Raw genomic sequence first — 57,671 nt, forward strand, 5'->3', positions numbered from 1 at the left:
GGCGGCTGCAGTGCCTTCCACAGGCGCAATGACTGCCGGAGAGGGCGCCAGTCCGTCTCAGGCAGGTATAGGGGAGCATCCGCTGGCGCGGGACCGTGAGGCGCTGCGCAGCGGCCTGGTGTGGGCGGAGATTCTGGGACCGCCCCGTTCACGGCAGCCGCATGCCTCTGTCCGCAAGGAAGGCTGAACCCCCGGCAGAAGAGCGGCTACTCTGCACTGCGGTTATATCTTTGCTCTGCCTGAAAGCTCGAATATGCTCCTTAAGAGGAGCAGATCCGGGCTTTTTGCCGTGTTATCCCGTGGACTTATCCTGCAGAATCTCCTGCATCTAACGCTGCCCGGCGGTTGGAGCCGAAGGAGCTTTCCGGTACAAATGATGTGAGTTCTTCTCATAAAAAAACGCACTCCCGCATAAGGTGTACAGAAGGCAGGAAGGGGGAGCGTCTATATATGACCCGTATTGGCCGCAGGCTGCGGGGATGGACAAACGGGGTACTGGATCTTCCGCAGGATGTGCTGCAGGAGATGCCCCGGATCACCCTGATCGGCAATAAGGAATTGTATATTGAGAACCACCGCGGCGTGCTGCATTTCTCATCGGAGCAGCTCAGGCTGGCGTTGGCCAAGGGATATCTGGAGATTTCCGGTGAAGGGCTGGTCATCCGCAATATTCTGGGCCAGGAGCTTGCCGTTGAAGGTATTATCGGTGAAATCAGGTATAAGGAAAGTGGGGAGAATCCATGAAAGAGCCGCCTCTGTCATCGCTGCGGGGGTTCGTTACACTGCATGTGACGGGACCGCAGGTGGAGACCTTTATCAATGCTGTAACCGGAGCAGGCATCGTCATCTGGGATGTGAGGCCTGCCGGGGACGGCGCTTCGCTGAACCTGCTGCTGGATGATTTTTTCAGACTCCGTCCGCTCCTTAAGAAGACAGGCTGCCGCATGCATGTTACGGCCCGTAACGGAATTCCTTTCCGGGCGGCCCGCTTGTGGAAGCGGAAGTTTTTTGCCGCAGGACTGCTGATCTTCGGTGTCGGGCTGCTGCTGCTGTCCTCTATGGTGTGGAGCATCAAGGTTGAAGGGAATACCCGCATTCCCACCGAGGACATTCTCGAAGCCGCTCGCAAGGAGGGGGTGTACCCTTTTCAGTGGATTTGGCGGATGGAAGAGTCGGACAAGCTCTCCAGGGAGCTGACCACCCTTGTTCCGGGGCTGACGTGGGCAGGGTTTCACCGGACGGGGACGAGCATTACGATCCAGGTTGTCGAAGCCGACCGCCCGGAGACTAAGCCGCTACTCAGCCAGCGCCATCTGATCAGCAGGACGGATGCGGTTGTCACCGAAATCTATGCGGAGCAGGGCAGACCTGTGGTGAGCCGGAACTCGCGCGTCAAAAAAGGGGACATCCTCATCTCCGGAACGCTGGGCGACGAGGAGAATAGAGAGTTTGTAGTAGCCAAAGGCGATGTTAAAGGCCTGGTATGGCATGAATATAATCTTGAGGTGCCCCTCAAAAGAACGGGCAGTTCCTATACAGGAGAACGCAAAGACCGCACGTATCTCGTTCTCGGCAAATGGGCGGTGCAGCTGTGGGGGTACGGGGATTCCGGCTTTGAGAAGTCACGCACGCTTACGGAGCCCGATATGCTGTCCTGGCGGTCCTTTAAGCTGCCGCTGGGCATGATGACCGAGAAGGAGCTGGAGATTAAATATACCGCTGAAATGCTGACTCCGGAGGCCGCGCGGGAGGAAGGTCTGACGCGGGCCAAGAGTGATATTTTCGCGCGTTACGGTGCTGACAGCGTCATCAAAAATCAAAAAATTTTGCATGAGAAGAAAGAGAATGGTAAAGTTTATATGAAAGTGCTGTTTGAGGTGGAAGAGAGAATTGCGGAAGAACTTCCGATAGTAAACAATTGAGGAGAATGAGGCTACTTGTCAGAACAGACTGCAAGCATTCGTATATCTTTGCAAAATGCGGGAGAAGCTCAATCCCTGTTCGGCCCGCAGGACGGATTCCTGAAAATTATCGAGAAAGAAATTCCGGCGGTTATCGACTCGCGCGAAGCTGAAGTTACCATACGCGGCGCAGAGCGTGAAGTGGACATGCTGGGCCAGCTGTTCAACGTGCTGCTGTCCCTTGTACGGGGCGGTTACATACTAAGTGAACGCGATGTGCAGTACGCCGTAGAACTGGCGAAGGATTTCCGTGCCGATCAGCTGCTTGACCTGTTCAAAGGTGAAATTACAACAACTTTCCGCGGTAAACCCATCCGCGTCAAAACGATTGGCCAGAAACATTATGTGACAACCATCAAAAAGCGTGATATCGTCTTTGGCATCGGGCCGGCGGGAACAGGTAAGACTTATCTTGCCGTTGTGCTTGCGGTAACGGCGCTCAAGGAAGGCTCCGTCAAGCGTATTGTGCTGACGCGTCCGGCAGTGGAGGCAGGCGAGAACCTGGGCTTCCTTCCCGGTGATTTACAGGAGAAGGTAGATCCGTATCTGCGGCCTCTCTACGACGCCCTATACGACGTTATGGGTCCTGATCAGGTGGCCAAGGCGCTGGAGCGCGGGCTGATCGAGATTGCGCCGCTTGCCTATATGCGCGGGCGTACGCTGGAGGATGCTTTTATTATCCTCGACGAAGCCCAGAATACGACACCCGAACAAATGAAAATGTTCCTCACCCGGCTGGGCTTCGGCTCCAAGATGGTCATTACGGGCGATGTTACCCAGATCGATCTGCCGCGCGGCAAGAAGTCAGGGCTGATAGAAGCCAAAGCGATATTATCCGGTATTGAGGAGCTCGGCTTTGTCTATTTTGCAGAACAGGACGTAGTCCGGCATTCCCTGGTGCAGAAAATTATCGTTGCCTATGACCGCTCTGCCGAAAACCTCCAATAAAAAAGGGGATTGTCTTCATGGCCTCAAAGCAACCATCGAAATTAAGCGGATTTGTATATAGCACTAACGGGTGGAAGTATAGCGCGGTCTCGCGCTATGCTCTTTTCCTGTTATTGGGGCTTGTTTTCTACTTCAGCCTGTCCTCTGATTTGCTGCCCAAAAAGTATGACATCAAAGAGGGTACACGCAGTGCCAAGGAAATCACGGCGCCCAAGCAAATTCCGGACACCAATGCCAAGCTGAAAGCCCAGGAAGAAGCGGCCGAAAATGTGCCCAACCGGTATGCTATTATACCGATGAGGACCGAGAATCTCGTTACCATGTTGCTGGATAGAATAGACCGGTTGAATCAGGATGATACGATTTCGCAAAGCGAAAAGACGGAGATTTACCGTGAAGTAATTCCGGAGCGTACGAACGATTTTATTCTTAATTTTGTTGCTGTCAGCCAGAAAGCCGGGACGTATTCGGAGCATCTGCTTGCTGAAATGCAGTCGGTCATCAAAGACCAGGCGTACGCTATTCCGGAAGAAACGTATATTAAGATCCCGAGGCTGACCTCGCAGGATATCATTGAAATGAAGCCGGTCGCACGGGAAATTGTTATCAAGCTGATGAATGACCAGATTACCGACGCCCAGACAGCACGCGCCAAGGTGGCTGAGCAGGTCAGCATCAGTTCGCTGAGCCAGCGTACAGCCCGCGAGGTTGTGCAGGAGCTGGTGCGGCAGGTTATTACCAGCAACAAATTCTATGATGAGGAAGCCACCAAGGAAGCGAAGGTGCAGGCCCGCCAGAATACACCTGATGTATTCATTGAGCAGGGGGATGTACTGGTCGCCAAGAACCAGGAGATTACTCCAGAGCTGTATGCTCTTCTGGACGAGAACGGCCTCTTGAGCAAAGAAGTTAATTATTGGCCGCAATTCGGACTGCTGCTGCTCTCCGTGCTGCTGTCTTTTGGCCTGATGACATTCATCCGCTATAACGGCGGTACATCCGGTTTCAAGTATAATAACTCCCAGCTGCTCATGCTGGTGCTGGTGTTTATAATTACAATTATTATGATGAAGCTGGCGGCATTCCTGCAGACGGATGTACGGACGTATATAGGCTTCCTGGCTCCGGTGGCGATAGGTGCGATGCTGATCTCCATGCTGCTGGATATGACCTTGGCCTATTTCTGTTCCATTCTGTTCAGTGTTCTTGCCAGTATTATTCTGAATGTGCAGCAGAACACCGTATTTGATTTCACCTTTGGCTTCTTTGCGCTTATTGTGAGTTATGTGGCTATTTTCTCCACTCACCGGGCAGGACAGCGCTCTACCCTACTGAAGGGCGGCATTATGGTCTCCCTGTTCGGCTGTCTGACGGTTGCTATACTGACCATGCTGGGCGGAGGTGTGTGGAATGAGACGCAGACGCTGTATTCCATCGGGTTCGCGTTTGCCAGCGGCCTGCTGACCGCTGTGCTGGTAATCGGCCTGATGCCATTCTTCGAAGCTACGTTCGGCATCCTGTCGGCGCTGAAGCTCGTCGAATTATCTAACCCGAACCATCCGCTGCTGCGCAAGCTACTTACGGAGACACCGGGAACGTATCATCACAGTGTTATGGTCGGGAATCTGTCTGAGGCTGCGGCTGAAGCGATCGGTGCTGACGGCCTGCTGTGCCGGGTGGGTTCGTATTATCATGATATCGGCAAGACGAAACGGCCGTTCTATTTCATTGAGAACCAGAACAATATGGAGAACCCGCATGATTCGATTGAGCCGAAGCTGAGCAAATCAATCATTGTGGCCCACGCCCGTGACGGGGTGGAGATGCAGAAGGAGTACAAGCTGCCGAAGCCTATCCGCGATATCGCGGAGCAGCATCACGGCACGACATTCCTGCATTATTTTTATCATAAAGCACTGAAGATTGCGGAGGAGAAGGGTGTGGAGCCTGACTTCACGGAGGAGGATTTCCGTTATCCGGGGCCGAAGGCACAGTCGAAGGAATCTGCAGTTGTCGGTATCGCCGACAGTGTGGAGGCCGCGGTCCGCTCCCTCCGCAAGCCTACCGTTGTGCAGGTAGAAACGATGATCGAGAAGATTATCAAAAGCCGGTTGGATGACCATCAGTTTGATGAATGCGACCTGACCATCAAAGAGCTGGACATTATTGCACGGACACTTAAAGAGACTGTAATGGGCATTTTCCATTCCCGGATTGAGTACCCCGAGGATGTGCGCAAGCCCAAAAAAGAGGAAGGGGCCATCAAAAATGAGCCTGAGCGTCGTTTGGAGCAATGAACAGGAAGAGCATGAGATTAACAGCGATCTGATCGCCCTGCTGGAGATTATTCTGCAGAAAGCGGGCAGCGCTGAAGGGATCGATGAGGGTGAAGTGGATCTTACCTTCGTTAATAACGAACGCATCCATGAGCTGAACCTGGAGTACCGGGGAATCGACCGTCCAACGGACGTGCTGTCCTTCGCGATGAATGAGACCGGAGAAGATGAGCCGGAAATTATATATGCTGTGCCCGATGGTGAGGGCGAGGAACTGGAGGAAGTACCTAACGTGCTCGGAGATATCATTATCTCCGTAACGCGTGCGCAAGAGCAGGCGCTGGAATATGGACATTCGCTGGAGCGCGAGCTGGGCTTCCTGTTCGTCCACGGATTTCTGCATTTGCTGGGATATGACCATCAGGATCCGGAATCTGAGGCCGAGATGATGTCTAAGCAGGAGAATGTTCTGGCTCAGGTCGGGTTGACACGCTAATGGTCAAGAACACGGCGGTGGGTCACAAAAAATTCTGGCATTCTTTTCGCTTCGCGGCTCATGGCATTGCCGCGGCTTTCCGGTCGGAGCTGAATATGAAAGTGCACAGCGGCCTTGCTGTTATTGTACTGGCTGCCGCCGCAGCATTCAGGCTCCCCCTGTCAAGCTGGATGCTGCTGCTTCTGGCGATTACGCTGGTGCTGACCGCCGAGCTGCTGAATACGGCGATTGAAGCGACGATTGACCTGGTGTCGCCAAAGATTCATCCCTTGGCCAAGAAGGCCAAAGATACCGCCGCAGGAGCTGTACTGCTTACGGCGGTGTTTGCTGTTATTACGGGAATCTATGTTTTTTATCATCCCGTGATGGACTGGATCGCAAGTCTTATGTCATAATCAGTTTACAACTTCAGCTTAGAGAGAGGCGGATCCGCTTTGTGCGCTCCGTCATCTTTACTTAGAACCACAATACCAGGCCATACTTAGGTGGCCGGTTAGTGTACGAAGAATAATGGATGCGGTGCATGCTTATAAAGCAAGTTTTATACGAAGAATAATCGAAGCAGTGTATGCTCACAAAACTAAGGTTATGCTTACGAAGCAAGTTTTGTACGGAGAATAGCCGAAGCAGTGTATGCTCACAAAACTAAGGTTATGCTTACGAAGCAAGTTTTGTACGGAGAATAGCCGAAGCAGTGTATGCTCACAAAACTAAGGTTATGCTTACGAAGCAAGTTTTGTACGGAGAATAATCGAAGCAGTATATGCTCACAAAACTTTTTAGGAGGACAACTATGGATTCAGCTCTACTTCTTCAGGAAGCGATCAAGGCAAGAGCCAATGCATATATACCTTATTCCCGTTTCGGGGTCGGCGCTGCACTGCTGGACCAGGACGGGAATGTTCACCACGGCTGTAATATTGAGAATGCTGCCTACGGCCCGACCAACTGCGGGGAACGGACCGCTATGTTCCGCGCAATTGCGGACGGGCATAAGCCGGGTACCTTCCGGGCTATCGCTGTAGTCGCGGATACGGACGGGCCTGTATCGCCTTGCGGCGTCTGCCGCCAGGTGATGGTTGAGCTATGCGGTCCTGATATGCCGGTCATTCTCGGCAACCTGAAGGGCGACATCGTGGAGACTACCGTGCGCGACCTGCTGCCCGGCGCTTTCGGTCCTGCGGACCTGGAGCAGGGCCAGGCTCCGGAGTAAGCAGCAAAGACAGGTGAAGTATTTAGTTGGGTTTAATTATGCCTGTGATCATAGTTTAATTGTATTTTGTACAATTAAAATCCCGCTAACTCCGCTAAACTTCGATATAACTGCAAAAAGTACAATTATATTCGCAAGTTAGTCCGAAAACAGCCTCTAAATCAGGAAATAGTTGTATGGAATACATTTAAACCTGTAGAGTCTCTGATTCTAAACAGAATAAGTGTACAAAATACAATTAAGTTTGTTTTAGAGGGTTCAAGTATGGTTTAGGTGTTCAAGTAACCAGTCTTTTCCGCGCCGCAGTAAAGCGTGTTCCCGCAGGGAACGTAAGCGCTCCTGCTCCAACGCGCCGCAGTAAAGCGTGTTCCCGCAGGGAACGTAAGCGCTCCTGCTCCAACCCCGCTTTCCCCGTGCCGAACGCTGCGCCCACGCCAGTTCCGGGTGTCCAGAGGGCCGGGGCCCTTGGGGTCCCCCTTGGCGAAGGGGGAATTAGGGGGATCGAAGGATTTTGAAATGTTTTGAAACGTTTTTGACCGAAACGCTTTTGACCAAGTTGTAAGACAAATAGGAGGATTTTATGAAATTCAAATCAGGGTTTGTCGCCATTATCGGCAGACCGAACGTAGGCAAATCGACACTTATGAACCAGGTGATTGGCCAGAAGATCGCCATTATGTCGGACAAGCCGCAGACCACCAGAAACAAAATTCACGGGGTATATACAGCCAATAATTCGCAGATCGTATTCCTGGACACGCCGGGTATCCATAAAAGACAGTCGAAGCTGGGCGATTACATGAACCAGACAGCGATGAGCACCCTGCATGAAGTGGAAGCTGTGTTGTTCCTGGTGGATGCTTCTGAGGGCATGGGCGGCGGTGACCGGTATATCGCGGAACAGCTGAACTCCATCAAGACGCCGGTCATTCTCGTGATGAACAAGATTGACAAGATCGAGCCGGAAGCGCTGCTTCCAATGATTACTGAATACAACAAGCTGCATGAGTTCGCCGAGATCGTGCCGATTTCTGCCAAAATGGGCAGCAATGTCAATACGCTGCTGGAGCAGGTGCAGAAGTATCTGCCGGAAGGCCCGCAGTATTATCCGGACGACCAGATTACCGATCACCCGGAGCAGTTCGTCTGTGCGGAGCTGATCCGCGAGAAGATTCTGCATCTGACCCGCGAAGAGGTGCCGCATTCCATTGCGGTGGCGATCGAGGACATGAGCGTTGAACCGAATGGCGTAGTGCATATTTCTGCGGTTATTTTTGTGGAGCGTGATTCCCAGAAGGGGATTATTATCGGGAAGCAGGGTGCCCTGCTGAAGGAAGTCGGACGGCGTGCGCGGACGGATATTGAGAACCTGCTGGGTTCGAAGATTTTCCTGGAACTATGGGTAAAAGTGAAAAAAGACTGGCGCAATCAGGACCGCGTACTGCGGGATTTGGGCTTCCACAAAGACCAATAAACCTTCCCTCCGCTGCTGTATTGAAATATAAGAAAGTGTATGTTTTACGCTATACTTTATCCTTATATTTCTCGCTGAAACGGTACCGTCCTTAAACTGGACAGCAAAGCCGCTTGTACTTGGCAGGAATTGCAAGGATAGATCCCCGGCTATCGTACATCCTACTTCTGGAGAGACATCGTGTTTCCGAAGAAAGGATGAATACGAATGCGGAACTTTTCGTGGAAGTATTTTGCAATGACTGGAGATGTCGATGCTTATTTGCTGTACAGAGAAGCTGGAGATTCGCCGGAGAGCAGCGGACCGCTGCCGGTGGAGGAAGAGATGGTCATTGATGAAGAAGCACAATAAGGACTGGTTGCTTGCCGAGTGGTTGGGAGAAGAGGCATGCTATACAGGGTGGAAGGGATCGTCATCCGCAGCATGGACTACGGCGAAGGGAACGCCATTATTACGCTTTGCACCGAGAACGCCGGTAAAGTAGGAGTTCTGGTACGGGGCGCGAAGAAGGTGAAAAGCCGCCATGCTGCCCTGATCCAGCTGTTCACAACAGGAGAGTTTGTGTTTTTCCGCAACAATGGCGGACTGGGAACACTGAATGCCGGGGAGATTACGAAGTCCCATCATCCGCTGCGTGAGGATCTTGTCAAAGCGGCGTATGCATCCTATGCCTGCGAGCTGCTTGACCGGGTATTGCATGATGAAGAGACGGGAAGCTTTTGGTTCCGTCAACTGAGCGCCTGCCTGAATGCACTTGAAGAAGACAAAGAGCCCGGCATCATCATAAATGTTTTTGAAATGAAAGTGCTGCAGGCTGCGGGCTATGGCCCGCAGCTTGATACCTGTGTAGTCTGCGACATGAACAAGCCGGATGAGGAGCTTAGAATCAGTCCGCGTCTTGGCGGTGTAATCTGCCGCAGCTGCCGGCATAATGATCCTCCCGCGATGGAGATTTCTCCGCGTGCCCTGAAGCTGCTGCGTCTATTCGCAGCACTGGATCTGACCAGACTTGGCAATGTGGATGTGAAGCCTGAGACACGCGCAGAGCTTAAGGCCATTATGCGGGCATTTATGGATATGCAGCTAGGGCTCCGGCTGAAATCGCAGAGTTTCCTCGATCAGCTTGATAAATACAATATTTGACGAAATGCGAATTATCCGTTACTATAAGTTCAGTTTCTTTTTACAGCAATTTATAGGAATGCCGTGATTGCTCCAGACATGGAGAGAGTGCAGTGATCGGGAAAGTAATGAGTCGATTTGTCGCTTCAGCGAGCCGGGGATAGTGGAAGCCTGGCAGGACAACGTTCATGAACATGGCGCCCGGGAGTACGGAAGCGGCAGAATGAAAAGTGGATTTCGCGTAGCGTAATCAAGTAGGGTGGAACCGCGGGAGAAGAATTCAGGCTCTCGTCCCTATGTCTGTTAATCAGGCATGGGGGCGGGAGCTTTTTTGCCTTGTGGCGGACTTATGAAGGTTATACTCTCCATAACCAGCCGCAGGGATACAGAAAGAAGCCGGTGACCGCCTCCATCGCGCAGCAGCAAGAGCCAGTCATAAGTAAAGAGGCAGTACACACTTGTAAAGCGAAGGAGTCGGTAGTATGAACTTTCAGCAGATGATTCTGACACTGCAGCAGTTCTGGGCAGCCCAGAACTGTATTCTCGTCCAGCCGTACGATACGGAAAAAGGGGCGGGCACAATGAATCCCATGACCTTTTTGCGGTCACTCGGTCCGGAGCCCTGGAAGGTCGCTTATGTCGAGCCTTCACGCCGTCCGTCAGACGGCCGTTACGGGGAGAACCCGAACCGCCTGTACCAGCATCACCAGTTCCAGGTCATCATCAAGCCGTCCCCGGACAATATTCAGGAGCTGTATCTGGATAGCTTGAAGGCACTGGGCGTAGATCCCCTGCTGCATGACGTGCGGTTTGTCGAAGACAACTGGGAGAATCCGTCACTGGGCTGTGCAGGCCTCGGCTGGGAAGTGTGGCTGGACGGAATGGAAATCACGCAATTTACCTACTTCCAGCAGGTAGGCGGAATTGAAGCCAGCCCGGTAGCGGTGGAGATTACTTACGGTATGGAGCGTCTTGCCTCCTACATTCAGGATAAGGAAAATGTATTTGACCTGGAATGGGTAGACGGAATGACTTACGGTGATGTGTTCCATCAGCCGGAGGTGGAGCATTCCACGTATACTTTTGAAGTTTCCGATGTCAAAATGCTGTTCACCCTGTTCAACACCTACGAAGAGGAAGCGCGCAGAGCGATGGAGAACCATTTGGTTTTCCCCGCCTATGACTATGTGCTGAAATGCTCGCATACCTTCAACCTTCTGGATGCGCGCGGAGCGATCAGTGTAACCGAACGTACGGGTTTCATCACAAGAGTGCGTAATCTTGCCCGCACCGTAGCGGCAACATATCTGGAGGAACGCGAGAAGCTCGGCTTCCCGCTGCTGAAGAAAGAAGGTGCTGACCTTGTCTAAAGACATTTTGTTCGAGATCGGTCTCGAGGAAATTCCGGCCCGCTTCATCCGCGCCGCCATGGAACAGTTGAAGGATAGAACAGCCAAATGGCTCGAAGCCTCGCGGATCAGCCACAATGGCGTTACCGCATATGCAACACCGCGCCGTCTTGCTGTACTGGTGAAGGATGCTGCTGAGCGGCAGGAAGATGTGAGTGAAGAAGTCAAAGGCCCGTCCCGCAAAATCGCACTGGACGCAAGCGGCGAGTGGAGCAAGGCGGCACTTGGATTTGCCCGCAGCCAGGGCGTTGCGCCGGAGCAGTTTACCTTCAAGGAACTGGCGGGCGTAGAATACATCTATGCCACCAAGAGCAGCACCGGGATTGAGACAGCTTCCCTGCTCTCTGAAGGTCTTACAGGTATTGTCAATGCCATGACTTTCCCGAAAAATATGCGCTGGGGCGCTTATGATTTCAAATTTGTCCGTCCAATCCGCTGGTTGGTCGCGCTCTTCGGCCAGGAGATTATTAACCTTACGATTACCGGAGTCAAAGCCGGCAATGTGAGCCGAGGCCACCGTTTCCTTGGGAAGGAAGCAGTTATTGCTGAGCCTGCCCTGTATGTCGAAGCTATGCGCAGCCAGCATGTGCTCGTAGATGTGAAGGAACGCGAAGAGCTGATCCTCAGCGGAATCAACAAGCTCGCCGAAGAGAAGAGCTGGAAGATTGCGATCAAGGAAGATCTGCTCGAAGAGGTACTGTTCCTGGTAGAAACACCGACCGTCTTGTTCGGAACATTCGACCCAGCTTTCCTGAATATTCCGCAGGATGTGCTGATTACTTCCATGCGCGAGCATCAGCGTTACTTCCCGGTGTTCGGGGAGGGCGGCAAGCTTCTTCCGTTCTTCGTAACTGTCCGTAACGGGAATGCCGTATCGCTGGATGTAATCGCCAAGGGGAACGAGAAGGTGCTTCGCGCCCGGCTTCAGGATGCCAAGTTCTTTTATGAAGAGGATCAGAAGCTGCAGATTAACGATGCGCTGGCCAAGCTCGAGAATATCGTGTATCACGAAGAACTGGGCAGCGTAGGGGATAAAGTACGCCGTATCCGCGCGATTGCCGACCGCCTGGCAGTGAAGCTTGCGCTGCCGGCAAGTGCTGCGGCTGAAGTCAGCCGGACTGCGGATATCTGCAAATTTGATCTGGTTACGCAAATGGTGGGCGAGTTCCCTGAGCTGCAGGGTACGATGGGCGAGGATTATGCCCGTAAGGCCGGTGAAGCTGACAATGTATCCAAAGCGATCTTCGAGCACTATCAGCCGCGTTTTGCAGGGGATGCCGTTCCTTCAACGGTGGCAGGTCTGGTAGTCAGCCTTGCCGATAAAATCGATACGATTGTAGGCTGTTTCTCGATTGGGATCATCCCGACCGGTTCCCAGGACCCTTATGCACTGCGCCGGCAGGCGGCAGGAATTGTACAGATGGTGCTGGAGCATCAGCTCAGCATCAGTTTGCAGGAAATTTTTGCTGCAGCGCTGGAAGTTCATGAAAGTTTACGTTCAGAGAAACATTTCACCCCTGAGCTGCGTATAAACCTTTACGAGTTCTTTGGTCTGCGCGTCAAACGCCTATTATCCGACAACAATGTCCGCTATGATGTTGTGGATGCAGCTACTGCTGCCGGTTTCGATGATATCGTTGACGTGGTAGGCAGAAGTCTTGCGCTTATGAATGCAGTAACAGACGTAGCTGATTTCAAAATCACTGTGGATTCCCTGACCCGCGTCAGCAATCTGGCGGCCAAAGCAGCCGAAGGAACGGTAATCGACCCTTCTCTGCTCAAAGAAGAAGCCGAACAGAAGCTGTATCAGACTTGGCAGAGTATTCATGATCCTTACCGCGAAGCTCTGGCTGCCTTGCATGCCGCAGAAGCACTGCAGATTCTGTCGGGGCTGAAGGATGCCGTCACCGGATTCTTCGATTCCGTTATGGTCATGGCAGAAGACGAGGCGGTTCGCGCTAACCGTCTGGCACTCTTGTCCGGCATTAATGCGGATTCCAGATTATTTGCCGATTTTGGCAAGCTGGTGTGGTAATCAAGGATTGAAAATTCAACTAATGTTTGTGACTTATGGTATAGATTGAGGGTTTAGGGTATAAATATACGGAACGGTGCCAATGAGTAAGTTGACATTCGTTCCGTATTTATGCTTTACAAAGAAGGATTTCTGCCAAGCGGAGCGTATATATATTACACGGGAATTTGGTGAGAATCATGGTAAGATCCCAGGAAAGAAAGATCGTCGTTGATGGGGATGCTTGTCCGGTCAAACAGGAGATTAATACCGTAGCCCGCAGCTTTGGCATACCGGTGCTGATGGTTTCTTCTTACGATCATGTGCTCAAAGCTGAAGAAGGTGTCACGGTTGTCCAGGTGGACCGCGGAGCTGACAGTGCCGATTTGTATATCGCCAATCATATTTCTGCGGGAGATGTCGTAATTACGCAGGATTATGGGCTTGCGGCGCTGGCGCTGGGCAAACGCTGCAGGGTGCTCTCGAACCGGGGGCAGGAGTATGAGGATTCCAAAATGGATTTTATGCTGGAGGGCAGGCATGCCCGGGCGGTAGAGCGCAGGCGAGGCCACTATTCCAAGGGTCCAAAAGCGATTACCGCAGAGGAAAAAATTTATTTTCAACATAAACTGACAAAACTTTTAACTTTTTTGCAGGAGAATGTACAGCTGTAGCGAATTATATTTATTTGTTAAGAGATGAAGGTGGCTAATGTGGCTAGCGGACACGGTAATATTCCGGAAGAGGTTATCGAAAGCGTGCTGGCGCGGCATGATATTGTCGATACAGTCGGTAAGGTTGTCCATTTGTCCAAGCAGGGGAAATATTTATGGGGCCTCTGCCCGTTCCATTCGGAGAAATCCCCTTCCTTCACCGTCACCCCTGACCGGGGAGTATTTCATTGCTTTGGCTGCGGTATGGGTGGAAATGCCATCAAGTTCAGGATGGAGATCGAAGGATTATCCTTTCCCGAAGCAGTCAGAATAATGGCGGAAGAAAGTGATATACCCGTGCCCGAAGGCAGAGGGGGAGCGCTCGCTCCACCCGATCCAGAGCGGGACCGGCTGATTCAGGCGTATGATTTATCGGCGAAGTATTATCATTATCTGCTGAAGAACACGGAATACGGCACAGCCGCCATGGATTATTTAAGAACCCGGGGTTTCAGCGATAGAATGATTGACCAGTTTCAAATTGGCTATGCGCCGGACCGTTGGGATACACTGCTGCAGTTTCTGGAGAAACGGAGCTTTGATCTCGCCGAGATGGAGAAGGGCGGACTGCTGTCTGCCCGGGGGGAAGGCAAGGGTTATCTGGACCGTTTCCGCGGCCGGGTCATTTTTCCGATTGCTAACCGCATGGGCAAGACCATCGCCTTTGCCGGAAGAATATTCGGTGAAGGGCAGCCGAAATATCTGAATTCCCCAGAGAGCCGGTTATTCAACAAAAGCCGGATCCTGTACAATTTGCACCAGGCCAAAGCATCCATCCGCAAAACGCGGCAAATCGTCCTGTTCGAGGGATACGGTGATGTCATTTCGGCTTGGGATGCAGGTGTGCATAACGGGGTGGCGACCATGGGTACATCGCTCACCGAGGGCCATGTGGCGCTGATGAAAAGCCTGGGAGATGAGATTGTTCTCTCCTATGACGGAGATAAGGCGGGACAAGCTGCCGCACTCAAGGCCATTCCGCTGCTCGAAGAAAGCGGGCTGAGAGTTAAGGTTGCGCTGCTCCCGAGCGGCCTGGACCCCGATGAATTCATCAACCGGCATGGCGGGGACAGATTCAGGGAACAGGTGATTGACTCCGCCGTATCCTCCATAAAATTTAAGCTTATATATCTGAAAAAAAACCATATACTCCTAGAGGAAGACGGCAAAATTGCCTATGTCAAGGAGGCTCTGGAGATTATTGCCGGACTCCATTCTTCGACGGAGCGTGAGGTATATCTGAGGGAAATCGCCTCCGAGCTGGAGCTGTCCTACGACAGCTTGAAGCAGGATTGCAATTTACTTCGGGCGTCCATGCAAAAAAACATTCCCGAAGGGGATAATAACGACAAAAGGTGGAATAATGGTAGGCATAAAAAAGGGCAAGTGCAGACACCTACGCTGCTGCCTGCTTACCATGTTGCGGAACGGCGCCTTTTATCACTGATGATTCAAGATCCGGAAGCGGCGGCCTATGTGGGCGAACGCCTCGGGGAAGAGTTCAATATTGATGATCATGCGGCAATTGCCGCTTATCTATATGCCTATTATGCGCAAGGCAAACCACCCGGCATCAGCCGGTTTCTATCATCGCTTCAGGATGACCGTCTGGAGAAGACTGCTACGGCGATCTCCATGATGGATACCCCTCCGGACTGGAATACCCAGGTTCTGGACGATTGTATTCGTGAAGTGCAGAAGTATCCTCTGCAGCGCAAAATAGAACCCAAGCGTGAAGAGATGATTCAGGCGGAAAAATCCGGTGACTTTTTGCGTGCAGCACAAATAGCAAGTGAAATTTTAGCCCTAGAGAGACAATGAGACATTGACAGGATGTACCTAGGGAGGAGGGAGTCGAATTATGGCGAACGATCAGCATACTGAACTGGAAGCGGAATTTACTCTGGATCAGGTTAAGGATCAGCTTATTGATCATGGTAAGAAAAGATCATCATTGAACTACAAAGATATTATGGAGAAATTATCGCCGTTTGATCAAGACCCCGAGCAGATGGAGGAATTCTACGAGCAGCTGAGCGATCTGGGGATCGAAGTCGTGAATGAGAATGATGAAGAGGTCAACAGCCTCCGGCCAAGTGAGGATAATGAGGACAAAGACAGTGATGATTTCAGCTTCGACGACGATCTGTCGCTGCCTCCGGGCATCAAGATCAACGACCCCGTCCGGATGTATCTGAAGGAAATCGGGCGTGTTCCGCTGTTATCGGCTGACGATGAAGTGGAACTGGCAATGAGAATCAAGAATGGTGACGAGGAAGCGAAGCGGAGACTTGCAGAAGCGAACCTGCGTCTCGTAGTCAGTATCGCCAAACGTTATGTCGGACGCGGCATGCTGTTCCTGGATTTGATTCAGGAAGGCAACATGGGTCTGATCAAAGCCGTTGAGAAATTTGACCACAATAAAGGCTTCAAATTCAGTACCTATGCAACCTGGTGGATTCGTCAGGCGATTACCCGCGCGATTGCCGACCAGGCACGGACTATCCGTATTCCCGTGCACATGGTGGAGACCATCAACAAATTGATCCGGGTCTCCCGCCAATTGCTGCAGGAGCTGGGACGTGAGCCTTCGCCGGAAGAGATTGCAGCTGAGATGGAACTGACCGTTGAGAAGGTTCGGGAAATCATGAAGATTGCCCAGGAGCCGGTATCACTGGAAACACCAATCGGTGAGGAAGATGATTCGCATCTGGGAGATTTCATTGAGGATCAGGAGGCGCTTGCGCCTGCGGATGCAGCGGCATATGAGCTGCTGAAGGAACAGCTGGAGGATGTGCTGGACACGCTCACCGAGCGTGAAGAGAATGTACTTCGCCTGCGCTTCGGACTGGATGACGGACGGACGAGAACGCTTGAAGAAGTGGGTAAGGTGTTCGGCGTTACCCGCGAGCGTATCCGCCAGATTGAAGCCAAAGCACTGCGCAAGCTGCGTCACCCGAGCCGCAGTAAGCGGTTGAAGGATTTCCTCGAATAGACGTATAGGGCCGGACCTTCTGCTGCACGGTGGCAGGAGGTCCTTTGTGTATATTCTGGGTCCCCGCAAAGTACCTGAGTCATCATCGAAGCTAAAGCCCCACTTTGCGGGGGGGGTTGTAACAGGCCGGAGGCAAGATCTGGAAAGAGGGATGAGCCGTTGAATTTGGAGAAACGTGACACTATTTTAAGAGAAATTCAGTACTGGAGAAGAAGCAAGCTGCTGCCGGAGCAATATTGTGACTTCCTGACCAACCTGTATGATGATCAAGCAGAAATTAAGGATAGTAATCCGGTATCGCTGCGGAATCTACAGCAGGGAAGCATCAAAATATGGCTGTTTGGTTTTGGAATAATTTCCTTGATTTTCTTGATTAGTCTTTATTTTAGCGTTTTTCCCTGGCCTTTGCAACTTGCCACGGCGCTCTGTGTATTAATTGTTTGTTATGGCTATTCGGCTATTTATCTGGACCGCAACAAGATGATCAGTCTGATACTGGCGGGAATCGGAAGCGTGTTAACCCTCGGGTTCGGGTTGTGGCTAATTGCACTGCATGATCTGGATCCCGATTTTTGGAGACCTTTGCTGATTGCAGCCTGCGGTCTCCTATGGTGTGTACTTGGATTTTTTCTGCGTATCGGACTCCTTCATTTTTGCGGTTTTGCTTTTTGGGCCCTGCTATATGCCGGATTCTTCGGCCAGGCCCGGCCGGATGCTTCCATTCTCATGCTGGAGCTGCTCTGGCTTCCGCTCTGTGTGCTGATGATCTGGCTGAGCTGGCTTTTGTATCACCGGGTTAACGGGGTCTCGGGTGTGTACCTGGGCGTCGGGGTCTCACTCTGGCTGATGCCGGAAATCGATGCGCTGTGGCTCAGATCGGGATTCCCGGAATGGACTTCGCTTGTATTAATACTGAAGATTGCTGTTGGCTTAGCGCTGCTGTTCATCTTCAGAAAAAAATGGATAACGTGGGTGGCCTCATGAACAAAGTAAAATTATCAGACCGGCTTCAGCTTCTGCTGGAGCAGGTACCGGAAGGAAGCAGACTTGCCGATATCGGTTCGGATCATGCCTTACTGCCTGTAGCCGCAGTTGAGAGCGGGCGTGTGCCCTCGGCAATTGCCGGGGAAGTGAACCTGGGACCGTATGAAGCAGCAGGCAGAGGCGTAGCTGAAGCAGGCCTCAGCAAGCAGATTGCTGTACGGCGTGGAGATGGACTGGAAGTGCTAGCCCCGGGGGAAGCAGACTGCATCACAATTGCCGGCATGGGCGGATCGCTAATCGCCGCTATTCTTGAACGCGGCCAGCAACTGGGTAAGCTGGCAGGGGTGAAGACACTTGCGCTGCAGCCGAATGTGGGCGAGGATATTCTGCGCCGCTGGCTGCTTGGTAACGGCTGGGTGCTAATCTCGGAGCATATTTTGGAGGAAGACGGTAAAACTTATGAGATCCTGACAGCGGTCCCTGAAGGCACTGAAGCTGGCCGGACGAATGAACAGCTGTACCGGGAACAAACGCTCGCCGGCGGCGGGGTGGTTCTTGATCAGTCCCTGCTCCTGCAGATGGGGCCTTGGCTGCTGCAAGCGCCGAATGAAGTGTTCACGGCGAAGTGGCGGGGGGAAATCTCCAAGCTGGAAGGAATTCTGGCCTCACTGTCGCGTTCAGAGCTGGAGGCGGCAGAAGAGAAGCGCAGCAAGATCAAAGCACAAATCAAGCGGATAGCGGAGGTGCTGGAATGTTTGCCAAAGGACAGACTGTAATTGGATATATGGAGCAGCTTGCCCCGAAGCATCTGGCGGAGGAATGGGATAATGTCGGGCTTCAGCTGGGCAGCCTGCAGAAGGAGATTACCGGCGTGCTGGTCGCGCTGGATGTCAATGACAGTGTCGTGGACGAAGCGATTGCCCAAGGCTGCAATCTGATTATCGCCCATCACGCGATTATTTTCCGGCCGGTCAAAGGCATTCTCACAGACACTCCCATGGGCCGGCTGTATGAGAAGCTGATCAAAAACGACATTGCCGTCTATATCAGCCATACCAATCTGGATGTGGCGGAAGGCGGAATGAACGACTGGATGGCGGAAGCGCTGGGTATTGAGAACGGTGCACCGATCAAGGATATTCATACGGAGCAATTGTCCAAGCTCGTTGTATTTGTGCCGAAGGATCACCATCAGAAGGTGCTGGATGCGATTCTGAATGCCGGTGCTGGCTGGATCGGCAATTACAGCCATTGCAGCTTCAACATCGAAGGCTATGGCACCTTCATTCCGCAGGAAGGGACAGACCCTTATATCGGCAAGCAAGGCAAGCTGGAGCGGGCTGAAGAGATCCGCATTGAGACCATTGTGCCGCATCCGATCCGTAATAAGGTTGTGCAGGCTATGCTGAAGGCTCATCCTTATGAAGAGGTGGCTTATGATCTCTATTCCATGGACCTCAAGGGGCGCAGCCTCGGCCTCGGTCGAGTGGGTAAGCTTAAGGAGCCGACCACGCTGGGAGAGTTCGTGGAGACCGTTAAGAGCGGTCTGGATGTCGACCATGTGCGTGTCGTTGGTGATTTGAACCGTCCTATCCGCAGGGCAGCTGTGATGGGCGGGTCCGGTGCCAAGTATTACAGCAGTGCTATCTTCAAAGGAGCGGATGTGCTGGTGACCGGTGATATCGATTACCATACGGCGCAGGATGCACACCTGGCAGGCATCGCACTGATCGACCCGGGGCACAATGCGGAGAAGATCATGAAGGAGAAAGTTGCGGAGTTTCTTGCCGGCAAGCTGACAGAGCATAAGTGCAGTACTGTGGTGCATGCCTCCAAGCTGAACACCGAGCCTTTCGATTTCCTCTAAGCGGCTGTATTGCAATTATTAACACTTGTGTCCGCTGGTGCAAGTCTGTATAATATACAATGTTGTTCCGGAAAGTTTGACAGACAATCGCCGGTGTGCGTGAGAACGCCGCGGGAGGAAAGTCCGGGCTCCATAAGGCAGGATGCTGGATAACGTCCAGTCGGCGCGAGCCGAAGGATAGTGCCACAGAAATGGACCGCCGATGGCTGCTTTCGGGCAGCACAGGCAAGGATGGAACCGAGGTGTAAGAGACCCCGAGGAACGCTGGTGACTTCGTTCCTGGTAAACCCCATCTGGAGCAAGACCTAATGAGACGCAGCGTCTTCCCTAACCGGGAGAAGCAGCCTTCGCCTGAGGCGTGTCTAGGTTGGTCGCTGGAGCTGTGCAGTAATGTATGGCCTAGATAGATGATTGTCGCTTATGGTGGGAGGGTAGTTCCCGTTTGAACCACAACGAGCACAGAACCCGGCTTACGGCAAACTTTCCTAACTGACAACGAATAAGCACTGTGCGGTAACTCAATACACTTACAGACATTAAGACGGCGGCCTCCTCAGGGGGGCCGCCTTTTGTATACAGTTATAGGTAACATCCGGTGGGATGGCTACATAGGAAGCAAACGCTCCTCATACCGGGACATGGCTGTCTCCAGCCGCTGCACCGCAAGCGGCAGCAGCTCCGGCCGCGTATGGGTGAAGTTGAGGCGCATCGCATTCTTCAGCGGCCGGGCGGAGTAGAATACCTCGCCGGGAACGAAGGCAACGCCCTGCTCTACGGCAAGCGGCAGCAGCTCAGCGGTATTGATGCGGCCGGGCAGGGTCAGCCACAGGAACATGCCGCCGCGCGGCTCAAGGAATCTGGCCCCCTCCCAGTTCCGCGAGGAGAGCTCAGCCGAGAGCAGCTTCATCCGTGACTGATATTCACGGGAGATCAGGCGGATATGGCCCTCAAGGTCAAAACTCTGCAGAAGCTCGTGCAGAGCGCGCTGATCAATGGCGCTGGAATGCAGATCGGCAGCCTGCTTGGCTTTGGCAACGACACGAATCAGTTCCAGGGGCCCGGTAATCCAGCCGGTGCGCAGTCCAGGTGCAACGATTTTGGAGAACGTACCGGTGTAGATCACACAGGAATCCCCGTCCAGACTTCTGTCAATGGCGGCGAGCGCAGGCGGATATGCTCCCGGCGTATTATCGAAGGCAATCTCGCCGTACGGATTGTCTTCCAATATCAGCACGCCGTATTTCCTGCATAGCCCTACAACTTGTTCACGGCGTTCTTTGCTCCAGGTCGCACCTGAGGGATTGTTGAACGTAGGGACGGCATACAGGAGCTTAGGCCGGTGCGTACGGAGCTGTTCTTCGAGATGCTCAGGCAGCATGCCTTGTTCATCGCTGTCCACCACGCGGATGTCTGCGCGGTACGAGCCCAGCACCTGCAGAGCAGCCAGGTAAGTCGGGGCTTCCACCAGTACGGCATCACCCGGATCAATAAGTATTCTGCAGAGCAAATCTATAGCCTGCTGGGAACCGGTGGTGAGGAGCATTTCCTGTGCGGACACCGGAATGCCCTGCTGTCCCAATCTTGCAGCGACCGCTTCACGCAGCGGAAGGTATCCCTCGGTTAAGCCGTATTGCAGCGCTGAAACATCACTGGAGAGTACGCGGCTATAGGCATCGCGGACAGCCTCTACAGGGAACAGCTCCTCAGCAGGCAGGCCGCCTGCCAGCGAGATAATATCTTTGCCCTGCGTAATTTTGAGAATGTCACGGACAGCTGAGGACCCCAGGTGGTTCGTCATCTCAGCATAATTGATCTTCATGGTTCATGCTCCCCGCTAATCTGAATTTTGTTGTATCATAACGGTATAGCAGTATAACAGTAAAGCGCTAAATATAACAGTCAGGGGGAAACGGGATGCGTATTGATTTACTCCGCAGCGGCACTAAATCTCTGCCGCAGCAGATCAGTGAGACAATAGCCCAGCGGATCACTTCCGGACTGCTCCAGCCGGGGAGTAAGCTGCCTTCCGTAAGAGGTCTGGCCTCCTCCTTGAAAGTAAGCCAGGTAACCGTCAGCAAGGCTTATGCTGATCTGGAAACCCGCGGCCATATTATCTGCAGCCAGGGCAAAGGCTGTTATGTAGCGGAGCGGCAGCGGAATGTGCCCGATACTTCAGCCGGATGGCAGGACAGTTATGACGACTACCTCCCGCGGGCACAGCTGTGGCGCAACTTCAATTATTCGGAAGTGAAGTATCCCTTCCATCTGGCAGCGATACACAGCAGCCTCCTTCCGCTTGAACCGATTGGCGCCACTATGGCGGCTCTGGTACAAGAAGAGCCGGAGCTGATGGCCTCCTACGGGAATTTCCAGGGGGATCAGGAGCTGCGGGAGGTGATGTGCAGGCATCTGCAGAGCCGGGGCATAGCGATTGGGCCTGATGACTTAATGATTACCAGCGGTTCGCAGCAGGGAATCGATCTGGTGGCCCGGACCTTCGTCGGTCCCGGGGACACCGTGTATCTGGAGGCGCCCAGCTATACGGGAGCCATTGATGTTTTTGCCGGACGGGGGGCAGAGATGATCTTCGTTCCGATGGATGAGCAAGGGATGCGGGTGGACAGGCTTACTGCAATGTGTGACCGCAGACCGCCGAAGCTCATCTATACGAACCCTACCTTTCAGAATCCCAGCGGCGCTACGATGAGCATAACAAGAAGACAGCGGCTGCTGGAGCTTGCCCGCAGTTACCGCTGTCTCATTGTGGAGGATGATCCGTTCAGTGATTTGTATTTCCATCAGCCGCCCCCGCCGTCGATCAAATCGATGGATGGCGCCGGGCATGTAGTCTACATGAAGAGCTTCAGCAAAGTGCTCGCCCCCGGCTGCCGGATCGCCTGCGTTGCCGCTGAAGGCAATATTCTGTCCAGGCTGATTGCGGCCAAGTCGTCGAGTGACCTGGGCAGTCCGCTGCTGACCCAGCGCGCGGTATTGCCGTTCATCGACCGCAGGTATGAGGCTTACGCGGCGAAGCTGCGGACCGCCCTGCGCCTTCGCAAGGAAGCGGCGGCGATGCTTCTGAAGCAGTATGCCCCGGCCGGAGTCAGCTGGACGCTGCCTGAGGGCGGCCTGAACCTGTGGCTGCAGCTGCCCGAATCCCCCGGGATTGACAAGCTGCATGCGCTGGCTGATCAGGAAGGGATATCCTTCCTGCCCGGAGATGTCTGCTATGCCGGAGATACGCCTTCCCGCCATATCCGGCTCTGTTATTCGCAGCTTACGCAAGAAGACATGGAGCGCGGGCTCAGACAGTTCCTGCACCTGCTGGATCGGCATCTGCGTTCAATCCGCCAATAGCCTTCCCGCGTCAGTCCAGGCGGACAAGCGTCTAGCTTATTGCATGGATTTCAGCTGTTTGCCGACATGCTGGGGGAATAACTGCAGGGGAACTTGACCTCCGCCGGCAGCCTGCAGGGTCTGGTAGATATCTACCTGACCCCAGCCATAATATTTATCATGTCCGGCATCACCCAGATCCACCGCATTTGAGGTCAGCAGCTCGGTTACTTCCTTATTGGTCAGCCCGGGGTTCAGCGAGCGTACCAGCCCGGCGAGCGCTGCCACATGGGGGCTGGCCATCGAGGTGCCGGATAATGCCGCATACTGATTATCAGGATAGGTGCTGGCGATACTTTCACCGGGTGCAGCTACATCGATATAATCCCCGTAATTGGAGAAAGACGCTCTCACTCCGGTCGAATTAGTTGCGGCGACGGCAATTACCTCCTCATAGGCCGCCGGGTAGCCCGGCCGTTCGGTATTGTCATTGCCGGAAGCGGAGACAATGACAACGTCGCGGTCATAGGCATATTTGATGGCATCATGCAGGAACTGTGAGTCGGCATAATTGCCCAGGCTGAGATTAATCACTTTGGCGCCATGGTCGGCAGCCCAGATGATGCCTTCGGCAACGGAATAAGTGGTGCCAGCCCCGGAGTTGTCGAGCGCTTTTACCGGAAGGATCTTGTTATACCAGCTAATGCCGGCCACACCTTCCTCATTATTGGTCAATGCTCCGATGATGCCTGAGACATGCGTGCCATGCCCGACATCATCATCCGGCGCTCCACCGTTAGTTATCGCATTATATCCGGCCAGCAGCTGGCCCTGCAGATCGGGATGGTCCGCCTGAACTCCGGTATCCACCACGGCTACAACGACTTCCTTGCTGCCTTTGGACAGATTCCAGCCCAATTCTGTTTCAATGGCCGGCAGATTCCACTGATAGGTGGAGAACAGCAGATCATTAGGTGTTATAACATTGGCTCCTGTATTTTCGCTCACTGTATCATTGGTTAAATACATATAGTGAGGCTCGGAATATTGCGGGTGCCATTTATAAGCGAAGTAGGTTTTGAGCTGGGAATAGTTCATCTTCTCTGAGCGGAAAATATAGGCATACCCCAGCTTACGCGGCTCCTTGCACTGAATATCTGCGGCAATGGTCTGGAGCTGGCCTGCTGTAGGATGCCCGCTCCGGAACCGGACGACGATCTCGTTCTCGTAGTAGTGGCTGGCATTCTCGTTGTCATGGCCAGTCTTGACTGTGATATCCTGCAGAGTATCGGTATGAACGGATTCTACACGGTACTTGCCTTCCTTCGGATAAGGGATCAGACGGAGATTCTTCAGCTGGTGCTGGGCTACCCGGTCAAGGATCTTCTGATTGATCAGGGCGATGACGCCGAGCTGGCCTTCCTGGTCACGCTGTGCCACGAAATAATATTTCTTGCTGCCGATTACAAACGATGGGGACTCATAGGCTTGGTGCCCCTTGATGGCCGACTTGGCTGTGTTCAGGTATTTGAGCAGCTGCTTGTTCTCCTGGTCCGTTCCTTCCGGAAGAGAGGATTTATAGGTAGTTGTCTTCTGCGTGCGGAAATCAATCAGCATGAGCATGGTGATATGACCGTGTCCCTGCTGCAAGTTCCTGGCATATGCTGAGATATCCTCAGGCGAAGCGCCGTGGGTATCCGAGAGCATAGTTCTAAGATGTTTGCTTACATCCACGCGGTTCAGGCGGTCAGTAGCACTCACATCCTGTACCAGGGCGGTTTGCTTGATGGTTTTCTCCTGAGAGGGATTCGGCACAGAGGCTTGTCTGAGGGTACCGCTTATGGCGCCGTCTTCCGGCCGCAGGGCAAAAGTAAGCAGCACCACCGTCAGCGCAGCAGTGACCAGACCGGCGACGGTTAAGTTTTTTCGTGACATAGTTTCCGCTCCTTCCTGGCATTGTAATACCTGTTAGGTTTAGAAGAGAGGGCCGGTTTTATGCATCGGAGAAAAGGATACCGCCGTACAGGGTTTTATGTTAATATCAGAAAATAAGCGCTTTCCGGGGCTTGTACCCGGTCTGCCGGACCGGGATGACCTCCTCACCTGCGGTGGGTGGAGACCGGTGAAGTTTTGTGATACTATCAAGAGAGAACTACCCGAATTGATTATGTCGTAACTACAAAAGCAAGGACTAATAAGGGGGAGCAATCGCCATGTCAGCAGCTAATGTGCAGAAATTGTGTGAATCTACGAGAGAAAAACTTAAATCCGTAATCGGAAAAATGGAACTGTTCCTAAACGAGCATGCGCTTCCGCAACTGGTTGCCGAAGAGGATGAAGAAACACTGCATTTCTATCAAGGGTTCTTGTCCGATCTCCGCCATCTGCTGGTGTTCTCGGAGATGTCTTATGAGAAGCTTGGGGTTGCTCTGCGCCGCGCCACTTTCGATGAAGTCTTCGCGCAAAAAGCGCTATATAATGTATATCATTTTGGAGTAAACAACTTCTTCTATCCTAAGAACGAAAGCTACTCCGAAGATGGGCGCTACGCCTACACAGGTCAGGATGCGATCCGTTTCCGCAAGAAGCCGGTTCGTCCGGCGCGCGACATTATTATGGAGATCACCAAGGTCTATGAAGAGCTGCGTGATGATCTGGCTTATTATGAGAATGATTATTTAACGGAGAAGCGGATGCAGAATCAGGTGTAAGACTGGAGCTGCAGGTTTCTGGTAAAAGACCGGGTTTGTCATGAGGAACATGACAGCCTGGTCTTTTTTTTGCGTGCACATTTGCATGCACATATGAAAGGCGCCATTTCATCAGCTGGAAACCATTCGGCCGCATAGCAGTGAAGCAGGAAGGACATAATGAAAGCCGAGGTGATCATTATGACAAACGCAAAACCGCTTGTGAGATGCAGTGTGAGCAACTGTCATTATTGGGGAGAACAGAACCTGTGCCGTGCCGAAGAAATTGTAATTGAAATTGACAAGCATGTAGGCAGCCATTTCAAGGAAGAATATGCTGAAGAGCTGACGGCGAATAATCATCATGACCATGCCGGAACTTCGTCTGCAACCTGTTGTCTGACGTTCAAGCCGAACGCTTAGAGGAGGCCCTTATGGACAATCAGAATGATGAACCCAAAGTGGACCGTTCGGAACGCAGGAAGATTATTTTGCGACCGCGCAGAGTGGATTACCCGCGCCGGGACAGGAGTCATAACGAGGAATATGCTGCTGAAATCAGTCCGCTTCCCGTGCAGGTCCACAGTACCGCCAACAGGGATACTGAACGTACAACCGGCAGCGAAAAGGAAAGCGATGAACGGACAATCGGTTTTATTGGCCTCGGATTTGGTGTGGTTTCCTTATTTATCTGGTCAATTATTATGGGGCCTATTGCTGCAGTGCTCGGGTATTATGCCTATGCCAGGGGACAAAAAACTGCTGGCGCCTGGTCCATGGGACTGGGGATTGTCTCTACCTTAAGTTATTTTGTCTTAATTCCTTTTGCCCGTTAGGGTAAGCTGCATGCAGAAATTTGATTTCAAAACAGGCTTTCAGACCTAACTATGCGGGTCTGAGGTCTGTTTTTTCTGTTTGGCATATAGTAATTACTGCAAATAAATTGTAAAATTAAGCCGTATTTCAAATTTAAATAGAATGCTTTATTTTGTTTATATAGATTTATGATGAAAGAGGGAATGGGAGCATGGCAATCGACCCCGCTGCAGCAAGCGGAACCGGGCAACTGAAATGGGTTGATCTGAGGAGTTCAAGCATGAAGGGCGGAAGCGGCAAGGTTTCATCCGGGGTAACAGGTTCTTCGGCAGCGGAATTCGCTGCTTTACTACAGCAGGCGGCCCTGCAATCCGCAACCGGCGGCGGTAGCGGAAGCACTTTAACCTCACTCACGGATGCTTCTTCACTAAGTAATCTGCTCTGGCAGCAGCTTGGTGGAACAGCTGAGACGTATGACGGCATTTCCGGGGAAATAACGCAGACAGTGCCGACGGATTACGAAGAGCTGATCCAGACGGCCAGCGCGAAATATGGCGTTCCTGTTGATTTGATCAAGGCTGTAATTGATACGGAATCATCGTTTAATCCTAATGTTGTTTCTTCTGCAGGGGCCAAAGGGCTGATGCAATTAATGGATGGAACGGCGAACGGTCTGGGTGTCTCCGATCCGTTTGATCCGGCCCAGAGCATTGATGGAGGCGTACGCTACCTTTCTTACCAGCTCAAGCGGTATGATGGCGAGGAGAAGATGGCACTGGCCGCTTATAATGCCGGACCAGGCCGCGTTAATAAGCTTGGCGTCAGCAACGACGCCGAACTGATGGCTAATCTCTCAGAGCTTCCGAAGGAAACTCAGGCGTATATTGCCAAAATAGAACGCGCCCGCGCGCAATACGCGTTATAATAAAAAGGATCAAACGGAATCTGCATCCAGCCGCTCCGGCGGCAGCAGCCCGTTTGATCCTTTTTGCAACATATAAATAAAGTATAAATTTTGCTATACTTATTCTTTCTCGCTGAAAGGCTACCGTCCATAAAGGACGGCGTAGCCGTATATGCTTGGCAGAATGGGAATGCTGAAACGATAAGCAAAGGAGAACGCCGATATATGCTGTATTGGGATTATGCCGCTGCTGCTCCGCCGTATGAAGAGGTAGTGCAGACTATGGAACAAGTCATGAGGCAGCACTTTGCCAATCCCTCATCTCTGCACCGTGCGGGGGCGGAGGCGGACAAGCTGATCAAGCGTGCGCGGGAAGTGTGTGCGGCAGCGCTTGGCGTGCAGCCGCAGGAGATTGTGTTCACCTCGGGAGCTACGGAGAGTAATAATCTGGCCATCAAAGGAGCTGCGCTGCAATATCAGGGCAGAGGCCGCCATATGATAACTACCGAGCTGGAGCATCCTTCAGTCTATGAGAGCTGTCTTCAGCTGCAGCAGCTTGGCTGGGAGATTACCTTTATTGCACCAGACAGCTCCGGAGTCGTCGATCCTTCGCAGATAGCCGCAGCGGTCCGGCCGGATACCGTGTTGGTCAGTGTAATGCATGTGAATAATGAGATTGGCACGGTGCAGCCGCTGCGTGAGATCGGACGGCAGGTCAAGGCGGTTAACCGCCGGACACTGTTTCATGTCGATGGGGTGCAGGGCTATGGCAAGCTGGAGACCCGGCTGAAGGAATGGCAGGCTGATCTGTACAGCTTGTCAGCGCACAAAATCCGCGGCCCGCGCGGAACAGGAATCCTGTATGTACGGGAAGGCGTAACCTTGTTCCCTCTGCTTACCGGAGGTTCTCAGGAAATGGGCAACCGCGCCGGAACAGAGAATGTGCCGAATATTGTAGCCACAGCCAAGGCGGTGCGCATGAGCGGCGAACGGCGGCAGGAATTCACCCGCCGGATTACGCCGCTTAAAAAACAGCTGGAGGATTATATATCAGGAATTCCGGAACTTGTGCTGAACAGCAGCGGAGACGGGGCGCCTCATATTGTCCATTTCTCTTACCCCGGAATGAAGGGGGAGGTTATGGCCCGGAAGCTGGAGGAACTGGGAATGGCCGTTGCCACCCGCTCCGCCTGTTCGTCACGGCTGGCCGAACCGAGCCGGGTTCTGCTGTCCATCGGGAGGGACCGGGCTGCTGCGCTTGGCGGCATCCGTATCAGTCTGGGTGACAGCCATACGAAGCAGGAGGTGCAGCAGCTGGAGCAGGCGCTGCTTGCCGCTGTCCAGTCTTTGAAGATTGCTGAAGGAGGCGTGAAATAACAAATGACAATTCTAGAGTCAGACAACGGAGCAAACGCTGCGGGAATTGGAAGCAGCATTGAATATGCGGATATGCTTCTGCTGCGCTTTGGAGAATTTATCTTAAAAGGAAAAAACCGCAGCCGGTTCGAAAAAACTGTGCTCCGTCATGTGAAGGAGATGGTTAAACCCTATCCCGGCGTGGTGCTCAGCAAAGAATTCGGGCGGATATATGTCGAACTGAACGGTGAGCCGGCAGGAGAGTTAACGGATGCACTGAAGAATGTATTCGGCATCGCTTCAATTAGCCCGGTGAAGGTGTCACGGTCGGAATTTGAAGAGATTCTTGCAGCCAGCAGGACATTCCTGAATATTATTGCCCCGGCAGCAGGAACGACCTTCAAGGTTAGTGCACGCCGGGTGTGGAAGGACTTTCCGTATGGCTCCATTGAGATGGGCAAGCTTATTGCCTCTCCTCTGCTGCAGGGGTATCCCGGACTGCTTGTGGATGTGAAATCTCCGCAGATGGAGCTGAGAATTGAGATTCGTGAAGGGCATACCTATATTTTCTGCGAGAATATTGCCGGTGTCGGCGGGTTCCCGCTCGGTACGAACGGCAAAGCAATGCTGCTGCTGTCCGGCGGCATTGACAGCCCGGTTGCCGGCTGGTCATCGATGCGCAGAGGACTTGAAGTGGAATGTGTCCATTTCTACAGCTACCCGTATACCAGCGAGCTTGCCCGGCAGAAGGTTGTAGATCTGACGCGGGTACTGTCGCGTTATGCCGGAGTGATTAAGCTTCACCTGGTTCCGTTCACAGAGGTCCAGACCTCTTTTACCGGGATTGGTCAGGATAATCTGATTATTACCCTAATGCGCCGGGCCATGCTGCGGATTGCTACCGCTCTCGCCGAACGCGAAGGGGCGCTGGCCCTGATCACCGGTGACAGTCTGGGGCAGGTCGCCAGCCAGACGCTGCCAAGTATGAATGTCATTGGCCGTGCCACTGAGCTGCCGCTGCTGCGTCCGCTGGTGATGATGGATAAGAGTGAGATTGTCGGAATCTCCCAGAGCATCGGCACCTATGACTTGTCCATCCTTCCTTATGAAGATTGCTGCACGCTGTTCGTGCCCAAGTCGCCGACGACGAATCCTAACATGCGGATTGTGGACAAGATTGAAGCCACACTGCCCGGGTACCAGGCACTCCTGGAAGCGGCGGTTGCCGGAACAGAGACGGTATCGATTACACCATACGGTGATGAGAAGCCGAGCGATGTGATCCCTGTACAGGCAGGTTTACAGGAAGAATGGTTCTAGAATAGCTGAAGAAGAGGTGCCCTGCAGCCTGTAATAATGGTTGGCCGGGGCACCTCTTTCTAATATATGGGGATATATGCATTACCGGGTAGAGTTGCCGCTATGCGGAATTCTGCCCTGAGCGCGGTGGCGCTGCCAGAGGCCGGCGGCAAGGATCCCTGCAATCACCAGAGCAATAAACAGATAGTGGAGCAGCGGCTGCTGTTCGAAGAAGGGGGCAATCCGCTTCTCACTGGTAATCATACTTGCGGCCGTGAAACCAAGCACGGCTGAGCCGATATAGATAATCCAGGAATATCTGTTGATCAGCTTGATGAACAGCGTGCTGCCCCAGACCACAATCGGCACGCTGATCAGCAGCCCGAGCACCACAAGCGTAATATTGTGTTTGGCTGCCCCGGCGATCGCGATAACATTATCCAGCCCCATCGCCGCGTCTGCGACAATGATCGTCCGTACGGCCGACCACAGTGTTCCTCCGGCCTGTATGTCCGTGTCCTCCGTATTTCCCCCCGTCAGCAGCCTGTAGGCGATCATAATAAGCAGCAGTCCGCCGAATAGCAGCAGCCAGGGCACTTTGAGCAGCCACACGACAAGAATCGTCGCGATAATCCGCAGCACCACGGCGCCGCCTGTGCCCAGCAGGATCGCCTTCTTCTGTGAGCTTCCCTGCAGGTTCCGCGCGGCCAGGCCGATCACAATGGCATTATCACCGGCCAGAATCAGATCGAGGAAGACAATATTCAGCAGGGATAATATGAAATCCGTAACGGATGGGTTCAATAGGGGTCACTCCTCGAATTTGTTGGAAAGATATACGGGCTTTTTTGACATACGGCAGGCAGGCTATAATTTTGTATACGCTGGAACTGCCCTGCTCATGCGTAGTTTCTAAAAAAGCCGGACAGGATGCATAGCTTGTCACCCTGAGGCATACATGTATTTACATGGAGTTCAGGGAGGTTGAAGAGAATGGATTCTTTATTGCTGCTGGGTGAAATACTGATGATCAATCTTGTGCTGAGCGGAGACAACGCGATGGTCATTGCGATGGCCAGCAAGAATCTCCCGGAGAAGCACCGCAGGCAAGCGGTATGGTGGGGAGCTGCCGGGGCAGTGGGTCTGCGCTGCATCCTGACTTTTGCCGCAGTGCTGCTGCTCAAAATTCCTTATATTGAAGCCGGAGGCGCGATACTGCTGCTCTGGATCTCCTTTAAGCTGCTGCTGGAGGAGGAGGAGGAACTTAAGATTGAGGGGAGCTCCAGTGTATGGAAGTCAGTGCGCACCATTCTGCTCGCCGACTTCATCATGAGTCTGGACAATGTGCTGGCGATTGCAGGCTTGGCCAAAGGAGATCTGGCACTCATCGTAATCGGGATTGCCATCAGCATTCCGATTGTGGTCTGGGGAAGCGGCATCATCGTGGGCTGGCTGCACCGTTTCCCGGTGCTGGTCTTCATCGGAGCCTATATTCTGGCGTATACGGCCGGTAATATGCTGCTGCAGGATGCCAAGTTTGGTGCGGTCATTTCCTTCATGCTGCCTACATTCCACTCCATGCTGCCGATGGTGCTGGGGATTATTGTCGTAGTAACAGGTATGCTTAAGCGGAGGATGGTATCTGCAGGATAAGAAGCGGCAATACTAGAGGCTGTGCCAAAAGCTGGAAAGCTTTGGTGCAGCTTTTTTGTGCAATTCCCCCGAATACACGAAGAATGATGGTGTTTTAATTATTTTTCAGATAAAATATAAAATGACGAGGGCCAGAGAAAAGACGCGAATTTTGAAGGGATGGGTGAAAGATGTCTTCCAAAAACGACATGAAACTGGGTGTGTTCATCGCCGCCGCCGGCATTGTGATTCTGTTCGGGAAGCTGGGGGTGTTCGGATTTCTTGGACATGCCTTGTGGCCGCTCGTAATTCTGGTTCCGGGCCTGTTCCTGCATGTGCTCTTCTTCACCCGCCGTGCTTCTGCATCTGTATTAATACCTGCGGGCATATTAACGGTATACGGTCTGCTATTTGGACTATGCAATACATGGGGCTGGGACCTGATGAGGCATTTGTGGCCTATCCTGCTGCTGGGCATTGCGGTCGGACTTTATGAATATTCGCTGTATTCTTCAGCCAGAACCAGAGGACTAACAACAATCGCTGTTATCCTTGGGCTGCTAAGCATTGTGTTGTTCATCTTCACCCTGCTCGGGACCGGAGCCTTGTATCTGCTGGGTGCCGTTCTGGTTGCCGCAGGCCTCTGGCTGATGCTGGGCCGGGGCAGACCGGGCGGGCGCAAGAAGTGGAACGGCGGCTGGTAAGACAGCCGGGCAAACGGCACAGATTGAGGGAATGGACACCGCTGAATTTGACGTAAGGCAAAATTAGAAAAATTAAACGAAGTTGGTAACGTTTTTTTCAGAAAAAGACTTGCTTTTCATGGTGCTTTCACGATACTATTAAGGATATGTTGGAGCGTCGGGTTTCTGCCTGGCGCTTCTTTTGTGAGACTGCCGTGACATGCTATAAATTTAAACATTTTTAATTTGATAAATGAGAGGATTTGGATACAAATCATGCATTCAAGAAAAGATATTCGCAATATTGCGATCATTGCCCACGTTGACCATGGTAAAACAACACTCGTCGATCAGCTTCTCCAGCAATCAGGGATTTTCAGCGCGCACGAGCACTTGCAGGAACGGGCCATGGACTCTAACGACCTGGAGCGGGAACGCGGAATCACTATCCTAGCCAAAAATACAGCAATTACCTATAAAGAGTTCCTGATCAACATCGTAGATACCCCTGGACACGCCGATTTCGGCGGTGAAGTAGAACGTATCATGAAGATGGTTGACGGCGTACTGCTGGTTGTGGATGCTTATGAAGGCTGCATGCCGCAGACTAAATTCGTTCTGCGCAAAGCACTGGAACAGCACCTTACACCTATCGTTGTCGTGAACAAAATTGACCGTCCGGCTGCACGTCCGAAGGAAGTTATTGATGAAGTTCTGGATCTGTTCATTGAGCTTGAAGCCAGTGACGATCAGCTTGAATTCCCGGTTGTTTATGCTTCTGCGCTTAACGGCACATCGAGCATGGACCCTGAGAAGCAGGATGAAACGATGCTTGCCCTTTACGAAACCATTGTTGAACATATCCCGGCTCCAACTGAAAAAGTTGAAGAGCCCCTGCAGTTCCTGGTAACTCTGATGGATTACAATGAATACCTTGGCCGTATCGCCATTGGCCGTGTTAACCGCGGTGTAATCAAGCAGGGCCAGTCCGTAACAGTTATTATGCGTGACGGCAAGAGCAAAACAGCACGTATCGAGAAGCTGTTCGGTTTCCAGGGCCTGAAGCGTGTTGAGACTGAAGAAGCGGGTGCAGGCGACATCGTAGCAATTGCCGGTATCAAGGACATCAACATCGGTGAGACCATTGCCGATCCGCAGCATCCAGAAGCGCTGCCTGTTCTGAAGATCGACGAGCCTACGATGCAAATGACGTTCCTCGTGAACAACAGTCCGTTTGCCGGTAAAGAAGGCAAGTGGGTAACTTCCCGTAAGCTGCGCGAACGTCTGTTCAAAGAGCTGGAAACGGATGTCAGCTTGCGTGTGGATGAAACGGATTCCCCTGATGCATTTGTCGTATCTGGCCGTGGTGAGCTTCACCTGGGTATCCTGATCGAGAATATGCGCCGTGAAGGTTACGAAATGCAGGTTTCCAAGCCTGAAGTTATCGTCAAGGAAATCGACGGAGCCAAAATGGAGCCGCTTGAACGCCTGATGATTGATGTTCCGGAAGAAAGCATGGGCGCTGTTATGGAAAGTCTGGGAACACGTAAAGCAGAAATGGTCAACATGATCAATCATGGTACGGGCCAGGTTCGTCTGGAGTTCCTGATTCCTGCGCGTGGTCTGATTGGTTACAACACCTACTTCCTGACCCTGACCCGCGGTTATGGCGTTATGAACCATGCGTTTGACAGCTATGCTCCACTGATTGGCGGACAGGTTGGCGGACGTCACCAAGGCGTACTCGTATCCAGTGAAACCGGCAATACGACTCTATATGGCATGATGGGCGTAGAAGACCGCGGTATTCTCTTCCTTGAACCGGGAACTGAAATTTATGAAGGCATGATCGTAGGTGAGCACACCCGCGATAATGACATCATTGTAAATATCTGCAAAGAAAAACAGCTGACCAACGTTCGTTCTGCAACGAAGGATGAGACTGTTAAAATGAAGACTCCGCGTATGTTCTCTCTGGAAGGCGCGCTTGAATACCTGAATGATGATGAATATTGCGAAATTACACCTAAATCCGTTCGTCTGCGCAAAAAGATCCTGAACAAGGGTGAGCGCGAACGTGTAGAGAAGCAGCGTAAAGCGGCGCAAGCCAGCCAAGCGTAAGCTGTCACCCATTCAAGCCGGCTTTTCTTGTTTATTTTCCCGGATAGAAGACCGTTCAAATTGCAGGGATTAAAAGCAGTATAAAACTGCTGAGGATGATATAATGTAAGCGATACTTATATCCGGGAGGAGTGACGAGCTGTGCAGAGCTGGTTCGCTGAGCATCCAATTGTCGCTTACATTGTCATCTTTATTCTATTGACTTATGTGTATAACCGTGTATTTCGCGTCAACCAGAAGCTGCCCATCGGCAAAGAGATCGTACTTTATATTATGATGGCTCTAGGCTCGGGGATGCTGCTCATCTTCCAGCATGACAAACTTCCGATCATCCAGTGCCTGCTGGTGGCGGTGGGGTTAATGCTGCTCGTACGGGTCCGCTACCTCGTAGAGGCCCGGCAGAAGCGGAAAGCTGCAGCTGCTGCGAAACGGCACTAGGCGCAACTTTTAGTGCTCCAGATCGTCTAAGTTATTATAAAGTTATCTAATTCTACCTGAATGAAAAGGACCTAATTCAATTATGAATACTAGCAAGGGCAGTCTGCCGCCCAGATCGAACGGCCAGCAAGGAACCAACAGACAGCAGTCCAGACCCGCTGCCTCAACCAAATCAACGAAATCAACGAAATCAACGAAATCAACCAAATCTACGAAATCTAATAAGAAGAAGCCTAAGAAACGCGGGTTTTTCGCCCGGCTGATGAAACTGCTGCTGATCATCCTCCTGGTTGCCGTAATTGCGGCGCTGGGCTATGCAGGGTACTTGTACTGGAAGTTTGATCAGGGGGGGTTCGGAGTGGACCAGCCGGTTCAGGCCGGGCAATCCGCTTCAGAGAAGCCGCTGACGATGCTGCTGCTAGGCACTGACAACCGTCCGAAGCACCCGTCCAATCTGACAGATGTGATTATGGTTGCGGCGCTGAACCCGGAGACCCAATCGGCAACCGTAGTTTCACTGCCGCGCGATACTTACGTAGAGCTTAATGGCTATAAGAAAACGAAAATCAATGCGTTCTACTCCCGCTTCAAGAGCAAGGAGAAGACCTCAGGGATTCTGGCCGGGGATGAAATGAAGACCATGATGAGCAAATATCTCGATATTCAGGTCGATTATGTCACTGTGCTTGATTTCCAGGGCTTCCGGGATATCGTGGATGAATTCGGCGGTGTAGATGTCAATATCAGCGAGAATATGTGCTACACGGACAGTGTGGACGGAACAGATATTAATCTTAAGAAAGGCCAAGCCCAGCTAAACGGGGATAAGGCGCTTGATTATGTACGTTACCGTAAATCCAATTGTAGTCCGGCAACGAAGCCTTCCGATGATTTTGACCGCAATAAACGCCAGAATGAAGTGCTTAATTCGCTGATCGCACAGATGCAGTCACTCGGAGGGGTGCTCAAAATCGGCAAGGTGCTGGATGCCGTGGACGATAATCTGGCAAGCGATATTGAGAATGCCCAGATCAAGAGCATGATAGCGACTTACTGGAATATATCTAAGGAGAATGTAGAATTTGTGCCGGTGACAGGAACCTGGCGCAGTCCCTATGTATATATTGACGATAAAGAGCTGGACGCAGCCAAGAAAAGCCTTCAGGACCAGATATCCGGCCTCTCCGGTGCCGCTGCTTCTGCGGCCGCAGACAGTCCATAAGGAGCAGGAAAGAATCTACAAATTGAATGCAAGTTTCATCCTGTGCTATAATATAATAAATTGAATGCACTCACGCCGCATAGGGGGCCTGTACTTATGTCCGAAGCCGTTGCTCAGCTCAACGAAACTCTGCTAGCTATGCTGCAGTCGGAAACCTTTGTTCTTCTAAACACTGTGGATGCTGAATCCGGTGGCCCTACATCTACTGCGATTTCCTGGATCTATGCAGTGAGCCCTTCTATTGTGCGCTTATCGGTAGATCACCGTTCCAGGCTTGTGAATAACATGAAGGTCAACCCGCTGGTAACCATTACTGTGTTTGGTGAGGGAACGGTTCATGCCATCAATGGGCGTGCTTCTGTGAAGCAGGACCCGCTGGAGGATGTTCCTTTTAAGATGTGCTGTTTTGATGTTGAGATTGAAGCGGTCCGCAATGCGCTGTTCTACGGCGCTCATCTGGAATCTGCTCCGAAATATGCGAAGGTATACGATGCGCGTGCGGCTGAGAAGCTGGACGGACAAGTATTTGCCGCCATGCAAAAAGCCTAGTGTGCCATCACTAGGCTTTTTTTGTCTCCAGATCCTGTGCTTTGTACAGGAATGTGTAAGCTTATTGTCCGTTACCTTGCGGTTTGGTATCCTCCGGCAGCTGCGGGATGATCCGGCCGATAATGTCGGCCATTTCTGAGGCGAAGCCGGATACCGGATTTCCCTTGGTAATATGCTTTCCCATCTCGGCTAACCTGCTGGTGAGGTCCATGTCGGCAGTAACGAGCGTTCTTACACCCCGCGGGTCTTTGCGGATAGCTTCCGCTACCGTGTATTTCACGCTTCCGACCCGTGAGCGGGTAAGCGATCCGTCGACATCAATGCCGACAACGGCAATGTTGTTCATTACGACACAGTGGGCTCCGTTTACACCGGGAACTCTTTTGGCTAACTGTTCAAAATGATCCTTAAGTGCAACATCGCTTTCGCCCTTAACGTCAGAAGGTTGTCCGTTCTCTGGTGTAGGTTCAAGGGCTGTACCATCTTCGGACAATGTCCGTACTTCGCGATTCCCCTGGCTGCTCAAGGCCTTTGACGATTGTTTATCCTGAGGAGAGGGTGATGTCTCTTTATTAGCGATACCGCAGCTTGTCAGCAGCAGCAGTACCAGCAACAGACACATTGATTTTCTCATATGTGCTTACTCCTTTCAGCCATAGTTCAGTGGTTTACCTTATCTTGCCCTTGCTGAAAAGAGTTATGTATGATCAATCAAACCAGGCGCTGTGGAGGGGATAACATGAAAAAGATATTCGTACTAGACACTAACGTGCTACTGCACGACCCCAATTCGATTTTTGCTTTCAAGGCGAATGAAGTTGTCATTCCCGCTGTAGTCCTGGAAGAAATCGACTCCAAGAAGCGTAATGCCGATGAAATCGGCCGCAACGCCCGCACCGTGTCACGCTTGTTAGACGGACTCCGGGAACTGGGCCACCTGCACAGCGGTGTGGTACTGGAACATGGAGGCACGCTGAAGGTAGAACTTAACCACCGCAGCTTCGTAAAGGTACAGGAAATGTTCGGGGAGGTCTCGAACGATAACCGCATATTGGCTGTTGCCCTCAATTATCTCCATGAGGAGAATGAAAAGGCTGATCCCAGTCCTGTGGTACTCGTAAGTAAAGATGTACTCGTCCGCATCAAAGCGGATGTGCTTGGCATAACACCGGAGGATTATTTATCCGACCGCACCGGAGATTTGAATGAGCTGTACTCCGGCTGCCAGTCGCTGATGGTGCATCCTTCGCTGATCGATGAATATTATAGTCACCGTTTCTTGTCCATCAAACAGCTGTCGTTGTCCTACCCGCTCTACCCTCATGAATTTGTCATTCTGAAGGATGAGATTGGCAGCGGCAAATCGGCCCTGCTCAAGGTGAACAGCGATGCCAGCCGGCTCGAACCGCTGTACCTCGGCAATGATGCGGTGTGGGGCATCAGCGCCCGGAATGCCCAGCAGCGGATGGCGCTTGAGCTGCTGCTGAATGATGATATTCCGCTGGTGACCATTACCGGTAAAGCGGGTACGGGGAAGACGCTGCTGGCGCTTGCCGCCGGACTGTTCAAGGTGGAGGACGAACATAAATACAAGAAGCTGCTGATCGCCCGTCCGGTAGTCCCGATGGGTAAGGATATCGGATATTTGCCGGGGGAGAAGGACGAGAAGCTCCGTCCATGGATGCAGCCGATCTATGATAACCTCGAATTCCTGTTCGATACCAAAAAAGCCGGAGATATCGATAAAATATTGATGGGCCTGGGCAGCATCCAGGTGGAGGCGCTCACTTATATCCGCGGACGTTCCATTCCGTCGCAGTTCATTATCATCGACGAAGCGCAGAACCTGTCCCGGCATGAAGTGAAGACCATCGTCTCCCGCGCCGGTGAAGGCAGTAAGGTGATTCTGATGGGAGATCCGGAGCAAATCGACCATCCTTATCTGGATGCCGCGAGCAACGGGCTCAGCTATATCGTTGAGAAATTTAAGCAGCAGGGCATCAGCGGCCATATCACGCTTGAAAAGGGTGAGCGTTCGCATCTGGCTCAGCTGGCTGCGGATTTGCTGTAGCAGCTCCAAGGCTTGGGTACACAGTTGTTTATCACTTCAGCCCGCAAGCTTAACTGGCAGCACCCGCTCTTCAATCGGCAGCCCGCCGGTTGATTGGCACAATCACGGCCGGGAGATGACCACTCCCGGCTTTTGTCTGCCCGCCCCCGGAACGGCAGGAGGGGATGCTCTGAGATAGCTGGAGCCGATAAGGCGGGAGTGCCGGAGGGGAATTTTGGAACTGGAGGAGCGGGAGCGTCCGCCTTTGTCTCCGGATTTCAACCGCGCACAGCGGTCCAATCGAAGAAATCTGGAGACAACAGCGGCCGGAAGTCCAAATATTCACCGCAGGTGCGAATACCGCCCAACCGGCGACCGGTTCATCAGACTCACCCCCTCATGCCGTTCACACCTATATAATAGAAAGAGAACGTTTTCACAAACGCAGACAAGCACGTATATGTCTGCTAAAATGAGGAAGACGAGGATCGCGGGAGGAGAGAGAAGCACGTGCTGAGACGCAAAAACTATTGGCTGCTGTTTGCTGTTCTGCTGCTGTCGCTGACAAGCCTGTCGCCCAGCATGGAGCTGGACACGGATGAGGGAAGCTATCCGCCCAGACAGCCGCTGGACCAATCGGAGCGCCCCCCTTCAGGTGAACTTGGGGACGAGCAGAGCTTGACCATACGCGTATCGCTCAGCAGTTTGGAATTTAGCGTACTGCAGCGGATTAGCAACAATTACAGCCTGTCGAGCGGGGTCAGCGTACAGCTGACTAATGTGGACACTGAAGAAGACGGGGCCTCTCAGGTACGTGAGGAACTGACGGTTGGGGATAGTCCGGATATTGTAATGCTGGACGGTCACAGTATTTTTGATCTGGCTTCCCGGGGATATTTGCTGCCTGTGGATATATACCAGAGTGTTCCCGGGAGCACCCCTCTTACCATGCTGATCCCGCAAATGCAGTGGAACGGATACGACTGGGGCGTTCCGCTCGATATTGATCCCTATGTATTGGTATATTCTCCTCAGCGGCTTGCTGAATGGGGGCTTTCCGGGGCACCGTCAAGTCTGGAAGAATGGAGCGGACTGCTGAGCCGGCTGAACGAGGAGGAGACGAAGGAACATCATTTGCTGGCAATGGATACACGGAACCCTTATGGTTATGCTGCTGTACTGCAGAGCATGGGAGGCGGACTGCTGTCTATGAGTGAAGCGCAAGCGGCGTGGACGGAAGCTGCCCGCGGATATTTTTATCTGACCAGCCGGTTTAATCAGGATATCTGGGATATGCTGCAGGATGGCAAGCTTGCGGTGGCCGTAGTGCCGCTCTCCGAATGGAGAAAATATGGAAACTCCACGCTGGCGGTCCAAGCGCCGCTGGAACAGACGGGCCACAACATCTACGAGGCAATCCATAGCCGCTTTTTTGCGCTCCCGGCACAATCCGGCAGCCCTGAAGCAGCGGTCAAATGGCTTGCTTATGTGACTTCAAGCTCGGCTCAGCTGGAATGGCTGGAGAATACGGACCATCTGCCTGCACTGGATGAGCTGTACCGCTCTGGATTGCCTGAAATCTCCCGGCTTCCGTTCGACTCCGGATTATTCCTCACCGATGACCCCGAGTCAGACTCTGAGGGCGAGTGGAGCCGCAAGGCAGAAGCGGCTATTCTACTCTTGACCGGCAAGCTGGATGCGGCGGGATATCAAGCAGCGGCCGCAGCCTCAGAATGAGAGGGACAGCTTGACATGGAGCACGCCGTCCGAGCTGGATACTTCTGTGGCATGCAGGAATGAGACGATTTTTGATGGATAGAAGCCCAGATCGAACTCTTCCTCCAGCGCCTGACGGGTGGTATCCGGCAGCTCCAGTCCATTAAAGACCACATGGTCTACATGGAACATTAATCCGTTGACCGGTTCCTCCTGAATGGTGTAATGACCGGTCAATGTCAGTGACAGTCCGCCGCTCTTGCCCGTGGCTGTAATCTCGTTGTCCTTGAAATGAAAAGCGAAATCCTTGAACAGCGTATTCTGCGTGACCAGGAATTCGTTCAAATCCTCCTCCTTCAGCGCAAGATTATAAGTCATCCCCTTACGGACCAGCACACCATCCCGGTTCTGGACGAACTGCGGCAGATGCTTCATCGCCGAGGATAACGCCTTGAAATAAGTCTTAACCTCATGTATCCCGATATTCTCCCAATATTTACTGAACTCCTCCAGCAGTACCCCCATGCGCTCAGGATCTGTACTGGCCTGAATACCGCCCTCAATTTCTTCATTTAAAGCAAGCACACGCTTTTGCTGCTCCTGGAGCGCTGTTTTGAGCCCAGCAAGCTCTTCAGAGCTGCGCTGTGCGGCCGCAATTGTTTTTTTTAAGTCCTTGTACTGTGTTTCATACTGCGACAGGGTGTCCCGGTCCTGCCCCATAATAATCTCATAATAATCATAAAGAGCGAGTACTCTGCTGATGCTTTTGGCGGACAGTAAGGCTGCAAGCAATCCGTCGCGTTCCCCCATATAATAAGCCCGCACAACTGCGCCTGCGCGTTCCTGCTGATCTGCAATGGCCGTTTGTTTGGCGGCCGACTGCCGGGTCAGCGTGGCGACTTCACTTTCAAGTGCTTGTTGTTCTGCCGTAATCCGGACAATCTCCCGTTCAATCTCCGCTGAGGACAGAGTCTGTTCGAGCAGCTTGCGGGTTTCTTCATTATCCGGAACGGCAGGCGCTGAAGCACGGAGGCCGGAACCGGGGTCGGCGGACAGATATACCGGTGAAGCCAGCGGCAGAAGTGTGCAGGTGAGAAGGAGTAGAGCTGCAAATAACCGGCGTAAGGAACTGCGGAATAACACCACATCACCACCTTGAACAGAGTTGAGTAATAGGTATGTACTAATAATATGTTTCTGCCTGTTAAAATATCATACCCTGTTTCGGCATCCGGGAACTACATTCGGACAAACAAAAAAAACGGAGTTGCTCCTTGAGATAAAGGAACACTATCCGTTTCAGTACTGTATATGCGTTACAGCGGCAGACCCATCTGAAAGACTGTCCAATAACTGAAGCCCGTAAAGGTAAGGATCATATAACCCCAGAAGAGCAGAATGTAGGTCTTTTCCGTGAATTTCATGTAGCCGAGGATCACAAAAAAAGCGGTTTGTAAAAAGAATAGCAGGGCCATTTCCGTAAGATCACCGGCGAAAGCCATAAGTCCGATAACGAGTGTGAAAAATCCCAATACGCGAAACATGCGGTCCAAGAGAGAGTCCCCCTTCCAGTATGAATCCGGCTACTGCTGCTTACCTTTCATTATAACGGCTCTGCAAAACACTGTAAACGAATTCATTGAAAAAAAAGGCAGGAAATCATAATATTTATGATTTTTATAATTGACACAAGTTTTTCTCTTGGAATTTAAGAATTTATAGCATTGTAAGTATGAGGTTCAGCCAAAATGGCAATACAATTTAGTATCAAATAGATTCTATGAACTCTAATAGAGGCATAGAAATGGAGTAAGCAGCTTTTATCCCTATTCACTACCCGGCGGAGCTGCCGGTTCTGAAGATGGTTATTTCATGATGTTGTTAGGAGGGTTAGGCTTTATGACAGCCGTTAGACAGGATGCTTGGAGTGCGGAAGATGATCTGATATTGGCAGAAATAACGCTGCGTCATATCCGTGAGGGCAGCACACAGCTTGCTGCTTTTGAAGAGGTGGGTGAAAAAATCGGCAGAACCTCGGCTGCCTGCGGTTTCCGCTGGAACAGCTGCGTACGCAAAAGTTACGAGGATGCTATCGGGATCGCTAAAGGCCAGCGTCAGAAACGAAGTTATTTGAAGAAACAGCCGGCTTCCAGAGGTGCGCAGGTAGCGGGACTGATTCTTGGAGACATTGAAGAGGACTACGGACGAAGCGAAGGGTTAAGCGAGAACAGCTTATCGATTGATGCGGTAATCCGGTTTCTGAGACAATGGAAAGGCACGTTCCAGGAGGCTGGACGGCAACTGAAGATGCTGGAGCGGGATTTGCGAGAGAAGGAAGATGAACTGACGGAGCTGAGAGCAGAGAATGAACGCTTATCCAAGGAAGTTAATCTAGCCCAGAGCGATTACCGTGTAGTCAATGATGATTACAAAGCGCTGATCCAGATTATGGACCGGGCCCGCAGACTCGCATTTCTAAATGAAGAAGAAGAGGAAAAAACCCGCTTCAAAATGGATGCGAATGGAAACCTGGAACGGATCGAATAGAACATGAATCCCGCGAATCCTGCATCCCAGTGCCTCACGGCACCGGAATTGCAGGATTTTTTGTGTTTTGCTTTGAGCGGAGGTGCAGGATATAATTAGGAAAATTACCGGGCGGCAGGAGGATGTGTTTGCATGAAAATTGATATTATAGGGGCGGGGGCACTCGGGCTCCTGCTTGCCGGCAAGCTCATCGGTGCGGGGAATGAAGTCAGACTGTGGTGCCGGAGTGAGCAGCAGTGCAGGGAATTAGCAAACAGCGGTCTAACGGTCAGCTATGAGGACGGCGGGGAGGCAATATCCGTTAAGGGTGACCGCTTCTCGGCCGAACCGGTGAGTAAGTATACGCAGCGGCAGCTGGCTGATCCGGGAGAGGTTACATTGATAACCGTCAAACAAAGGGTGCTGCATCATGAGCTTCCGGAGATTCTGCGGCCGCTTCAAGACCGGAATCTTACAATTATATGTTTCCAGAACGGCTGCGGACATTTAGAGCTGTTGCAGGAGCTGCTGCCGGAATCCTCCCTCTGGGTGGCGGTAACCACTGAGGCTGCCAAGAGGAAAACATTAACAGAGGTTATTCATGCAGGTAAAGGGGAAATCTGTATAGGGAAAAGCAGTCATTCTCTAAATCCCAATGAATCAAACGCACAGGATTGGGGCAATGGCGGCGTAATAAGTTTTGCTGAGGCCCTTGCAGCAGCAGGATTCAACGCCTCTCTGTCGAAAGAAGTGGATACCATCATTTACCGGAAGCTCTTGATCAATGCTGTAATTAATCCTCTAACCGCAATATGGCGGATCCCAAACGGCGAGCTGTTGGCTTCACCTGAGCGTGTACAGATCATGAAGGAACTGTACACAGAGGCTGTACAGACCTATGATGCCTGCGGGATAACCTATGAGAAGCATGTCTGGGAGGCCATTCTTGAAGTTTGCCGGGCTACATCGGGCAATATTTCATCCATGCTGGCCGATGTGCTTGCTTCAAGGGAAACGGAAATCCGCTGGATTAACGGAAGCATTGTGAATATGGGGCTGCAGCACGGGGTTGAAGTCCCGCTGCACCGCTGGATCTGCGGACTGGTAGAGGGCATGACTGTGAGGGAGAGGTGAGGCTGTTTGGAATTTTTGCGGAATTCGTTCGGCGTGTTAAGCGTTATTCCGATTGTTCCTTTTTTAATCGTTTATTTCGCGGGCATCGGTCTTAAGCAAGAGAAGAGGAAAACTTTTCTGCTGGCGATGGACGTGACTACTTTATTTTTACTGCTGTCAGTTTCAGGATTATTCAATACGATCTTTCATTCGAATTTCGGGTTCTTTCTTATACTACTTATTGTATTAATATCCGCTGGACTGATTGGAGGCGCGCAAAACCGGCTCAAGGGGACGGTCGACGGAAAACGGTTATTACGGGCAGTTTGGCGACTTTCTTTCTTTTTTATGGGCGCCAGTTACGTATTATTTATGATTGTAGGCCTCATACGATACATATCACAAGCGATGTAATGTTCCACTGCTCCGGTGAAGCGTCAACGTCACAAAATTTTAAAGAATTAAAAAAAAGTCGTTTTCAGAAAATATTGCTCTAGATTTTTTTGACCACTGGTTGTATAATCATAAACCATATACCACATTCTATTTAGGGGGAACTGCTAGATGAAGAAGAGTAAAAGTCTATTGCTCATGTTCGCATTAGTTTTGGTTATCGGCACAGTGCTTGCTGGCTGCGGCGGAAACAACAACAATGCTAACAGCGGCACCAATGCTGCAGCAACAAATGCAGCTGGTAATGAAGGTAGCACGAACACAGGAACAACCGGTGACGAGAAACTGGCTGCTGACCAGACACTTAGAGTCAACCTGACTGCAGAACCACCTACTTTTGACCCTGCTCAAGCTCAGGACAGCCAAGCTAATACCGTCCTGAAAACTATGTATGAAGGTTTGACCCGCATGAATGACGAAACTGGCCAAGCTGAGCCAGGAATTGCCGAATCTTGGGAAATTTCCCCTGACGGTCTGGTATATACATTCAAACTGCGTGATGCACAATGGAGCAACGGCGACCCTGTAGAAGCTGCTGACTTCGTTCGCGCCTGGAAAATCGTGCTGGACCCTAACACAGATCCAACTGCACCTTATGCTTACCAATTGTACTACCTGAAGAACGCTGAAGAATATTATGGAAAGAAAGTTACAGATTTCAACGAAGTGGGCGTAAAAGCTGTTGATGCGAAAACTCTTGAAGTTACGCTGAAAGCACCAACTCCATACTTCCTTGGCCTTCTGTCCTTCTATACTTATTACCCTGTACACAAATCCGTTGAAGGTAATACTAAATGGGCAACAAACAAAGATACTATGATCACTAACGGTGCGTTCACATTGACTGAGTGGACTACCGGCCAATCCCTGCAAGTTAGCAAGAACGATAAATATTGGGATGCTGCTAACATCAAGCTTGCTAAAATCGACTTCTCCCTGGTTAACAGCGGCGCAACTGAACTGCTGAGCTACAAGAACGGTGAACTTGACCGTGCTGGTGCACCACACGGCGAAATCCCGCAAGAACAGATTCCTATCGTACAAAAAGAGCTTCCTAACGAATTCCAGAGAAAAGGTATCGCAAGTACCTACTACTATGAATTCAATATCACTGAAAAACCTTTCGACAACGTTAAAATCCGTAAAGCCCTGGCAATGACTGTTAACCGTCAATCGCTGATCGACAACGTAACACTTGGCGGACAAATTCCGGCATTCGGCTATGTACCTCCAGGTATCGCTGGCGCTGACGGCGAGTTCCGTACTGCAATTAAAGACGACTACTTCACTGAAGATACTGAAGCAGCTAAGAAATTGCTGGCTGAAGGTCTGGCAGAAGAAGGTCTGACTGAACTGCCACCGGTTGAATTGTCTTACAACACAAGTGAAGGCCATAAGAAAATCGCTTTGGCTGTAGCTGACATGTGGAAACAAACTCTGGGTATCACTGTAAACACTGTTAACCAGGAATGGGCAGTATTCATCGACAACCGTCAAAACCTGAACTACCAGATCGCACGTGCTGGCTGGACTGCGGATTACAATGATCCAATGACCTTCCTGGATATGTGGGTAACAGGCGGCGGTAACAACGATACTGGTTACGCTAACCCTGAATATGACAAGCTGATCGCTGACGCTAAAGCAAGCTCCGACTTGGCTGCACGCCAAGAAATGTTTGCAAAAGCTGAAAAAATGATCATTGAAGATGATATGATCCTGATTCCGTTCTACTACTATACAAACAACGCCCTGACTAAAGAGTACCTCAAAGGTGTAACTCTTGACTTCAGCGGTGCAATTGACTTCACTCGTGCTTACCTGCTTGAGCACTAAGAATGGTAGAACCTTCGGTTAGCTTAACAGAATAGTGGTTGTCTGAAGGTAGCAATATACTTCGGGATATATATGTGGAATTCCATATATATCCCTTTTTTTTGCATTTCAGGCTTTTTGTTAAAGATTTCACGAACTTACAAAATAAGAAATTAGACAAATGGCCAATTTTTTCATAAAATCTAATTATGTGTCTCAAAAAAAATGTCGAAGGAGGTGTTGATGGGGATGGTTCGTTATGTTGCCAATAAGTTCTTCTATATGCTTGTCTCGCTGTTTGTGCTAATTTCAGCGACCTTTTTTCTGATGAAAGCCATTCCGGGGGACCCGTTTACTTCTGAAAAGAAAGTTCCGCCGGAAATAAAAGCGCGTTTATACGAGCAATATGGACTGGACAAGCCGCTCTATCATCAGTATTTCAAGTATTTGGGTGAAATTGTCCAGGGTGATCTGGGTGTATCCATGAAGCGTCTGAATCAGGATGTAACTCACTTGATCGGACAAACGTTCTCGGCGTCTCTAAAGCTGGGGGTTATCGCAATTATAGTGTCGGTTATTGTCGGAGTCTTTCTCGGCATGATGGCGGCACTCTATCACCGCAAGTTTATTGACAGTGCGGCTATGGTGCTGGCGGTGCTGGGGATTGCGGTTCCGAGCTTTGTAGTCGCCTCGCTGCTTCAGTATGTGTTCGCCTACAAGTTCCACATGTTCCCGGTTTCCGGATTTAAGGGTCCGCTGTATTATGTCTTACCTGTAACCGCACTCTCGGCACAGCCGATAGCCTTTATAGCGAGGCTAACGCGCTCAAGTATGCTGGAAGTGCTGCATGCAGATTACATTAAGACGGCTAAAGCCAAAGGCCTAAGCTGGGCAGCAATCTTAAGCCGTCACGTACTGCGGAACGGAATTCTGCCGGTTGTAACCTATATGGGACCAATGACGGCTAACATCGTAACGGGTTCTGTAGTTATCGAGCAGATCTTCGGTGTCGGCGGTATCGGTAAGCAATTCGTCGAAGCGATTGGTGTGCGTGACTATACCGTTATTATGGGGATTACGATTTTCTACGGTGTATTGCTCATGCTAGCACGCTTTATCACGGATATTGCTTATGTGTTTGTAGATCCGCGTATCAAACTAAGTGGTGGAAAGGAGGGCTAAAGATTGGCTTCTGACAAAAATGTGGTATCGCAGGATGCGAACCTGAAACCGGAAGATTTCCGTAAAATCGGAATTGATGAGCGGCAAGCTGAAGTCATTCAGCGCGAAAGTTTGTCTGCCTGGCGGGATTCCTGGGAACGTCTGCGCCAGAACAAAATGGCAATGACAGCACTGGGTATTCTCGGACTAATTATCCTTGCGGCGCTTATCGCTCCGTTGTTCTCAAAGTACAATTACTACTCTAATGATTTGCTCAGTACCAACAAGCCTCCTTCATCCGAGCACTGGTTTGGTACAGATGATCTGGGACGCGATATCTTTGTCCGTACCTGGTACGGTGCACGTATCTCACTGATTGTCGGCCTGGCTGCCGCTGCCATTGACCTTTTGATCGGGGTTATCTACGGCGGAATCATGGGTTACTTCGGTGGACGTGTAGACAATATTATGAACAAAGTATCTGAAATTCTTTACTCCATTCCTTACCTGCTCGTTGTTATCCTGCTCCTGGTTGTGCTTGAACCAAGCCTTGGGACGATCATCCTGGCGCTGACAATAACGGGCTGGATTACCATGTCCTGGATTGTCCGCGGGGAGATTATGCAGCTTAAGAACCGTGAGTTCGTTCTGGCCTCGCGTTCGATGGGTGCAGGATCCAAAAGACTGTTGTTCAAACATCTTTTGCCGAATGCGGTAGGTCCGATTATCGTAACCATTACACTGTCTGTACCAAATGCCATCTTTGCTGAAGCGTTCCTGAGTTTCCTCGGACTTGGTGTACAGGCTCCTGTAGCTTCCCTCGGATCGATGATTAATGATTCACTGACTGGCTGGCTTTATTATCCGTGGCGTTTCCTGTTCCCGGCTATCCTGATCAGCTTGACCATGCTTTCCTTTAATATTTTTGGTGACGGTCTCCGTGATGCACTGGATCCTAAGCTGAAGAAATAAGGAGGTGAACAATGATGGAACCCATTCTGCAAGTCAAGGATTTGCAAGTTTCCTTTTTTGTAAAAGGCGGAGAAGTTCAGGCTGTACGCGGTATGAACTTTGAAGTAGGCAAAGGCGAGACCGTTGCCATTGTCGGTGAATCCGGCAGCGGCAAAAGTGTCACTGCACAGTCAATTATGCGGCTGCTGCCTGCCCCGCTCTCCAAAGTGAAGCAAGGCGAGATTGTTTTTCAAGGAAAGAATCTGCTGGACCTTAGCATGAAACAAATGGAATCGATTCGCGGCAAAGATATTGGCATGATATTTCAAGACCCGATGACTTCTTTGAACCCAACTATCAAAGTGGGCAAACAGATAACCGAAGTTTTGATCAAACATCAGAATATGTCAGCGGCCGAAGCGAAACAGCAAGGTATTGAAATGCTGCAATTAGTAGGCATTAAAAATGCGGAGGCTCGCTTTAACCAATATCCCCACGAATTCTCCGGCGGGATGCGCCAACGCGTAATGATTGCCATTGCTCTGGCCTGCCGCCCGGCTCTCCTGATTGCGGATGAGCCGACAACGGCGCTTGACGTAACCATTCAGGCGCAAATCATGGATGTTATGAAAGAGATGCAGCAAAGACTAGGGACCTCCATTATCCTGATTACACATGATCTCGGCGTGGTTGCCGGCATGTGTGACCGGGTCATCGTAATGTATGCTGGTGAAGTGGTCGAAACAGGGACACGCTGGGAGATTTTCAAGAATCCCCAGCATCCTTACACCAAAGGTCTTTTGCGGTCGATGCCGCGTCTTGACCAAAAGAAGGGTGAGCCGCTGATTCCGATCATCGGTACTCCCCCGGATCTAATTAAGCCGCCGGTCGGTTGCCCGTTCACAGCGCGTTGCAGTGAAGCAATGCATGTCTGCGAACAGATCGATCCCGGCGCCACAGAGTTCAGCGAAACGCATATGGCGCGCTGCTGGAATCTGCATTCGATGGCCAAGGAGGTGCAGTTCGTTTGAGTAAGAATCTGATTGAAGTAGAAGGTCTTAAGAAGTATTTCAATGTAGGCAAAGGAAGAGTTCTTAAGGCTGTTGATAATATTAATTTCTCGATTCGCGAAGGCGAAACCCTGGGTATGGTAGGGGAGTCCGGTTGTGGTAAGACTACTGCAGGCCGTACGGTTCTCCGCTTGTACGAGCCGACTGCAGGAAGCGTGAAATACAATGGTGTAGATATCTACAAATTGTCCGGCAGCAAAATGAAGGCTATGCGCCGTGATATGCAAATGATCTTCCAGGATCCGTATGCATCGCTTAATCCGCGGTTAACAGTTTCGGATATCATTGGTGAAGCACTGGACATTCACAATCTTGCTGGAAGCCGTCAGGAACGCAAGAAACGGATTGAAGAGCTGCTGGACATGGTTGGACTTAATCATGATCATGCCACCCGCTATCCGCATGAATTCTCAGGCGGCCAACGCCAGCGTATCGGTATTGCCCGTTCCCTTGCGGTTAACCCTAAGTTCATCGTCTGCGATGAGCCGATCTCCGCACTGGACGTGTCCATTCAGGCACAGGTAGTCAACCTGCTCAAAGAACTTCAGGATCGTCTTGGACTTACTTATCTCTTCATTGCGCATGACCTGTCCATGGTTAAGCATATCAGTGACCGTGTAGCTGTTATGTACCTGGGTAAAATGGTTGAACTCGCGGAAAGCGAAGAATTGTACGCTAACCCGATCCACCCGTACACCAAGTCGCTGCTCTCGGCGATTCCGGTTCCGGATCCGGAAATCGAAGCGAACAAAAAACGCATTCATCTGCATGATGAGCTTGGCAGTCCGATCTATGCTGCCGGCGAAAAAACAAATGACAGCGAATTTGAATTGGTAGAGGTGTCCAAGGGACACTTTGTTGCTAAACAGTTCGCTTAAAATTTAACAGCAGCATCACCGTAGGCGGGAGCGTTCAGCTCTCGCCTATTCTTTCAGTATAAGCTTGTATAGCTTCATGCCGGCGCTTCTTTCTTTGACGCCGCACCCAACTTTGGATACAATCATAAAGGGTTTACCGATTTATGATTACATACAGCAGGTTATAGTAGAACAGGAGGCAAATGCATATGAATGTTGTACCGGAACCACTTCCGGGCGGATCTGCGCTCGCCAGTGACTATATACATCAATATGAAACTGTAGGACATTTGTACGGCGGGGATTTCCGCAACCGGGAGAGCCGGGTTAAGCGTGCAGAATGGCTTGATGGAACCGCAGACCTCCGTGCTGACCGTACCGGGGTTGTTTCATACTTACGCAGCTATAACGCAGAGCATAATGCCCATGAAGCGGTAATGCGCTCCCTTGACTTGTTGGAGCAGCCGGATACGCTGGTGGTCACAGGCGGCCAGCAGAGCGGTTTGTTCACAGGTCCGCTCTTTGTAGTATATAAGGCAATTACTACAATTCAGGCTGCGCGGGAAGCAGCAGCCCAGCTTGGGCGCCCCGTTGTTCCGCTGTTCTGGATTGCCGGTGAAGATCATGACTGGGATGAAGTCAATCATACCTATGTACTGAACCGGACGGGCGAAATTTCGCGGATTAAGCTGGATAAAGGTGAAGGTCCGCGTTCTTCTGTCAGTGAAATCAAGGTGGAAGCAGAGAGCTGGCTTCAGGCTATAGGGCAGCTGGACGGATTGCTGCAGGATAGCGAATTCAAACCGCAGGTTATGGAGTTTGTCACAGCAGCTTCGCTGGGTGCGGACAATATGACTGCAGCTTTTGCCAAGCTGATGGGTTCTCTGTTCGGGCAATACGGGCTGATTCTGCTGGATTCTGCCGATTCCGCGCTGCGCAGACTTGAGATGCCAATGTTTGCTGCAATGATCGAGCGCAATGACGAGCTCGAGGCTGCCTACACCGCAGCGGCTGATCGTATTGCTGCGGACGGATACGTGCTGCAGGCGGATGTGACACCCGGGAATGCCAACCTCTTTTATATACATGAAGGCGCACGGCTTCTGCTTCATAAGGAGGGGGACAGATTCGCAGACCGGAAATCCGTGGTATCTTTTTCACGTACAGAGCTGCTGGAGCTGCTGGAGAGCCATCCTGAGCGGTTCAGCAACAACGTGCTGACGCGCCCCTTGATGCAGGACTATGTACTGCCTGTGCTGGCTACGGTGCTGGGACAAGGAGAAATGGCTTACTGGGCGATTCCGCATCAGGCTTTTAAGGTGATTGGCGGACAAATGCCGCTGATTATTCCGCGCATGTCTTTTACAGTCATAGAGGGAACGCTTCACAAGCATATGGATAAATACGGACTGTCCTTCACGGATGTGCGACTTGGTCTGGATGATAAACGCAAAGAGTGGTTAACGGCGCAGGATGAGCTGAAGATTGAAGAACGGTTTGAACAGACCAAAGCCGCATTCTCCGCGATGTACGAGCCGCTGATTGAGCAGCTTGGCGGAATTCAGGCAGGTCTGCTGAAGCTGGGGAACAGCAACAAGGACAAGATTATGGATCAGATATCCTTCCTGCAGGGCAAAGCACTGGATGCGATGGAGAAGCAGAATGAGGCGGCGCTGCGTCAGTGGGAACGGATTGAGCTGTCCGTTATGCCTCTGGGTAAACTGCAGGAGAGAGTATATAATATGATGTATTATCTGAACCGTTACGGTCCGGGCTGGCTGGAGGAACTAATGGCCGTACCCGCCGATTACAGCGGAACACACCGCATCATCTATATGTAGGAATATATTTTAGGAGGTTATAACATGAGTTCGTTGTCCAAGGAAAATAGTATCGTAACCGATATGTCGCTCGCGCCCGAGGGGCATCTCAAAATCGACTGGGTTCGCCAGCATATGCCGGTACTGAACCGTATCCGTGAGCAGTTCGAAGCGGAACAGCCTTTCAAGGGCCTTAAGGTATCGATCACGCTTCACCTGGAAGCCAAGACCGCTTATCTAGCCAAGGTGGTACAGGCTGGCGGGGCCGAAGTTACGATAACCGGCTCGAACCCGCTGTCCACACAGGATGATGTGTGTGCCGCATTAGTTGAGGACGGCATCACCGTGTTCGCCAAATATAATCCGTCACCCGAAGAATTCAAGGCGCTGAACATCAAGGCGCTGGAGAGCAAGCCGGATCTGATTATCGATGACGGCGGAGATTTCGCCACACTGCTGCATTCCGAGCGTCCTGACCTTATGGAGAATATCCGCGGCGGCGCTGAAGAAACAACTACAGGAATTATCCGGCTGAAGGCGCTGCAGAAGCAAGGCATGCTGAAGTTCCCGATGGTGGCTGTAAATGACGCCTATTGTAAATATTTGTTCGATAACCGCTATGGCACAGGCCAATCGGCATGGGACGGCATTGTTCGCACAACCAACCTGATTGTGGCCGGCAAGACAGTGGTTGTGGTGGGCTACGGCTGGTGCGGTAAAGGTGTAGCGATGCGGGCCAAGGGTCTCGGAGCGAACGTGATTGTTACTGAAGTGGATGCGATTAAGGCCGTGGAAGCCCATATGGACGGATTCCATGTGATGCCAACGCTGGAAGCAGCTAAGCGCGGCGACTTCTTCGTAACAGTTACCGGCAACCGGTATGTTATCCGCGGCGAGCATTATGATGTCATGAAGGATGGTGCGATCCTCTGCAATGCCGGACACTTCGATGTTGAAGTGAATAAGCCGGAGCTGGCTGAACGTTCTACCTCCCAGCGGACGGTGCGGAAGAATATTGAAGAGTATCTGCTGAAGGATGGACGCAAGCTGTACCTGCTGGCGGAAGGACGTCTGGTGAATCTGGGCGCAGCCGATGGCCATCCGGCAGAAATAATGGATACCACCTTTGCGCTGCAGGCCTTATCCCTCAAATATGTGAATGATAATTATAAAGATATCGGCGTCAAGGTGGAGAATGTTCCGTATGAGCTTGATGAGCAGGTTGCGCGTTATAAGCTGGAGAGTCTGGGAATCGCCATTGACAGCCTAACGCAGGCACAGGTGGACTACCTGGACAGCTGGAATCTGAACGACTAAAGAATGGATCTGCAAAACCCGGAGCCAATCAACTGGCCCGGGTTTTTATATTTTAGGGGAATATTGCAGAGCTACTTGACAAACAAGAAAAAATTACCTTGCTTATGAAAAAGGTTTTTGATTTTTAATGGCGAATCTATTATGCTTAAGTGGTGAAAAGTGGGGCAAAGTGGGGAATCGGTACTTAGGGGTGGGGAAAGATCATGTTTATGGGGGAATACCAGCATAGCATTGACGACAAAGGCCGGATCATTATCCCGGCTAAGTTCCGTGAATTGCTCGGAACCTCCTTCGTGGCGACCCGCGGCCTCGACTCCTGCTTGTTTGTTTATCCCATGGAAGAATGGGGAATCATGGAGCAAAAGCTTAAAAGCCTTTCACTGATGAAATCGGACGCCCGTGCCTTCAGCCGCTTTTTTTTCTCGGGAGCGACCGAATGTGTATGGGACAAGCAAGGCAGAGTGAATCTGCCGGGGAATCTGCGGCAATATGCCAAGCTGGACAAGGACTGTGTTATTCTGGGCGTTTCGAACCGGGTGGAGATCTGGAACAAGGAGCTATGGGAGCAGTACTTCGAACAGTCAGAGGAATCGTTCAACGAGATTGCCGAGAAATTGGTTGATTTCAATTTTGATCTATAAAACATACAATTCGAATTACTGCCTTGGAGGGATGCAGCTTGTTTCACCACATCACGGTGCTTAAGGAAGAAGCGACAGAAGGGCTGCACATCAAGAAGGATGGTATATACGTTGACTGCACGCTCGGAGGAGCCGGGCACAGTTCGCTTATTGCCTCCAAGCTTAGCGGCGAAGGCCGGCTGATCTGTCTGGATCAGGACGATTGGGCGTTGAATAATGCTAAAGAGAGATTGGCCGAGTACGGAGACAAAGTGGTTACGGTTAAGACCAACTTCCGTGACCTCGAGCAAGTACTGAAGGAACTGCCTTTTGTTCCGCAAAAGGACGGAGTTCCCCAAGTGGACGGGATTCTGTTCGATCTGGGGGTATCTTCTCCGCAGTTTGACGAAGGGGAGCGGGGGTTCAGCTACAATCACGATGCTCCGCTGGATATGCGGATGGACCAGTCGGCACAGCTGACTGCGGCCGATATCGTCAATACCTGGAGCGAACAGGAAATTGCCCGTGTGCTTTTCCAGTATGGAGAAGAGAAGTTCTCACGGCGGATTGCCCGCAAAATTGTGGAGCGCCGGGAAGAACGTCCGGTGGAAGGCACCGGAGAACTGGCTGAGCTGATTAAAGAGGGCATTCCAGCGGCTGCGCGGAGGACAGGAGGACATCCTGCCAAACGCAGTTTCCAGGGTCTGCGGATTGCTGTCAATGATGAGCTGGGAGCTTTTGAGGATGGACTGCATGCTGCTGTACGCTGCCTTGCACCTGAGGGAAGAGTATCTGTAATTACCTTCCATTCGCTGGAGGACCGGATCTGCAAACAGATTTTCAGCAGCTATTTAAGCAGATGTACCTGTCCGCCTGATCTGCCCTACTGCGTGTGCGGTGCCAAAGGAACCTTGAAACTGATTAACCGCAAGCCCATCGTACCCGGAGAAGAAGAACTGGAGCTTAATTCACGTGCCCGTTCAGCCAAACTGCGCATTGCAGAGAAATTGTAAATGACGATAAAGGAGAGTCAGAGATGGCCTATACCCGCGGCAATTTAGCAGTTCAACCCAAGAGAAAAGAAGAGGTAAACCCGCTTTACCGTGAGAAGACAAAAGTCGTCACCAGGCGGAGAGTGCTTCCGCTGCAGGAGAAGCTTTTGTATATGATGACGCTGGGAGCCTTTATCCTGGTATCTGCCGCCCTGATCTGGCGTTACGTCCATATTTATGATTTGAACTTGCAGGCACAGAAGCTGGACAGCGAGATCGCGAAGAGCAAGAAGCAAATTGCTACCTATCAGATGGAGAAGCAGACGCTTGAACAGACGGTAGTCAAGCGGGCAGAAGAGATGGGATATAAGACTCCTCCTGTAGATTCAACAATCCATGTACTGCTTAGCAACCAGGTCACTGACAAAACCGGCAATTAATCAGCGATTGACTTCAATCGCAATAATAGAATCTGTGAGGTTGGCTATGGTAAAAAGAATAAAACTTCGCACGCTGTTTATAGGAGGGTGTATTACCCTCTTTTTTCTTGTTTTAGTCGGCAGAGTTTTCTGGATTCAGGTAATGCAGAGTGAGAAGTGGCAGAAGGAAGCAGCTACGCAGTGGGCACATACTTCAACGATCAAGGCGGTCCGCGGTGTGATTGAAGACCGTAACGGCAGTGTTCTGGCCAGTGACGTTCCTGCCTATACTGTTGTGGTTGACCCCGAGGTCATTGCCGAGAAGGGGATCGGCCAGGAGGTCATCCAGGGACTGCATGAACTGCTTGGCAAGCCTGAAGATCAGCTGAAGAAGCTGGTTGAGGCCAAAGACGATAAGGGCAACTACTACAAGAACCGGGAGATCCGCAACGAAGGCTGGAAGATAAATCAGGACCTGGCTGATAAGGTAACGGCTTTTGTGGACAAGCTCAAGAAAGAGCATGATACCCTGGAAACGGGCGTAGGTCTCGTGAGAGAGCAGAAGCGTTATTATCCGAAGGATTCGCTGGCTGCGCACATTCTGGGCTACACCGACAGGGACGGCAATGCGGTCATGGGTCTGGAAAAGTACTTCGACAAACAGCTCTCCGGTACGGATGGCAAGCTGAATTATCAGAGTGACGGCAAGGGAATCAAGCTGCCCGATTCAGAGGATAGCTACCAGCCTGTAGTGAACGGAAGCAATTTCAAGCTGACCATCGACAGCACCATTCAGCACTATATTGAAGAGGCGATGAAAAAGGCTTATGCCGAGTACAAACCCAAGTCGATAAGCGTCATTGCTGCCGATCCGAATACGATGGAGATTCTGGGCCTGGCGAATATGCCGACCTTCAATCCAAATGAATATTATGACCTTAATCAGGATGCGGCTGGCTTCTATAACCACGCGATCATGTCAAGATTTGAGCCGGGCTCCACGTTCAAGATTGTACCGCTGGCCGGTGCCGTTCAGGAGAAGCTGTTTAATCCGGAAGAGACAGTCCATTCGGGCTCTATCCGGATCAAAGGGTACAGCAAACCGATCTATGATATGAATAGAGCCGGTTATGGAGAAATCACCCTGCTTCAAGGGGTCAAACGTTCCAGTAACGTAGCCTTTGTCAAGATTGGTTATGAACTGCTGGGCCAGGAAAAGCTGCTGAAATATATCAAGGATTTCGGCTTTACGGAAAAGACGGGTATTGACCTCCCGGGTGAAACCACCGGTATTGTCAACCCGAATCCGAACAGGCCGATAGAGAATGCTACCTTGGCCTATGGCCATGGCAAGCTGCTGGTTACACCGATTCAGCAGCTCACGGCGATGGCTGCGATTGCGAACGGCGGCAAGCTGATGGTGCCGCATGTGGTGAAGGAAGTTACCGATCCTAATACGGGCAAGACTACGGTGACTCAGCCGGAGGTTGTGCGGCAGGTGATTTCAGAGGCAAGCGCCCGTGAAACCGGCAGCTACCTCGAGCAGGTCGTGGCAGACCAGGTAATCGGAACCGGACGGCATGCCTATATCGAAGGATACCGGGTGGCCGGCAAGACCGGAACGGCGATTAAGCCTGACGGCAAGGGCGGGTATGACCGGGATAAGGTGCTTGCCTCCTTCCTCGGCTACGCTCCGGCCAATAATCCGAAGATCGCGGTATTCGTCGTAATTGATGAGCCTGCGGATGCTGCCGGCGGCGGAGCCGCAGCCGGACCTATTTTCAAAGAGATTGTCTCGCAGTCCCTGCAATATATGGGCGTACCCAAAACGGTTGAATCTGATAACGCAGTGGGAAGCAAAACGTCAGTCAAGCTGGCGGCTGACTCCTCAGAGCTGCGCAGTACGCCTGATCTCGTGAACAAAACCGTTAAGGAATCCAGACAGTTGCTCCTTAATCAAGGCTTTGACTTCGAGATTGTCGGCACAGGGGCAAAGGTAATCAGCCAATATCCGGATAAGAGCACAAAGCTTGCCGCCGGACAGCGGATTTATCTGCTTACCCAGCAGGATGAAGCAATGACCATTCCCGATTTGAAGGGAGAATCTTTGCGCGATGCCCTGGAAATTCTCAATCTGCTCAAAGTAGGGATAACGGTTGAGGGCGAAGGTTATGTCACAGAGCAGACGCAGACCAAGAATAACAACAAAACGCATATTTCTCTGAAGCTCAGTCCCCTGAATGAATACGGGGAGAATATCCCTGTAGCCATCA

The 57,671-nt window shown here is 51.5% G+C and carries 53 protein-coding genes, 1 other RNA gene and 1 pseudogene (1 of these 55 running past the window's edge); 49 read left to right on the forward strand and 6 right to left on the reverse strand.

Annotated features, from left to right (window positions below; all coding sequences use genetic code 11):
• From QW71_RS40570 to rnpB, 20 genes and pseudogenes are all read left to right on the forward strand, one after another.
• Positions 1–187, forward strand: a pseudogene (locus tag QW71_RS40570) (hypothetical protein); the annotation flags it as partial.
• Between the two features lie 263 nt (positions 188–450).
• Positions 451–744 (forward strand): sporulation protein YqfC, encoded by a 294-nt coding sequence (yqfC, locus tag QW71_RS22560; protein WP_039304110.1) that lies wholly within the window; start codon positions 451–453, stop codon positions 742–744.
• Positions 741–1,922, forward strand: a complete 1,182-nt coding sequence (gene yqfD / locus QW71_RS22565; RefSeq protein ID WP_039304114.1) for a sporulation protein YqfD — start codon at positions 741–743, stop codon at positions 1,920–1,922. The genes yqfC and yqfD overlap by 4 nt, the downstream gene beginning before the upstream one ends.
• A gap of 15 nt (positions 1,923–1,937) precedes the next feature.
• On the forward strand, positions 1,938–2,909 hold the full coding sequence (locus tag QW71_RS22570) for a PhoH family protein (RefSeq protein ID WP_039304117.1): 972 nt from the start codon (positions 1,938–1,940) through the stop codon (positions 2,907–2,909).
• A gap of 17 nt (positions 2,910–2,926) precedes the next feature.
• Positions 2,927–5,206 carry an HD family phosphohydrolase gene (locus tag QW71_RS22575; RefSeq protein ID WP_039304120.1) on the forward strand — a complete coding sequence of 760 codons (2,280 nt, stop codon included), beginning with the start codon at positions 2,927–2,929 and terminating at the stop codon, positions 5,204–5,206.
• Positions 5,178–5,681: an rRNA maturation RNase YbeY gene (gene ybeY, locus QW71_RS22580; protein WP_039304123.1), complete on the forward strand. Its 504-nt coding sequence runs from the start codon at positions 5,178–5,180 to the stop codon at positions 5,679–5,681. Before QW71_RS22575 ends, ybeY begins: the two co-directional genes overlap by 29 nt.
• Complete coding sequence (locus QW71_RS22585; RefSeq protein WP_039304126.1) at positions 5,681–6,076, forward strand: diacylglycerol kinase family protein; 396 nt, start codon at positions 5,681–5,683, stop codon at positions 6,074–6,076. The genes ybeY and QW71_RS22585 overlap by 1 nt, the downstream gene beginning before the upstream one ends.
• 398 nt (positions 6,077–6,474) lie before the next feature.
• Positions 6,475–6,894, forward strand: a complete 420-nt coding sequence (locus tag QW71_RS22590) for a cytidine deaminase (protein WP_039304130.1) — start codon at positions 6,475–6,477, stop codon at positions 6,892–6,894.
• A gap of 580 nt (positions 6,895–7,474) precedes the next feature.
• Positions 7,475–8,368 carry a GTPase Era gene (gene era / locus QW71_RS22595; RefSeq protein WP_039304132.1) on the forward strand — a complete coding sequence of 298 codons (894 nt, stop codon included), beginning with the start codon at positions 7,475–7,477 and terminating at the stop codon, positions 8,366–8,368.
• A 207-nt stretch (positions 8,369–8,575) separates the two neighbouring features.
• Complete coding sequence (locus tag QW71_RS41450; RefSeq protein ID WP_083442676.1) at positions 8,576–8,719, forward strand: YqzL family protein; 144 nt, start codon at positions 8,576–8,578, stop codon at positions 8,717–8,719.
• 36 nt (positions 8,720–8,755) lie between these two features.
• The gene (gene recO / locus QW71_RS22600; protein ID WP_039304135.1) at positions 8,756–9,511 is read left to right on the forward strand and encodes a DNA repair protein RecO; all 756 of its coding nucleotides are present in this window, start codon (positions 8,756–8,758) and stop codon (positions 9,509–9,511) included.
• A gap of 461 nt (positions 9,512–9,972) precedes the next feature.
• The gene (glyQ, locus tag QW71_RS22605) at positions 9,973–10,860 is read left to right on the forward strand and encodes a glycine--tRNA ligase subunit alpha (RefSeq protein ID WP_039304138.1); all 888 of its coding nucleotides are present in this window, start codon (positions 9,973–9,975) and stop codon (positions 10,858–10,860) included.
• On the forward strand, positions 10,853–12,934 hold the full coding sequence (glyS, locus tag QW71_RS22610) for a glycine--tRNA ligase subunit beta (protein ID WP_039304141.1): 2,082 nt from the start codon (positions 10,853–10,855) through the stop codon (positions 12,932–12,934). The genes glyQ and glyS overlap by 8 nt, the downstream gene beginning before the upstream one ends.
• Positions 12,935–13,113: 179 nt before the next feature.
• Positions 13,114–13,587, forward strand: a complete 474-nt coding sequence (locus QW71_RS22615) for a DUF188 domain-containing protein (protein ID WP_039304144.1) — start codon at positions 13,114–13,116, stop codon at positions 13,585–13,587.
• Positions 13,588–13,626: 39 nt separating this feature from the next.
• Positions 13,627–15,447 (forward strand): DNA primase, encoded by a 1,821-nt coding sequence (gene dnaG / locus QW71_RS22620; RefSeq protein WP_039304434.1) that lies wholly within the window; start codon positions 13,627–13,629, stop codon positions 15,445–15,447.
• Positions 15,448–15,487: 40 nt separating this feature from the next.
• A complete protein-coding gene (gene rpoD, locus QW71_RS22625; RefSeq protein ID WP_039304147.1) occupies positions 15,488–16,621 on the forward strand; it encodes an RNA polymerase sigma factor RpoD in 1,134 nt (377 codons plus the stop codon).
• A gap of 159 nt (positions 16,622–16,780) precedes the next feature.
• Positions 16,781–17,605: a hypothetical protein gene (locus QW71_RS22630; protein WP_039304149.1), complete on the forward strand. Its 825-nt coding sequence runs from the start codon at positions 16,781–16,783 to the stop codon at positions 17,603–17,605.
• Positions 17,602–18,381: a class I SAM-dependent methyltransferase gene (locus QW71_RS22635; RefSeq protein ID WP_039304152.1), complete on the forward strand. Its 780-nt coding sequence runs from the start codon at positions 17,602–17,604 to the stop codon at positions 18,379–18,381. The genes QW71_RS22630 and QW71_RS22635 overlap by 4 nt, the downstream gene beginning before the upstream one ends.
• Positions 18,357–19,472, forward strand: coding sequence for a Nif3-like dinuclear metal center hexameric protein (locus tag QW71_RS22640; RefSeq protein ID WP_039304156.1), 1,116 nt, complete (start codon positions 18,357–18,359; stop codon positions 19,470–19,472). The genes QW71_RS22635 and QW71_RS22640 overlap by 25 nt, the downstream gene beginning before the upstream one ends.
• 71 nt (positions 19,473–19,543) lie before the next feature.
• Positions 19,544–19,960: RNase P RNA component class A (gene rnpB / locus QW71_RS38175), an RNA gene on the forward strand.
• A gap of 116 nt (positions 19,961–20,076) precedes the next feature.
• Here the strand turns inward: rnpB and QW71_RS22645 are convergent.
• Positions 20,077–21,291 carry a PLP-dependent aminotransferase family protein gene (locus QW71_RS22645; RefSeq protein ID WP_039304160.1) on the reverse strand — a complete coding sequence of 405 codons (1,215 nt, stop codon included), beginning with the start codon at positions 21,289–21,291 and terminating at the stop codon, positions 20,077–20,079.
• A 95-nt stretch (positions 21,292–21,386) separates the two neighbouring features.
• On the opposite strand from QW71_RS22645, the gene QW71_RS22650 reads away from it, so the two are divergent.
• Positions 21,387–22,829, forward strand: coding sequence for a PLP-dependent aminotransferase family protein (locus QW71_RS22650; protein WP_039304163.1), 1,443 nt, complete (start codon positions 21,387–21,389; stop codon positions 22,827–22,829).
• Positions 22,830–22,865: 36 nt separating this feature from the next.
• Here the strand turns inward: QW71_RS22650 and QW71_RS22655 are convergent, their stop codons facing one another.
• Positions 22,866–24,743, reverse strand: coding sequence for a S8 family peptidase (locus QW71_RS22655; RefSeq protein ID WP_039304166.1), 1,878 nt, complete (start codon positions 24,741–24,743; stop codon positions 22,866–22,868).
• A 278-nt stretch (positions 24,744–25,021) separates the two neighbouring features.
• On the opposite strand from QW71_RS22655, the gene QW71_RS22660 reads away from it, so the two are divergent.
• The 6 genes from QW71_RS22660 to thiI all read left to right on the forward strand — a co-directional run bounded on the left by QW71_RS22660 (position 25,022) and on the right by thiI (position 29,894).
• Positions 25,022–25,519 carry a YpuI family protein gene (locus tag QW71_RS22660; RefSeq protein WP_039304169.1) on the forward strand — a complete coding sequence of 166 codons (498 nt, stop codon included), beginning with the start codon at positions 25,022–25,024 and terminating at the stop codon, positions 25,517–25,519.
• A 180-nt stretch (positions 25,520–25,699) separates the two neighbouring features.
• Positions 25,700–25,921, forward strand: a complete 222-nt coding sequence (locus QW71_RS22665; protein WP_039304437.1) for a DUF1540 domain-containing protein — start codon at positions 25,700–25,702, stop codon at positions 25,919–25,921.
• An 11-nt stretch (positions 25,922–25,932) separates the two neighbouring features.
• Complete coding sequence (locus tag QW71_RS22670) at positions 25,933–26,334, forward strand: hypothetical protein (RefSeq protein ID WP_047013923.1); 402 nt, start codon at positions 25,933–25,935, stop codon at positions 26,332–26,334.
• 191 nt (positions 26,335–26,525) lie between these two features.
• A complete protein-coding gene (locus tag QW71_RS22675; RefSeq protein WP_039304171.1) occupies positions 26,526–27,239 on the forward strand; it encodes a lytic transglycosylase domain-containing protein in 714 nt (237 codons plus the stop codon).
• A 204-nt stretch (positions 27,240–27,443) separates the two neighbouring features.
• Positions 27,444–28,595 carry a cysteine desulfurase family protein gene (locus QW71_RS22680; protein WP_039304174.1) on the forward strand — a complete coding sequence of 384 codons (1,152 nt, stop codon included), beginning with the start codon at positions 27,444–27,446 and terminating at the stop codon, positions 28,593–28,595.
• Between the two features lie 72 nt (positions 28,596–28,667).
• Entirely contained in the window at positions 28,668–29,894 is a 1,227-nt protein-coding gene (gene thiI, locus QW71_RS22685; RefSeq protein WP_373604788.1) for a tRNA uracil 4-sulfurtransferase ThiI, read from the forward strand.
• 81 nt (positions 29,895–29,975) lie between these two features.
• On the opposite strand, the gene QW71_RS22690 is transcribed toward thiI, so the two are convergent.
• Positions 29,976–30,677 (reverse strand): TerC family protein, encoded by a 702-nt coding sequence (locus QW71_RS22690; protein WP_039304177.1) that lies wholly within the window; start codon positions 30,675–30,677, stop codon positions 29,976–29,978.
• A gap of 189 nt (positions 30,678–30,866) precedes the next feature.
• Between QW71_RS22690 and QW71_RS22695 the strand changes: the two genes are divergently transcribed.
• The 6 genes from QW71_RS22695 (at position 30,867) to QW71_RS22725 (ending at position 36,518) form a co-directional block, all read left to right on the forward strand.
• Positions 30,867–31,526, forward strand: coding sequence for a TerC family protein (locus tag QW71_RS22695; protein WP_039304180.1), 660 nt, complete (start codon positions 30,867–30,869; stop codon positions 31,524–31,526).
• Positions 31,527–31,696: 170 nt separating this feature from the next.
• Positions 31,697–32,209, forward strand: coding sequence for a hypothetical protein (locus QW71_RS22700; protein ID WP_039304182.1), 513 nt, complete (start codon positions 31,697–31,699; stop codon positions 32,207–32,209).
• A gap of 255 nt (positions 32,210–32,464) precedes the next feature.
• Positions 32,465–34,309, forward strand: coding sequence for a translational GTPase TypA (typA, locus tag QW71_RS22705; RefSeq protein WP_039304185.1), 1,845 nt, complete (start codon positions 32,465–32,467; stop codon positions 34,307–34,309).
• A gap of 141 nt (positions 34,310–34,450) precedes the next feature.
• Positions 34,451–34,747 carry a YlaH-like family protein gene (locus QW71_RS22710; protein ID WP_039304189.1) on the forward strand — a complete coding sequence of 99 codons (297 nt, stop codon included), beginning with the start codon at positions 34,451–34,453 and terminating at the stop codon, positions 34,745–34,747.
• A gap of 82 nt (positions 34,748–34,829) precedes the next feature.
• Positions 34,830–35,969 carry an LCP family protein gene (locus tag QW71_RS22720; RefSeq protein ID WP_083442677.1) on the forward strand — a complete coding sequence of 380 codons (1,140 nt, stop codon included), beginning with the start codon at positions 34,830–34,832 and terminating at the stop codon, positions 35,967–35,969.
• Between the two features lie 96 nt (positions 35,970–36,065).
• The gene (locus QW71_RS22725) at positions 36,066–36,518 is read left to right on the forward strand and encodes a pyridoxamine 5'-phosphate oxidase family protein (protein ID WP_039304195.1); all 453 of its coding nucleotides are present in this window, start codon (positions 36,066–36,068) and stop codon (positions 36,516–36,518) included.
• Between the two features lie 61 nt (positions 36,519–36,579).
• Here QW71_RS22725 and QW71_RS22730 read toward each other — a convergent pair whose 3' ends face one another.
• Positions 36,580–37,152 (reverse strand): YhcN/YlaJ family sporulation lipoprotein, encoded by a 573-nt coding sequence (locus QW71_RS22730; RefSeq protein WP_039304198.1) that lies wholly within the window; start codon positions 37,150–37,152, stop codon positions 36,580–36,582.
• A 105-nt stretch (positions 37,153–37,257) separates the two neighbouring features.
• Here QW71_RS22730 and QW71_RS22735 point away from each other — a divergent pair, with 105 nt between their 5' ends.
• Positions 37,258–38,589 (forward strand): PhoH family protein, encoded by a 1,332-nt coding sequence (locus tag QW71_RS22735; protein WP_039304201.1) that lies wholly within the window; start codon positions 37,258–37,260, stop codon positions 38,587–38,589.
• Positions 38,590–39,078: 489 nt separating this feature from the next.
• On the forward strand, positions 39,079–40,305 hold the full coding sequence (locus tag QW71_RS22740) for an extracellular solute-binding protein (RefSeq protein ID WP_039304204.1): 1,227 nt from the start codon (positions 39,079–39,081) through the stop codon (positions 40,303–40,305).
• Here QW71_RS22740 and QW71_RS22745 read toward each other — a convergent pair.
• The gene (locus QW71_RS22745; RefSeq protein ID WP_039304206.1) at positions 40,297–41,427 is read right to left on the reverse strand and encodes a hypothetical protein; all 1,131 of its coding nucleotides are present in this window, start codon (positions 41,425–41,427) and stop codon (positions 40,297–40,299) included. The two genes, QW71_RS22740 and QW71_RS22745, sit on opposite strands and share 9 nt — an antisense overlap.
• Before the next feature lie 173 nt (positions 41,428–41,600).
• The gene (locus QW71_RS22750) at positions 41,601–41,837 is read right to left on the reverse strand and encodes a DUF2626 domain-containing protein (RefSeq protein ID WP_039304209.1); all 237 of its coding nucleotides are present in this window, start codon (positions 41,835–41,837) and stop codon (positions 41,601–41,603) included.
• A 346-nt stretch (positions 41,838–42,183) separates the two neighbouring features.
• Between QW71_RS22750 and QW71_RS22755 the strand changes: the two genes are divergently transcribed.
• The 14 genes from QW71_RS22755 to QW71_RS22820 all read left to right on the forward strand — a co-directional run.
• Positions 42,184–42,831, forward strand: coding sequence for an RsfA family transcriptional regulator (locus QW71_RS22755; protein ID WP_039304213.1), 648 nt, complete (start codon positions 42,184–42,186; stop codon positions 42,829–42,831).
• 132 nt (positions 42,832–42,963) lie between these two features.
• Positions 42,964–43,944 (forward strand): ketopantoate reductase family protein, encoded by a 981-nt coding sequence (locus tag QW71_RS22760; RefSeq protein ID WP_039304216.1) that lies wholly within the window; start codon positions 42,964–42,966, stop codon positions 43,942–43,944.
• A 33-nt stretch (positions 43,945–43,977) separates the two neighbouring features.
• On the forward strand, positions 43,978–44,337 hold the full coding sequence (locus QW71_RS22765; RefSeq protein WP_306766061.1) for a DUF3397 domain-containing protein: 360 nt from the start codon (positions 43,978–43,980) through the stop codon (positions 44,335–44,337).
• A gap of 150 nt (positions 44,338–44,487) precedes the next feature.
• Positions 44,488–46,212, forward strand: a complete 1,725-nt coding sequence (locus QW71_RS22770) for a peptide ABC transporter substrate-binding protein (protein ID WP_039304222.1) — start codon at positions 44,488–44,490, stop codon at positions 46,210–46,212.
• A gap of 228 nt (positions 46,213–46,440) precedes the next feature.
• On the forward strand, positions 46,441–47,373 hold the full coding sequence (locus QW71_RS22775) for an ABC transporter permease (protein WP_039304450.1): 933 nt from the start codon (positions 46,441–46,443) through the stop codon (positions 47,371–47,373).
• A 3-nt stretch (positions 47,374–47,376) separates the two neighbouring features.
• Complete coding sequence (locus QW71_RS22780) at positions 47,377–48,324, forward strand: ABC transporter permease (protein WP_039304225.1); 948 nt, start codon at positions 47,377–47,379, stop codon at positions 48,322–48,324.
• A gap of 14 nt (positions 48,325–48,338) precedes the next feature.
• Positions 48,339–49,334, forward strand: a complete 996-nt coding sequence (locus QW71_RS22785; protein ID WP_039304453.1) for an ABC transporter ATP-binding protein — start codon at positions 48,339–48,341, stop codon at positions 49,332–49,334.
• Positions 49,331–50,251: an ABC transporter ATP-binding protein gene (locus QW71_RS22790; RefSeq protein ID WP_039304228.1), complete on the forward strand. Its 921-nt coding sequence runs from the start codon at positions 49,331–49,333 to the stop codon at positions 50,249–50,251. The genes QW71_RS22785 and QW71_RS22790 overlap by 4 nt, the downstream gene beginning before the upstream one ends.
• A 188-nt stretch (positions 50,252–50,439) precedes the next feature.
• On the forward strand, positions 50,440–52,071 hold the full coding sequence (bshC, locus tag QW71_RS22795; protein ID WP_039304232.1) for a bacillithiol biosynthesis cysteine-adding enzyme BshC: 1,632 nt from the start codon (positions 50,440–50,442) through the stop codon (positions 52,069–52,071).
• A 24-nt stretch (positions 52,072–52,095) separates the two neighbouring features.
• The gene (locus tag QW71_RS22800) at positions 52,096–53,367 is read left to right on the forward strand and encodes an adenosylhomocysteinase (RefSeq protein ID WP_039304234.1); all 1,272 of its coding nucleotides are present in this window, start codon (positions 52,096–52,098) and stop codon (positions 53,365–53,367) included.
• 203 nt (positions 53,368–53,570) lie between these two features.
• Positions 53,571–54,008: a division/cell wall cluster transcriptional repressor MraZ gene (gene mraZ, locus QW71_RS22805; protein WP_039304237.1), complete on the forward strand. Its 438-nt coding sequence runs from the start codon at positions 53,571–53,573 to the stop codon at positions 54,006–54,008.
• 38 nt (positions 54,009–54,046) lie between these two features.
• Positions 54,047–55,000: a 16S rRNA (cytosine(1402)-N(4))-methyltransferase RsmH gene (gene rsmH / locus QW71_RS22810; RefSeq protein WP_039304239.1), complete on the forward strand. Its 954-nt coding sequence runs from the start codon at positions 54,047–54,049 to the stop codon at positions 54,998–55,000.
• Positions 55,001–55,023: 23 nt separating this feature from the next.
• Positions 55,024–55,419 carry a hypothetical protein gene (locus QW71_RS22815; RefSeq protein ID WP_039304242.1) on the forward strand — a complete coding sequence of 132 codons (396 nt, stop codon included), beginning with the start codon at positions 55,024–55,026 and terminating at the stop codon, positions 55,417–55,419.
• Between the two features lie 142 nt (positions 55,420–55,561).
• Positions 55,562–57,671 carry the 5' portion of a PASTA domain-containing penicillin-binding protein gene (locus tag QW71_RS22820; protein ID WP_235441526.1) on the forward strand. It continues 35 nt past the right edge of the window, so the window shows 2,110 of its 2,145 coding nt (coding positions 1–2,110); the start codon lies at positions 55,562–55,564; its stop codon lies off the right edge, out of view.

This window comes from Paenibacillus sp. IHB B 3415 (assembly GCF_000802655.2).
Taxonomy (GTDB): domain Bacteria; phylum Bacillota; class Bacilli; order Paenibacillales; family Paenibacillaceae; genus Paenibacillus_AQ; species Paenibacillus_AQ phytohabitans.

What these genes read in the sequence shown, in the direction of transcription:
- QW71_RS22700 (WP_039304182.1), top strand. Translation starts at nt 31,697, where the DNA reads ATGTCTTCCAAAAACGACATGAAACTGGGTGTGTTCATCGCCGCCGCC.
- thiI (WP_373604788.1), top strand. Translation starts at nt 28,668, where the DNA reads ATGCTTCTGCTGCGCTTTGGAGAATTTATCTTAAAAGGAAAAAACCGC.
- QW71_RS22735 (WP_039304201.1), top strand. Translation starts at nt 37,258, where the DNA reads ATGAAAAAGATATTCGTACTAGACACTAACGTGCTACTGCACGACCCC.
- typA (WP_039304185.1), top strand. Translation starts at nt 32,465, where the DNA reads ATGCATTCAAGAAAAGATATTCGCAATATTGCGATCATTGCCCACGTT.
- yqfC (WP_039304110.1), top strand. Translation starts at nt 451, where the DNA reads ATGACCCGTATTGGCCGCAGGCTGCGGGGATGGACAAACGGGGTACTG.
- QW71_RS22725 (WP_039304195.1), top strand. Translation starts at nt 36,066, where the DNA reads ATGTCCGAAGCCGTTGCTCAGCTCAACGAAACTCTGCTAGCTATGCTG.
- QW71_RS22815 (WP_039304242.1), top strand. Translation starts at nt 55,024, where the DNA reads ATGGCCTATACCCGCGGCAATTTAGCAGTTCAACCCAAGAGAAAAGAA.
- QW71_RS22680 (WP_039304174.1), top strand. Translation starts at nt 27,444, where the DNA reads ATGCTGTATTGGGATTATGCCGCTGCTGCTCCGCCGTATGAAGAGGTA.
- QW71_RS22775 (WP_039304450.1), top strand. Translation starts at nt 46,441, where the DNA reads ATGGTTCGTTATGTTGCCAATAAGTTCTTCTATATGCTTGTCTCGCTG.
- QW71_RS22800 (WP_039304234.1), top strand. Translation starts at nt 52,096, where the DNA reads ATGAGTTCGTTGTCCAAGGAAAATAGTATCGTAACCGATATGTCGCTC.
- QW71_RS22670 (WP_047013923.1), top strand. Translation starts at nt 25,933, where the DNA reads ATGGACAATCAGAATGATGAACCCAAAGTGGACCGTTCGGAACGCAGG.
- rpoD (WP_039304147.1), top strand. Translation starts at nt 15,488, where the DNA reads ATGGCGAACGATCAGCATACTGAACTGGAAGCGGAATTTACTCTGGAT.
- recO (WP_039304135.1), top strand. Translation starts at nt 8,756, where the DNA reads ATGCTATACAGGGTGGAAGGGATCGTCATCCGCAGCATGGACTACGGC.
- yqfD (WP_039304114.1), top strand. Translation starts at nt 741, where the DNA reads ATGAAAGAGCCGCCTCTGTCATCGCTGCGGGGGTTCGTTACACTGCAT.
- QW71_RS22660 (WP_039304169.1), top strand. Translation starts at nt 25,022, where the DNA reads ATGTCAGCAGCTAATGTGCAGAAATTGTGTGAATCTACGAGAGAAAAA.
- QW71_RS22655 (WP_039304166.1), bottom strand. Translation starts at nt 24,743, where the DNA reads ATGTCACGAAAAAACTTAACCGTCGCCGGTCTGGTCACTGCTGCGCTG.
- QW71_RS22755 (WP_039304213.1), top strand. Translation starts at nt 42,184, where the DNA reads ATGACAGCCGTTAGACAGGATGCTTGGAGTGCGGAAGATGATCTGATA.
- QW71_RS22585 (WP_039304126.1), top strand. Translation starts at nt 5,681, where the DNA reads ATGGTCAAGAACACGGCGGTGGGTCACAAAAAATTCTGGCATTCTTTT.
- QW71_RS22645 (WP_039304160.1), bottom strand. Translation starts at nt 21,291, where the DNA reads ATGAAGATCAATTATGCTGAGATGACGAACCACCTGGGGTCCTCAGCT.
- QW71_RS22785 (WP_039304453.1), top strand. Translation starts at nt 48,339, where the DNA reads ATGGAACCCATTCTGCAAGTCAAGGATTTGCAAGTTTCCTTTTTTGTA.
- QW71_RS22615 (WP_039304144.1), top strand. Translation starts at nt 13,114, where the DNA reads ATGGTAAGATCCCAGGAAAGAAAGATCGTCGTTGATGGGGATGCTTGT.
- glyQ (WP_039304138.1), top strand. Translation starts at nt 9,973, where the DNA reads ATGAACTTTCAGCAGATGATTCTGACACTGCAGCAGTTCTGGGCAGCC.
- QW71_RS22720 (WP_083442677.1), top strand. Translation starts at nt 34,830, where the DNA reads ATGAATACTAGCAAGGGCAGTCTGCCGCCCAGATCGAACGGCCAGCAA.
- mraZ (WP_039304237.1), top strand. Translation starts at nt 53,571, where the DNA reads ATGTTTATGGGGGAATACCAGCATAGCATTGACGACAAAGGCCGGATC.
- era (WP_039304132.1), top strand. Translation starts at nt 7,475, where the DNA reads ATGAAATTCAAATCAGGGTTTGTCGCCATTATCGGCAGACCGAACGTA.
- QW71_RS22675 (WP_039304171.1), top strand. Translation starts at nt 26,526, where the DNA reads ATGGCAATCGACCCCGCTGCAGCAAGCGGAACCGGGCAACTGAAATGG.
- bshC (WP_039304232.1), top strand. Translation starts at nt 50,440, where the DNA reads ATGAATGTTGTACCGGAACCACTTCCGGGCGGATCTGCGCTCGCCAGT.
- QW71_RS22665 (WP_039304437.1), top strand. Translation starts at nt 25,700, where the DNA reads ATGACAAACGCAAAACCGCTTGTGAGATGCAGTGTGAGCAACTGTCAT.
- QW71_RS22730 (WP_039304198.1), bottom strand. Translation starts at nt 37,152, where the DNA reads ATGAGAAAATCAATGTGTCTGTTGCTGGTACTGCTGCTGCTGACAAGC.
- QW71_RS22590 (WP_039304130.1), top strand. Translation starts at nt 6,475, where the DNA reads ATGGATTCAGCTCTACTTCTTCAGGAAGCGATCAAGGCAAGAGCCAAT.
- QW71_RS22770 (WP_039304222.1), top strand. Translation starts at nt 44,488, where the DNA reads ATGAAGAAGAGTAAAAGTCTATTGCTCATGTTCGCATTAGTTTTGGTT.
- QW71_RS22640 (WP_039304156.1), top strand. Translation starts at nt 18,357, where the DNA reads ATGTTTGCCAAAGGACAGACTGTAATTGGATATATGGAGCAGCTTGCC.
- QW71_RS22635 (WP_039304152.1), top strand. Translation starts at nt 17,602, where the DNA reads ATGAACAAAGTAAAATTATCAGACCGGCTTCAGCTTCTGCTGGAGCAG.
- ybeY (WP_039304123.1), top strand. Translation starts at nt 5,178, where the DNA reads ATGAGCCTGAGCGTCGTTTGGAGCAATGAACAGGAAGAGCATGAGATT.
- QW71_RS41450 (WP_083442676.1), top strand. Translation starts at nt 8,576, where the DNA reads ATGCGGAACTTTTCGTGGAAGTATTTTGCAATGACTGGAGATGTCGAT.
- QW71_RS22695 (WP_039304180.1), top strand. Translation starts at nt 30,867, where the DNA reads ATGGATTCTTTATTGCTGCTGGGTGAAATACTGATGATCAATCTTGTG.
- QW71_RS22760 (WP_039304216.1), top strand. Translation starts at nt 42,964, where the DNA reads ATGAAAATTGATATTATAGGGGCGGGGGCACTCGGGCTCCTGCTTGCC.
- QW71_RS22575 (WP_039304120.1), top strand. Translation starts at nt 2,927, where the DNA reads ATGGCCTCAAAGCAACCATCGAAATTAAGCGGATTTGTATATAGCACT.
- QW71_RS22650 (WP_039304163.1), top strand. Translation starts at nt 21,387, where the DNA reads ATGCGTATTGATTTACTCCGCAGCGGCACTAAATCTCTGCCGCAGCAG.